This window comes from Streptomyces sp. NPDC059256, assembly GCF_042753785.1.
Lineage (GTDB): Bacteria > Actinomycetota > Actinomycetes > Streptomycetales > Streptomycetaceae > Streptomyces.
In genome coordinates this window covers 173,015-217,962 of sequence record NZ_JBHYZO010000010.1, presented here as the reverse complement: position 1 = coordinate 217,962, position 44,948 = coordinate 173,015, and the positions used below count along the sequence as shown (strand labels likewise).

Genomic DNA, 44,948 nt, shown 5'->3' with positions numbered 1-44,948 from the left:
CGGTGCGGCGGGCGTCGGGGGTGGTGCTGCGGGCGCCTGCGCGGTCGCCCCCCCCCCCCCCGACTCCGGCTCAGGTCAGCTTCGTGGGGTGGGGGTCGTGGGAACCGCCCGTGCGGAGAGGCCGTAGTCCAACTCCGCACCGTCCACGAGGAGGGCCTCCACCGTTTGGGTGGCGGGGTCGATGTCGGCGACGACACCGTTGCCCGCGTAGCGCGGATAGCCGGAGGCCCCGCGTTCCCCGGTGGCGGTGACGACCGTGGCACGGATGGCGGCCGTGGCCAGGTCGGCGTTGGCCAGGCCGTGGACGTGTTCCGGCACGATCAGGATCTCAAAGCGTTGCGGATGTGGTCCGCTTTCGGCCGCGTTCATGGAGGCGACGCTAGGCACTCCGGCCTCGATGTGCATGTCGTCGTCCGAAGAGTCGAACACATCCGTCGGCGACCGTGGACTGCCGGGCCGGCGTTGCACTGCTCTGGTGAGGCCCCCGGCTAGCTCGATTCACGATGCACGGCCCGCGCCTCCATCACCCAGTGGGTCCCCGGCTGCGAGTCCGGCTCGCGGACGGCCCGGTCGACGAGTTCGGCCAGTTGGTTTCCGGTGATCATGTCCAGGTGCACCGTGCTCAGCCGGGGTCTGAGGAGTCTGCCGAGGAGAAGGTCGTCCGCGCCGATCACGGCGGTTTCGCGGGGGATGTCGATGCCCTGGTCCTGCAGGGCCCTCATCAGCAGCATGGCGTAGTCGTCGTTGTACGCGTAGACCGCGTCAAGGCCGAGGGTGCGCCAGCGGACGGCGAGCGCGGTCGCGGATTCCTCGTCGTACGACAGGGGCAACGGCTCGATGCGTGCCCCGGTGCCCGCGATCGCTTGGCGCGCGCCCTCGATCCGGTGTCGGCCGAGGATGTCGAGCCCGGGTTCACTCGGGAGGACGATGCCAAGAGCGCGCCGCCCACGCTGGAGGAGGTGCGTGGCTGCGCAACGGCCGATGCCGCTCTGGTCGATGACGAGGGAATGCGCTCCTTCGACGGTTGCGGGCGCAAGCGTGATGACCGCTTTGGCACCCGAACGCCGTAGGAGTCCGACGCCTTGTGGGGTGAGTCCGGCCTCGCCGAGGGCGACTACCGCCACGGGTCGCAATTCGGCCCAGGAGCGCACCGCTTCGCCGCCTTCGAGGCCGAGGCTGTCGTATTGGACGACGGTGTAGTCCAACTGTCGCAGTGCGCCTTGCAGCTCCTGGAGGAACCGACTGTGCAGCGGGCCTGATGGGAAGGCGGCCGTGGGCAGCAGCACCATGCGGGTGTGTCCGGCCCGCAGACTGCGGGCGGCGGCATGGGGAACGTAGCCCAACTCTTCGGCTGCCGCGCGAACCCGACGGCGGGTGGCGTCGCTGATGCGCACGGCCGAGGCGTTGTTGAGGACGTAGGAGACGGTGGCCCGGGAGACTCCGGCTAACCGGGCGACATCGGCGCTGGTGGGAACGGAGTGCTCTGCGGACTGCTTGGGTGTCTGGCTCATCGCCCTGGGCATCTTTCCAGAACATCCTTTCAGATGTGACGGCGGATGGCTGGATTCAAACTCCCTACGGACGGTGGTCGGGGCGTGCCTCGGGCCGTGGTGGCGGGAGGTGTGACGACGGCAGGGCTGAGCGACTCATGGAGAGTCGATAGGGCGAGTCGATAGGGCTCGGCAGCCGGCGATCACCCCTTGGGCGGGGTCATCGGCGAGCCAGGACATGCGGGCCGGTGCGGTGGCCCGTCCGACGGTGGTTCTGAACCCCGGTGTGGGCGGTGTCTACTGCCAGGCCCGGGCGGGCCTACCGTGGCGGGGTGAATCTTCTTCCGCGTCTCGTCCGTTGGTTTCGTTCGTCCACCGCCTCACGGCCGGCGTCCCCCGTTGGCACCGCGCCCCCATCGGTGCCGGGTCGAACGGGCCGCTCCACCACCACGGAGGCCGATCCGGCTTCCGTGGGCCGGGTGCGCACCTCGTACGCACCCGATCGCGACGGTGATCCCGACCCCGGCGAGGTGGTGTGGACCTGGGTTCCCTACGCGGAGGGTGACGGTCGGGGCAAGGACCGTCCGGTCCTGATCGTGGCGCGGGAGTCGGCCGGCACCCTCCTGGCCGTACAGCTGTCGAGCAAACCGCACGACCGGGACCGCAACTGGGTGCCGATCGGAGCAGGACGGTGGGACGGGGCAGGGCGACCGTCCTGGGTCGGTCTGGAGCGGGTGCTCAGGGTGCATCCGGACGGGATGCGTCGTGAGGCGTGCGCGTTGGATCGGTCCCGGTTCGATCGGGTGGTGGGCGCACTGCGCGAGCGCTACGGCTGGCACTGACGGCCGGGGAGGTGCGGCCGGTGTCCACGGCCACGAGGACCAGGGGTCCGTGGGCCCGGCGCAGGTGACCTCGGTCGAAATCACCACTTCTCGACGGTCCCTGGTGGAATCGTGGCTTGCCTTGGCAATCGTCCCGTTCCATGGGCGATGCCCCACAACGGTGCAGCGTGGCACCCGTCGTGGACGACCTCCGAAAGGGGGAGCAATCATTTTCCCAAGGAGAGTCAGGGCGCCACAGCAGCCCCACGCGTCACAAAAGCACTCTTGTGCGAAGCGGCGACAGTGGCTTTAGGTTGAGAGAGCCTTCGAAAGAGGAGCCGATCATGCAACCACCCGATGCCAGCGGATACGGCCGGCCGATCGAGGAACAGGAAGCAGAAGACCTCCTGCGGTGCATCTGCTTCAAGAACGGTCCACCCCGCACGGTAGGAGTGGAACTGGAATGGCTTATTCATGATCAGCGCAACCCTCGGCACCCCGTTGCGGCGGACCGTCTCGCCGCCGCCCACGATCGAGTGCGGTCCCTCGCACTGAACTCGGCACTCACCTTCGAGCCGGGTGGCCAGTTGGAGCTCAGCTCCCCGCCCGCCGGCTCTCTGATGGAGTGTGTGGACTCCGTCGCCGCCGATCTGCACACCGTGCGCAACACTCTGCGTCGGGACGGACTCACCCTCACCGGACTGGGCCTCGACCCGTGGCACACCCCGCGCAGGGTGCTGCGGGATCCGCGCTACGACGCCATGGAAGCGTATCTGGACCGTACGGGGCCGTCCGGACGGGCCATGATGTGCACCTCCGCCTCGATCCAGGTGTGTCTGGACTCGGGTGAGGAGGAGCCGGGACCGTTGGGACACGGCAGGCGTTGGCAGTTGGCCCATCTCCTCGGTGCGGTCCTCACGGCAGCCTTCGCCAACTCTCCCGCTCGGGAGGGCCGCTGGACCGGCTGGCGCTCCACCCGTCAGGCCATCTGGGCCGAACTCGATGCGATACGTCCCGTCTCCCCGCCACTGCATCGAGAACCGCGGGCGGCCTGGGCCTCCCACGTCCTGGACGCACCGGTGATGTGCGTACGGGAGGAAGCGGTGCCCTGGCACCGTCCCACGGCGCTCAGCTTCCGCGACTGGATACGCACCGGCGTGCACCGGCCACCGACCCGGAAGGACCTCGACTACCACCTGACCACCCTCTTCCCACCTGTCCGACCCCGCGGCCATCTTGAACTGCGGATGATCGACGCCCAGTCGGGCCCCGACGGCTGGGTGGTGCCCCTCGCCGTGGTCACGGCGCTCTTCGACGACCCCGAAGCGGCCGAGACCGTCTACCGCGCGGTCAAGCCGCTGGCGGAGTACGCGGGGACGCAACCGGCGCCGACCAATCCGTTGTGGCTGAACGCCGCACGGTTGGGCCTGGCCGATCCCGAGTTGCGGACGACCGCGGTGAGCTGTTTCACCACCGCGCTGGAAGCACTGCCGCGCATCGGCGCTTCCGCTGCCGTGTGCGACGCGGTCGCCGCCTTCCACGAGCGCTACGTCCTGCGAGGGCGATGTCCAGCGGACGACCTACGCATTCCCTCGGTGCGGCCCGCCGCGGGGGTCTGCGGAAAGGAGCCGGGCCGATGACCGACGAACTGCGGCAGCGCGCACTCGCAGCGCTGACCGATGCCAGGGCGCGCACCGCGACCCTGGTGGACTGTGTCGACGACGGCGAGTTGACCGCGCAGCACTCGCCACTGATGTCCCCCCTGGTCTGGGATCTGGCCCACATCGGCAACCAGGAGGAGCAGTGGTTGCTGCGCACGGTGGGCGGGCGGGAAGCACTGCGCCCCGAGATCGACTCCGTCTACGACGCCTTCGAGCATCCCCGTGCCTCCCGTCCGAGCCTCCCGCTACTGCCTCCTTCCGAGGCTCGTGGATACGCCGCGGACGTACGCGGCAGGGTGTTGGACGTCCTGGAGCGCATCCCCATGGAGGGCGCTCCGCTGACCGAGGCGGGCTTTGCGTTCGGGATGATCGCCCAGCATGAGCAACAGCACGACGAGACCATGCTGATCACCCACCAACTGCGCACCGGCCCCGCCGCCCTGGTGGCTCCCGCCCCACCGCCCGGGAGCGCCCATGGGCTGCCGAGCGAGGTGTTGGTGCCCGCTGGGCCGTTCACGATGGGCACCTCCACCGAGCCTTGGGCACTGGACAACGAGCGGCCGGCACACCGTCGTGACCTGCCGGCCTTCTGGCTGGACACCACGCCCGTGAGCTGCGGTGACTATCTCGCCTTCATGGCGGACGGCGGATACAGTGACCCTCGTTGGTGGGCGGCCGAAGGATTCGAGCAGATCCAACGGCACCACATCGCCGCACCGCTGTTCTGGCACCGGGACGGCGGGCAGTGGCTGCGCCGTCGTTTCGGTGTGACCGAGCCGGTGCCACGGGACGAGCCCGTACTGCACGTGAGTTGGTACGAGGCCGATGCCTATGCCCGTTGGGCCGGTCGCCGACTGCCCAGCGAGGCGGAGTGGGAGAAGGCCGCCCGTCATGACGAAGCGGCGGGTCGCTCCCGCCGCTTCCCCTGGGGCGACGAGGATCCCACTCCTCTCCACGCCAATCTAGGACAGCGGCATTTGCGGCCGGCATCCACCGGCAGCTATCCGGGCGGGGCTTCGCCGCTCGGCGTCCGACAGTTGATGGGCGATGTGTGGGAGTGGACGGCGAGCGATTTCCTCCCCTATCCCGGTTTCGTCGCATTCCCCTACCGTGAGTACTCCGAGGTGTTCTTCGGCGGTGAGCACAAGGTGCTGCGCGGAGGGTCCTTTGCGGTCGGTCCGGTCGCGTGTCGGGGCACCTTTCGCAATTGGGACCTACCGGTCAGGCGGCAGATCTTCGCCGGATTCCGCACCGCACGGGATGCTGGACACGGGGAGGCGGGTGCCTGATGTGTCGGCACATCGCCTACCTCGGGCCCCCGCTCGCCTGGGAGGAACTCCTGATCCGGCCGCCCCATGGACTGCTGCGACAGTCCTGGGCCCCGCGCCGCCAGCGCAATGGAACGGTCAACGCGGACGGATTCGGTGTGGGCTGGTACGCGGCCGGCGATCCGACGCCCGCGCGCTATCGGCGCCCGGGCCCGATCTGGGCCGATGTCTCCTTCATCGACCTCGCCCGGGTGGTCCGCTCAGAAGCGCTGCTCGCAGCGGTGCGCGATGCCACCGAAGCCGGTGCCGACGGGGAGGCAGCTGCGGCCCCCTACGCCCATGGCCCCTGGCTGTTCAGCCACAACGGCGCGGCCCGGGGGTGGCCCGACTCCCTCGTCCCGCTCGCGGCTGCGCTCGCCCCACGGGAACTGCTCCAGTTGGAGGCACGCTGCGACGCCGCCCTGCTGTGGGCGCTGGTGCTGCACCGGCTGCGGGACGGCGACGAGTTGGGCCAGGCGCTGGCCGACACCGTCACCGAGGTGGCGGAGGCCGCCCCCTCGTCCCGGCTGAACTTCCTCCTCACCGACGGCACGGCCATCGCGGCAACGGCCTGGGGTGACTCACTCTGGTACCGAACCGGGCGGCAGCGGGGCACGGTGGTGGCCTCGGAGCCGTACGACGACGACCCTCACTGGCACGAGGTCCCCGACCGCACCCTGCTGGTCGCCACCCGTGCCGAAGTTCTCCTCTCCCCCCTCAAGGAGCGCCCTTCGTGAGCCCGTTCCTGCTGACCCGAACCCTGCCCGAGGACGCCACGGACGCCGCCCTGCGCGCCGATGTGCTCCACGGTCTGACCCGAACGCCCAAGGAGCTGCCGCCGAAGTGGTTCTACGACGCCCGCGGCAGCGAGCTGTTCGAAGAGATCACCCGATTGCCCGAGTACTACCCCACCCGTGCCGAACGGGAGATCCTCATCGAACGGGCGCCCGCGATCGCCTCGGCGACCGGGGCGAGGACCCTCGTCGAGCTGGGGTCAGGCTCGTCCGAGAAGACGCGCCACCTCCTGGACGCACTGCCCGACCTCCAGAGCTATGTCCCGGTCGACGTGAGCGAGAGCGCACTGACCGGCGCGGCGAAGTCGCTGCTGGCCGAACGTCCGGAGCTCCAGGTCCATGCGCTGATCGCGGACTTCACCCGGGGGCTGGCGCTGCCCGGTACACCCGGGCCCCGGCTGGTCGTCTTCCTCGGCGGCACGATCGGCAACCTCCTCCCGGCTGAGCGGGCCCGCTTCCTCCGCTCGGTGCGGGCTCTCCTCGACCCGGGTGACGCACTGCTGCTCGGCACGGACCTGGTCAAGGACGAGGAAGTACTGGTGCGTGCGTACGACGACGCCGCCGGGGTGACCGCCGACTTCAACAAGAACGTCCTGCGGGTGTTGGCGCGTGAGCTGGGCGCGGACGTCGACCCCGGTGACTTCGACCATGTGGCGCTGTGGGACCGCAAGGAGGAGTGGATCGAAATGCGTCTCCGAGCGCGCTCCGACCTGACGGTGAAGATCCCGGAGCTGAATCTCGCGGTCTCCTTCGAGCAGGGCGAGGAGTTGCGCACGGAAGTGTCGGCGAAGTTCCGCAAGGAGGGGGTGGGCCGGGAACTCGCGGCGGCGGGTCTGGAGCTCACCGAGTGGTGGACCGACTCCGCGGGCAGGTTCGCCCTCTCACTGGCCACCGCGACGGCCTGACGGGGGCTGCCGGGGAGGGTGGGCCCGCTCGCGTGCCCACCCTCCCCCTCTCCGCTTCGGACGCCCCCACGGGGGGCGATGCTCGTCCGGGACGATCAGCCAGGCGTCAGCAGCGAGGTGATGGTCCGGGAGGCGGCGTTGGCCGCCTTCTTCGGGTCGGTGCCCGTGAGTACGGCCGTCATGTACGCCTTGATCGGGTTGTTGGCCTCGACATCGGCCCACTGCGGGGAGTTGGGGGTGGCCTTGCTGCCCCCTGCCCGTGCTCCCGCCGCCATGGCAGCGGCGCTTTCCGGACCGTTCGCGACGAGCCCGGCGAGCGACTTCTTGTTGGGCACGTAGTTCATCGTGCGGGCGAGGTCCTTCTGCCAGTGCTCGCTGGCCAGTGCGGAGACCACGTCGATGGCCGCGCCGCGCTGCTTCGCCCGCTCCGGAATGATGAGGTCCGAACCGCCGATGAAGACAGCACCGGGCTTGTTGGCGGAGATGCCCGGCACGGAGAAGTAGCCGAGCTTGCCCTTCAACTGAGGGTTGGTCTTCTCGATGATGGCCGTCGAGCTCGGCGTCGAGATCATCTGGGCGACCTTGCCCGTGGCGAAGACGCCCTCCTGAGCCGGCGTGCGCTCGTCGGACGCCTTCGGTCCGTCGCCATGGGACTGAAGCTTCTTGTAGAAGTCCATGGCCTTGAGCGCCTGGGGGCTGTGCAGCGTGCCCTCCCACGAGCCGGCGCTCTCCTTGGCGAGCTCCCCGCCGTTCTCCCAGATGAAGCCGGCCAGGGTGTACCAGTCCTGACCGGAGAGGTAGATGCCCTGGTTGCCGTCGCGGTTGAGGTCTTCGGAGAGCTCCAGCCACTCCGCACGGGTCTTGGGCAGCTTCTTGACGCCCGCCTCCGCGAAGATGTCCTTGTTGTAGATCACCACGCGATTGGCCGCGTACCACGGAATGCCGTACTGCGAGCCGTTGATGCTCCCCGGCTGGGCGAGACCGTCCAACCAGTCCTCGCTGCCGAGGTCGCGGACGGACTCCAGCGTGAGGTCGGTGAGTGCCTTGCTCTCCGCGTACTGGGCGACCTGCGTGTTGCCGACCTCGATGATCTCGGGAGCGTCCTTGCTCCTGAGCGCTGCGTTGACCTTCTCACCGATGCCGTTCCAACCCTGGAAGGTGATCTCCAGCTTCACCGACGGGTGGTCCTTCTTGTACTGCTTGGTGAAACGGTCCAGGAACTCCGCCGTGACGCTGTCCTTCATCAGCCAGATCCGGACGGTGCGCGTTTCAGATTCCGTGCCCGGTATGAGCCCGCAGCCAGTGAGCGCAGCGGCGCACAGCAGTGCGACGGACGATTGGAGTGGGCGGATTTTCACAGCGTTCACCTAACGAAGGGCATGGAATCTGTACCCGGTGGGGGAAGCGTGCTCCAGGCTCGCACGGGTGTGGCTGGATTTTGATCGTCCACCAAAGTGCCGGTCAAGCCCCGAGCTTTTGACATCTCGCGCACACCCTCCAGGTGGGGCACGGTGGAGAGCGTGTGGAGAGAGTGTAGCGAGAGGAGAGTGAACGTCTATGTCGGATCACATCTATCGGGTAACAGAGATTGTCGGCACCTCTCATGAAGGGGTCGATCAGGCCATCCGCAACGGGATCAGTCGGGCTAACCAGACAGTTCGCGGCCTGGACTGGTTTGAGGTCACACAGGTCAGAGGTCACATCGTCGACGGTCAGATCGAGCATTACCAAGTGGGTCTGAAGGTCGGCTTCCGCCTGGAGGACGACTCCTAGAGGCGCCCCCGCCGGGCATCACCGCCCGACGGGTGCCGCCCTGACGGCGGGGCAGCCGAAGCCGTCGCGCACAATAGTCGGACGATGGCCGTATGCCGTTGGCATACGGCCGTGCGGGATCCCGGCCCCGCCTCGGAGGGCAAGGGTCTTGGGCCCGGGGCCATCCGAACCGCAATCCCCCGCGGAGCGCCTCCTCGCAACGCACAGCCGGAAGTTGCCCGACGGAGCGGTCAGGTGCGCCCCTCCCCCTGGGCCTGCCGCATGGCTTCACCGGTGGCCTCGGCGGCCCAGGTGACGGGGACGACGCGAAAGCCCGCGCGTCGGGCGTCGAGGCACACCAACACATCGTCGTCCACCAGCATCCGCACGTCGCGCTGACGGCCGAGCCGAGCGAGGACCTCCAGTTTGGTGGTCCGGGCGGGCCTGCGGTCGCCGTTGCGGCGCATGTGAACCGCTCCCGCCGGAAGGCCCTGAGCGGCGAGCCAGGCCACAGTGTCCTTGCGACACCGCTCGGGCCTGCCCGTGAGATACACCACCTCGCACTCCTCGGCCGCGGTGAGGCAGACCCGAACACCCTCGGCGAGCGGTGGATCCTCGGATGCGGCGGCGAAGAACGCGCCCCAGTCACGAGGGGTGCGTTCCAGGAAGTGCTGACGGTGTGCGGTGTCGGCAAGGGTGCCGTCGAGGTCGAAGATGGCCAGGGGTCTGCCGTCGTGTGTCACACCGACAGCCTAAGCACTCGGATTCTTCTGCTGCCCATCCCACAGGCACCTGCTCATCGGTACGAGCGGCACGATCACGCGCCCTCGAGGGTGGCTTGGAAAGGGGTGTCCCTCCTGAATCGCACTCCTTTTAAGGATCCCTGCAAGCTCTCTGCAAGCTCCCTGCAAGACCCCGATCCGATCTGACCAGCGACGACAGCTAGAATAGGGCGATATGCACAGCCCTTCCGGCGCGCCCGAGCCCCTGGACCCGTACGTCCGGGTACGCGGCGCACGGGAGCACAACCTGCGCAATGTCGATGTGGACATCCCCCGCAACGCCCTGGTCGTCTTCACCGGCGTCTCCGGGTCGGGAAAGTCCTCGCTCGCCTTCGGCACGGTGTACGCGGAGGCCCAGCGCCGCTACTTCGAGTCCGTGGCGCCCTACGCACGTCGGCTGATCCACCAGGTGGGCGCGCCTGCGGTCGGGGAGATCTCCGGGCTTCCCCCCGCGGTCTCCCTGGAGCAGCGCCGCTCGTCCCCCACGTCTCGTTCATCGGTGGGCACGGTCACCACCATCTCCAACTCCCTGCGGATGCTGTTCTCCCGAGCGGGGGACTATCCGCCGGGAGCCGAGCGGCTGGACTCGGATGCGTTCTCCCCCAACACGGCCGCCGGTGCCTGCCCCGAATGCCACGGCCTGGGAGTGGTCCACGACACCAGTGAGGAGTTGTTGGTCCCCGACCCTGCCCTCTCCATCCGGGAAGGTGCCATCGCCGCCTGGCCCGGGGCCTGGCAGGGCAAGAACCTGCGCGATGTGTTGGATGCGTTGGGGTACGACGTCGACCGGCCCTGGCACCGATTGGACCAGAAGGACCGGGACTGGATCCTCTTCACCTCGGAGCAGCCCGTGGTGACCGTGCACCCGGTGCGGGACGCGGGCCGGATCCAGCGCCCGTACCAGGGCACGTACACGAGCGCCCGTCGTCATGTGCTGCACACCTTCGCGGATTCGCGGAGCACGGCCCTGCGGGCCCGCGCCGAGCGGTTTCTGAGCAGTTCACCGTGTCCTTCGTGCGGGGGTGCGCGGTTGCGTCCCGAATCCCTCGCCGTGACCGTGTCAGGGCGGACCATCACCGAACTGGCCACGCTGCCCCTCACCGAACTGGCAGAGGTGCTCAGGGCCACGGACGGCGGTGCGGCCGTCCGGGTGCTCACCTCTGACCTGCTGTCGCGGATCGGCCCGGTGGTCGAACTGGGCCTCGACTATCTGAGCCTGGACCGGGCCGCGCCCACCCTCTCCAACGGCGAACTCCAACGGCTACGGCTCGCGACACAGTTGCGTTCGGGGCTGTTCGGGGTGGTGTACGTACTGGACGAGCCGTCCGCGGGTCTGCACCCCGCGGACACCGAGGCGCTGCTGACTGTTCTGGAGCGATTGAAGGCTGCGGGCAATTCGGTGTTCGTGGTGGAACACCATCTGGATGTGATGCGCGGCGCGGACTGGCTCGTCGACGTGGGCCCGGGAGCCGGTGAGCACGGTGGACGGGTGGTTTACAGCGGGCCGCCCCAGCAGTTGGCGACCGTGGCCGATTCGGTGACCCGGCGTTTCCTCTTCGAGGATCCGGCAGCGGCTTCCCCGGGTGGGACCGTGCGCACGCCGTCCGGGTGGCTTCGCGTCGGACCGGTGACCCGGCACAATCTGCGTACGGTCACGGCCAGACTGCCCCTGGGCGCACTGACGGCGATCACCGGCGTTTCCGGTTCGGGGAAGTCCACGCTGGTGTCGGCGATCACTCCGGACCTGCCCGGTGTCGGCCGGTTGGTCTTCGTGGACCAGAAACCCATCGGGCGGACCCCGCGCTCCAACCTGGCGACATACACCGGCCTGTTCGACGTGGTGCGCAAGCTCTTCGCCCAGACGGACGAGGCACATCGAAGGGGCTATCGGGCGGGGCGCTTCTCGTTCAATGTGTCGGGCGGGCGCTGTGAGACGTGTCAGGGCGAGGGTTTCATCTCCGTCGAGCTGCTCTTCCTGCCCAGCACCTACGCTCCTTGCCCCGATTGCCGGGGAGCTCGCTACAACCCGCAGACGCTGGAAGTCCGCTACCGGGGGTTGAGCATCGCGGACGTGCTGGACCTCTCCGTGGAGGAGGCTGCGGACTTCTTCGGTGAGGTGCCCCCGGCCGCCCGCGCCCTGACCACGCTGTTGGACGTGGGACTCGGCCATCTGCGGTTGGGGCAGCCGGCCACCGAGCTCTCGGGCGGTGAGGCACAACGGATCAAACTGGCCACGGAGCTCCAACGGCTGCGCGGTGAGCACACGCTGTACGTGCTGGACGAACCGACCACCGGACTGCATCCGGCCGACGTGCTGGTCCTGATGCACCAGCTGAACGGGCTGGTCGACGCGGGGCATTCGGTCGTGGTGGTGGAGCACGACATGGATGTGGTCGCCGGCGTGGACTGGGTGATCGATCTGGGGCCGGGCGGAGGTGACGCCGGCGGTCGGATCGTCGCCGCGGGAACACCGGAGCAGGTGGCGTCCGCCGACAGCCGGACCGCGCCCCATCTCGCGGCCCGGCTGCGCCCTTGAACATCTCGCGGCCAGGCTGCGCCCCTGAACGCTCTTGTCTGTCCGACGCCGACCCGCGGCACCCGGGCCGCCGCGGATCGCTGACCGTGCTCCCGTACGGCGACGGGAGAGCGACCAGGAGCAGCGGCCACGGATGTTCGGGGCTATGAGCGGCGACTGGTCTTGCGGTTGGCGCGCAGCCACTCCTTGTTCATGGCGGCGATCGACGGCAGCGGAATGCCCTTGGGACACGCCGTGGCGCACTCTCCGGTGAGGGTGCAGCCGCCGAAGCCCTCCGCGTCCATGGTGGCCACCATGTCGAGGACGCGCGTCTCCCGTTCGGGTGCACCCTGCGGGAGGACGTTGAGGTGGTTCACCTTGGCCGAGGTGAAGAGCATCGCCGAGCCGTTGGGGCAGGCCGCCACACAGGCCCCGCATCCGATGCACTCCGCGTGCTCGAAGGCGAAGTCGGCATCGGGCTTGGGGACCGGTGTGGCGTGGGCGTCCGGTGCGGCACCGGTGGGCACGCTGATGTAGCCACCGGCCTGGATGATCCGGTCGAAGGCGGACCGGTCCACCACCAGGTCCTTGATGACCGGGAAGGCCGACGCTCGCCAGGGCTCCACGTCGATGGTGTCGCCGTCCTCGAAGGAACGCATGTGGAGCTGACAGGTGGTGGTGCGTTCCGGGCCGTGCGCATCACCGTTGATGACCAGGCTGCACGCACCGCAGATGCCTTCGCGACAGTCGTGGTCGAAGGCGACCGGGTCCTCACCGCGCAGGATGAGTTCCTCGTTGAGGGTGTCGAGCATCTCCAGGAAGGACATGTCCTCGGAGATGTTGTCGACCTCGTACGTGGCCATGGCGCCGGGGGTGTCGGCACCGCGCTGGCGCCAGACGCGCAGGTTGAGCTTCATGCGTAGCTCCGCTGGGTGGGGTGGACGTACTCGAAGACCAGGTCTTCCTTGTGCAGGACGGGCGGGCCCGCGGTGCCGTTGAACTCCCAGGCGGCTGCGTAGCCGAACTCCTCGTCCCTGCGGGCCGCCTCGCCGTCGGGGGTCTGCGACTCCTCGCGGAAGTGACCGCCGCAGGACTCGCTGCGGTGGAGGGCGTCGAGGCACATCAGCTCGGCGAGCTCCAGGTAGTCGACGATCCGGTTGGCCTTCTCCAGCGACTGGTTGAACTCCTCGCCGACGCCGGGGACCTTGATGCGCCGCCAGAACTCCTCGCGGATCTGCGGGATGCGTGCCAGGGCTTTGCGCAGCCCCTGCTCGGTGCGGGCCATGCCGCAGAACTCCCACATCACTTCGCCCAACTCGCGGTGGAAGGAGTCCGGGGTGCGGTCGCCGTCGACGGCGAGGAGCAGCCTGATGCGGTCCTCGGTCTCGGCGATGACCTCGGCCGCCTCGGGGTGGGAGGCGTCGGGGCTGTCGCCCAGTGGGGCGCGGGCGAGGTAGTCGTTGATGGTGGACGGCAGGACGAAGTAGCCGTCGCCCAGGCCCTGCATCAGTGCGGAGGCTCCGAGGCGGTTGGCGCCGTGGTCGGAGAAGTTGGCTTCGCCGATGGCGAAGAGGCCCGGCACGGTGGTCTGGAGGTCGTAGTCGACCCAGAGGCCGCCCATGGTGTAGTGCACGGCGGGGTAGATCCGCATGGGGACTTCGTAGGGGTTCTCCGCGGTGATCCGCTCGTACATGTCGAAGAGGTTGCCGTACTTCTCCTCGACCTTGGCCCGGCCCATGCGCCGGATGGCGTCGGCGAAGTCGAGGTAGACGCCCTGTCCTCCGGGGCCGACGCCCCGGCCTTCGTCACAGACGTTCTTCGCAGCGCGGGAGGCGATGTCCCGCGGCACCAGGTTGCCGAAGGAGGGGTAGATGCGCTCCAGGTAGTAGTCGCGCTCCTCCTCGGGGATCTCGTTGGCGGGCCGCTGGTCGCCGTGTGCCTTGGGCACCCAGATCCGTCCGTCGTTGCGGAGGGACTCGCTCATCAGGGTCAGTTTGGACTGGTGCTCGCCGGTGCGCGGGATGCAGGTGGGGTGGATCTGGGTGAAGCAGGGGTTGGCGAAGTACGCCCCGCGGCGGTGGGCGCGCCAGATGGCGGTGGCGTTGGAGTTCATGGCGTTGGTCGAAAGATAGAAGACATTGCCGTACCCGCCGCTGGCCAGCACCACGGCGTCGGCGAAGTGACTGGAGATCTCGCCGGTGACGAGGTCGCGGGCGACGATGCCGCGGGCCCGTCCGTCGATGACGATCAGGTCCAGCATCTCGGTGCGCGGGTGGATGTTGACGTTGCCCGCGGCGATCTGCCGGGACAGCGCCTGGTACGCGCCGAGGAGCAGTTGCTGTCCCGTCTGGCCGCGGGCGTAGAAGGTGCGGGAGACCTGGACCCCGCCGAAGGAGCGGGTGTCGAGGAGTCCGCCGTACTCACGGGCGAAGGGCACGCCCTGGGCCACGCACTGGTCGATGATCTCCACGGAGATCTGCGCGAGCCGGTGCACATTGGCCTCGCGGGCCCGGAAGTCGCCGCCCTTGACGGTGTCGTAGAAGAGGCGGTGGATCGAGTCGCCGTCGTTGCGGTAGTTCTTGGCCGCGTTGATGCCGCCCTGGGCCGCGATGGAGTGGGCTCGGCGCGGGGAGTCCTGGTAGCAGAACTGCTCCACGTGGTAGCCCTGCTCACCGAGGGTCGCCCCCGCGGCGCCGCCGGCGAGTCCGGTACCGACGACGATGACGGTGTGCTTGCGGCGGTTGGCGGGGTTGACGAGCTTCGCTTCGAAACGGCGGCGGTCCCAGCGCTCGGCGATCGGCCCGTCGGGAGCCTTGCTGTCGAAGAGCGGCTCACCAGTTGCGTACTCGGTGTAGTCCAGATCGTTCATGTTGCTCACCTAGCTCACCACTCCGGTCATGACGGCGACGGGGACGGCGATGAAACCGGCGGTCAGCACCAGTGCGAGGCCATTGGCGACGATCTTGAGGATGCGGTCGCGGGAGGCGCTGCCGACACCGAGGGTCTGGGCGGCGCTCCAGAAGCCGTGGCGGACGTGGAGGCCGATGGCGAGCATCGCCGTGATGTAGATGACGTTGCCGTACCAGGTGGAGAAGGTGGCGACCACGTTCTCGTACGGACGTCCGGGCTGTGCGTTCTCGTTCACCGTGAGGGTGGTGAGGTCGAGGATGTGCCAGACGATGAACAGGGCGACGATGACACCGCCCCAGCGCATGGTTCGGGTGGCGTAGCTGGCGCGCTTGCGCCGATGGGCGTACTTGCTGGGCCGGGCCTTGATGTCGCGCTTGCTGAGCTGGTACGCGGAGACCGCATGGGCCACGACCGCGGCGAGCAGCACGACGCGGACGATCCACAGGGCCCATTCCTCGTGGAGGATCGGGGCGCCCATGGTGCGCAGCCAGTGGCCGTACTCATTGAACTCAGAGGGGCCGAAGAAGACCTTGAGGTTGCCCATCACATGGGCGACGAGGTAGCCGAGCATGATCAGGCCGCTGACGGCCATGACCACCTTCTTGCCGATCGTCGATCCCCAGAAGGAGCGCTTGGGTGGCGGCTTGCGCACCGCGTTCCCGTTGTCCGTCCGTGTTGCCAGAGCCATGGGGGAAAGGTAGGGCCAGCGGAGTCAAGAGGTCCAAGACATGATCCGGCTCATCTCAATAGGCATCCCCTATCGTAGGAGCATGCAGCTGCAACAGCTCCTCTACTTTGTGGCCGTGGCCGAGACACATCACTTCACTCAGGCCGCTGAACGTGTCCATGTCGCACAGCCCTCGCTGTCCCAGCAGATCCGAGCCCTGGAGACAGAACTGGGTGCGGAACTGTTCAGTAGGGCCCGTGGCAACATTTCGCTCACCGAGGCCGGTGAGACCCTGCTGCCGCTCGCCCGGCGCATCCTCGCGGACGCCGACACGGCACGGCACGAGGTGCAGGAGCTGGTGCAGCTGCGCCGGGGCAGGGTGCGGCTCGGGGCGACGCCGAGCCTGTGCACCGGGCTGCTGCCCGACGTCCTGCGCGTCTACCACGATCGGCACCCGGGGATCAGGCTGCTGATCGAGGAGGGCGGCTCGCACGATCTGGTGCGCCAGCTGGCGCGCGGTGCCCTCGACCTGGCGTTGGTCGTGCTGCCGCTGCCCCCGGGATCGCCCGCCCTGACCACGGTGGAGTTGCTTCGGGAAGATCTGGTGGTGGTGTCGTCCGCATCGGCGAAGGCACCCCGCAGACCGGTGCGGATCGCGGACCTGCGGGATCAGCCGCTGGTGATGTTCCGGCACGGGTACGACCTGCGGGAGCTGACCGTTGCCGCCTGTAGGGCGGCCGGGTTCGAACCCGGCTTCACCGTGGAGGGCGGGGAGATGGACGCCGTGCTGGGGTTCGTGCGCGCCGGGCTCGGTATGGCGGTGGTGCCGAGCATGGTGGCGGGGCGGGCGGGGCCGGGGTTGCGGGTGACCCCGTTGGCCCGGCCGGGCCTGCGGCGGACGATCGCCCTTGCGCACCGCAGCGACGTGGCGCCGCCGAGGGCGGCGCGGGAGCTCCAACGGGTGCTCCTGGCATCAGCGGCCACCGACTGAACTCCGGTCGCGCGTCTCGCGGGAACGTGCGAACGCGGGAACGCTGTGTCACGTCGGTGGACGACGCTCATGGCGCACCGGGGGCGCCATGGACGGTGCGAGGAGCGCCGGCGTCCGGTGTGGGACGGGCTGCGGGGGTGTGGGGTGGGGGGGCCCGGGCCCGGGGGCCCCCCCCCCGGGGGGGGGGCGGGTCAAACGGGGGCCCCCCCGGGGAGGGGGGGGCGGGTAACGGCGGGGGCGTGGGGCCCCCCCGGGCGGCGCGGGTGGGGGGGGGGGGGGGGGGGGGGGGGGGGCGCCCCGCCCCCCCGCCCCCCCCACCCCGGGATGGGCGTCCGGATCAGACGGCGTCCGCCAGGGTCAGGGCGTGCAGCTTCTCGGGCGGGCCCGGTCTCGCGTAGTACCAACCCTGCGCGGTGTCACAGCCCAGCTCGCGCAACTGGTCGGCCTGCGCCCCCGTCTCCACGCCCTCGACGGTGACCGCCAGCTCCAGGCTGTGGGCCAGCGACACGATCCCTTCGACGATCTTCAGATCGACCGGGTCCACCGGCAGGTGCTGCATGCCCTTGGTGAAGGAACGGTCCAGTTTGAGGACACTGACCGGCAGCCTGCGCAGATTGGCCAGGTTGGAGTAGCCGGTGCCGAAGTCGTCCAGGGCGATGTCGACACCCAACTCGGCCAGCTGCCGCAGCGGCTTCAGCAGCCCTTCGTCCGCGCCGATCAGGGCGGATTCGGTGACCTCCAGGCAGAGCGAGCCCGGGGCCAGCCCCGAGCCTTCGAGCACGGCGACGGTCTCGTTGACCAGGCCCGGGTGCTGGAGTTGGGTGGGCGAGAGGTTCACATTGATCCGCACCGGCCCGAGGTCGGCGTGGTGCTCCTGCCAGTACCGCGCTTGGCGCACGGCCTCCTGGAGGACCCAACGGCCGAGCGGAATGATCAGTCCGGTGTGTTCGGCGAGCGGAATGAACTGATCGGGTCCGAGGACGCCGTGTTGTGGATGGCACCAGCGGACGAGGGCCTCCGCGCCATGGACCTTGCCGTCACACATGTCGACCAGGGGTTGGTACTCGATGAAGAACTCGCCGCGCTCCAACGCCGCGGGCAACGCGGTCGTCAGACCGTGGCGCGTGATGGCACGCGCATCGGCTTCGGGGTCGGCCGTCTCATAGCGATTGCCACCGGCGGACTTGGCCCGGTACATGGTGATGTCGGCGCTGCGGAGCACCTCGGCGGTGGTGCGCTCACCCGCCGGCCCCTCCACGATGCCGATGGAGCCGCGGACGGTGAACTCACGACCGTCGACCCGGATGGGTGAGGCCAGGGCGGAGAGGATGCGCGCCGCCAGCTCGTCGACCTCGTGCTCGGTGTCGGGACCCGTGGTCAGGGCCACGAACTCATCGCCGCCGAGCCGCGCCACCATCTCCCCCGGTGCCGTGGCACAGCTCTGCAACCGGTCGGCGACCTCGACCAGCAGTCGATCACCCGTCGCGTGGCCCAAGCTGTCGTTGACGGCCTTGAACCCGTCGAGGTCCAGGTAGCAGAGCCCGAACCTGGCCCCGTCCCCTGCCGAGAGCGCTTTCTCAAGGCGCTCGAAAAACAGCGTCCTGTTGGGCAGTCCCGTGAGTGCGTCGTGGGTGGCCTCGTAGCGCAGGCGCAGATGGAGGAGGCGTCGTTCGGTGGTGTCCTCCAGCAGGGCCAGTTGGTACTGCGGGCGGCCGTCGGGGTCCCGGAGGAGGGAGACGGTGAGATTGGTCCACAGCACCGTGCCATCGTTGCGGAAGAAGGGCTTCTCCACTCGGAAGTGTTCCCGCTCGCCGCGGACGAGCTCGCGGTAGAGCTGCCAGACGTGGGGACGGTCCTCGGGGTGCGACCACTCGGTGACCTTCTTGCCGCGCACATGCTGTTCCAAGCCGCCGAACATCCGGGTGAGGGTCTCGTTGACCTCCAGGATGTTGCCTTCGAGATCGGCGATGGCGATACCGATCGCGGCCCCCTCGAAGACCGCGCGCAGTCGGGTCTCGGTGGCGTGCAGGGCGCTCACGGCGGCGTTGCGTGCGGCCAGGGAGGAGTGGGCGATGGACTCCTGCTCGGCGAGGGTCCGTTCGCGCAGTCCATGGGCGTAGCCGGCGGCGAGCGCGTGCTGAAGCCTGGCACAGCGGGCGCGGCTGTCTTCCGCGGCCTGTTCGGCGCCGGGCCCCTCGATGCCGGGATCTCCGCAGTAGAGCACCAGATAGGCGTCGATCACGCCGAGGGTGCGGCTGAGCGCCTCGGGGTCGGTGCAGTGCGCTTCGATCAGTGCGGCCCCGATGCGCTGTACTGCGCGGGCGTCGAAGGTGTGGGAGTGCAGCGATTCGCTCAGTTGGCGGGCGAGGGGCAGCAGGTGCTGCTCGATCTCGGGTCGCGTGAGCGAGGTCGCCGTCACGGGGAAGACGGCTCGGCTCCAGATGGTGGCGAACCGACGGAGTCTGTCCTCAAGGCCGTCCGGGTCCGCCGCGGAACCCGGTGCTTGCGACGGAGCCATCACGCCCTGCGCCCCACCCCGGCGAAGCCTGCGAAGGCATATGGGTCTTCCTGCTCGGTGGGGGCGTCCGGCCGCCACTGCGGCATGGACACCAGGCCGGGCTCGACCATCTCGTACCCCTCGAAGAAATCAGCAATTTGCTCACGCGAACGCGATATCAGTGGACTGCGGGTCCCGCGGTAGACGCCGACCACTCCTTCGGCCTGTTCCCTCGGCACCGGGACGGTGTCGTACGACATGTGCGTGACGGCGACGAGGCTGCCCGGCACCGTCGCGTCCCGCAGTCGCCGTACCGCGGTGTACGGGTCTTCCTCGTCCTCGACGAAGTGGAGCACGGCGAGGAGGAGCAGCGCCACCGGCTGACTGAGGTCCAACACCGCGGCGACTTCCGGGCTTTCCAGGATCTGTCGTGGTCTACGCAGGTCAGCGGCTACTACGGCGGCCTTGGGGTCGTCCCCGAGGACAGCCTGCCCATGGGCAACGGCAACCGGATCGTGATCGACGTACACAACGCGTGCATCGCTGCTCGCATTGCGTGCAACCTCGTGCACATTACCGAAGGTGGGAATTCCGGAACCGATGTCCAGGAACTGGGTTACGCCTTGGGCCACTGCGTAATTCACCACGCGGCGCATGAAAGCACGGTTGGCCTGCATGGCCTTGGGAAGCCCCGGCATGAACTCCAAAACCCTGCGGGCCGCCTCGCGATCGACCTCGAAGTTGTGCGAGCCGCCCAGGTAATAGTCGTACATTCGGGACACGCTCGGCACCGATATATCGATGCCGGGCGGGGCCCAGGCGGGACGCTCCATCGATGTCTCCAACCAAGTCGCCACGGGGAACCGGCCATGTGCATGGCCAGTGTTCGAGCCGAGGCTACTGATCGCCCGCCAATTGAGCGAGCCCAAACGGAAATTCGCGGTCCGTTCTTGGTCACATGGCAAGAGATACGGCAAGCGGCCCGCCGTCACGCAGGGCGTGGGACGGGCCTACTCCGGCCTCGGTTGCAGTGGGGATCTACTTGGGCGCGCCGACCAGCTTGCCCTGCGGAGATACCGCGAACCAGGTACCGCCCACGCCCTGGCCATTGGTGTCACCCGGCTTGGTGTCACCCGAGAAGGTGTAGAGCGGCCAGCAGTCGATGGTCTGCTGTTTGATGCCGTCGGGACGATTGAAGGTGACGAAGCCCTTCTTCAGGATTCCCTTGGTGTTGTTCTTGTCGACAGGGGCAACAACAGGCCATTTCTGGAGGCAGTCCCCAGTGCACGCCGTCTTCATCGGCCAGGCCGAGTCCTTCTTGAACCGATAGACGGTCATACCGTTCTTATCAATGACGATCTCGCCGAGCTGAGGATCCTGTCGGGTGGTGAGACCCGCCGGGTCCACGGGCTGGGTCGGATTGGCCGCACCTGCTCCGGCCTGGGCCTTCTTGCCGTCGGGAGCCGCTGCGAACCAGGTGCCACCGACACCTTGCCCCTTGATGTCACCGGCCTTCGTGTCCTTGGCGAAGCGGTACATGGGCCAGCCGCCTATGGTCAGTTGCTTGGAACCGTCGGTGCGCGTGACCTCACCGAGTTGCGAGGCGTCGATTCCGACCGCCGACGACGTACCGGGCGCCGCGACCACGGGCCATGCCTTCGCGCAGTCGCCATCGCAATTGGACTTCGGTGGGGACGCGGTGTCGTTGTCGAAGCGGTAGAGGGTGAAGCCCGCGCTGTCGGTGACGACCTTGCCCAGTTCCGGGTCCTGGCGCACGGCGAGTTGCCCACCGGGCTTGGCTGCCACTCCCTGGGCGCTGGCGCCGGAGCCGTAGTCGTTCCCGTAGCCGCCGCCGGTTCCTGCGGGCTGTGCGGAGCGGGCCGCTCCAACGGCTTGGCTGTCGCCGCCGTCATTGGTCTTGTCCTGACCGCACGCCGTCGTCAGCACGAGTACGGCCGCCGCGGTCACCGCGAGCGAGGCGTTACGCCAGGTGTTCATGTCCACTCCCCAAGATCCCTATGAGCCTGATGCGACGCCCGTCCGCGTCGCTCATGGCCCTAGGTACGGGCCGGAGGCAGGGGTGTGTTCAACGTCGTCGAAAAATTCTCGAAGAAGGTTTTCCCACGCTGGACGACCGCGGTGAGCGGGCCGGGGGCCGCAGTGACGGGTGTACCGGTGCTGAACAGCGGTTCAGCACCGATCGACGGGTCAGAAGGGGCGCAGGGTGTTGCACACCGGCCGAAGGAAAGCTCTCGCAAGCGGTGCGGGCTCTTTGCGGACTCGTCGATGACTGGTCGATGGCTGGTCGATGGCTGGTCGATGTGGGTGCCTCGCCAGCTGGCTTCTCGCCCTAACCCGACAGCATCGCCACCGCCCCTACGACACCGTGGTGGACGAAGGGCGGAGGACATCCTGAGCCGTCCTTCGTACGGGCTAGCGAAATGACCCATTCGCCCGACACCGATCGCGGTGGTGGAACAGCGCTCCTAGCGTTTCGGTCATCGAGGGGCAATGACCTGCCTTCTGTGGAAATCGGTTCCGCGCCTGCTCCTCGGGGACCCGGAGGAATGACCATGCGCGCGATACGCGCTGCGTCCGCCGCACTGCTGGGCGCCACTGCACTCGGCTGGGCCGCTGCCCCCCTCGCGGCTGCCGCCGACACCCAAGCCACGACCTACTTCACCGTCAGTCCCTCGACCGTCGCACCGGGCGGGCGAGTGGCGCTCTCGGCGAGCGGCTGCAACACCACCGCCACCGCATCGTCAGGAATCTTCGATGCCGTCACCATCAGGCCGGGCACGTCCGCCGTGGCCACGGTCGACCCTGCCGCTCGGCCCGGAGCCCAGTACTCGGTGCAGTTCACCTGCGGCAGCCAGCGGGGCAGCTTCAATCTGACGATCGCCGGTGGTCGGTCGACGCCCACCACCAGTTCCACTGCGACGACGTCGAGCGCGCCCACCACCACGCCGTCAGGCGTCCTCGGTGGGCTCGGCGGGAGCGTCGAGGAGATGGACGCCGGCACGATCGCCCTCGGAGCGAGTCTCGTGCTCGCCGCCGCCGGCACGACGGTCTTCGTCGTACGCAGGCGTGTCTACGGTCACCGGCACTGATCCCGTCGGCCGCCCATCGTGTCGCACCACACCCACCAGGCCCGCACTGCTCGCCCGCCCGGACCAGGAAAGCCCGTTGCCCCGATCCGCTAGAGGGTCGGGGCAACGGGCTTTCCCACCGCACGACAGCGGTTTCCCACCGCACGACAGCGGGTCTCCACCGCACGGCAGCGTTTTCGCATCGCACGACAGCGGGTCTCCACCGCACGGCAGCGTTTTCGCACCGCACGACAGCGGGTCTCCACCGCACGACGACCGGTGGGGGTCAGACGGTCACGTCCTTGCGCCGACCGTGCGTCGACGGCGGGCGATGAACAACGTCCCTCCGATGGCCGCGGTGCCGACCAGCCCGGCACCCACCGCCATCTCGGTCGAACTCGGCCCCATCGAACCACCGAGGCCGCCCTGCGCACCGCGGCCCGACAGTACGGTGAACTGCGCGGTCGCCACATTGCGGTTGTTGTTGCAGCGGACCGCGAGGTTGTAGTGCCCGGGCGAGGCATGGTCGTGGATCCGGGCCGTGGCGGTCGAAGTGTTGTCACGGTTGTCCCCGCGGTTGTCGCGGTTCTCCCGGTTGTCACGGTTGTCGCCGCGGCTGTCCCCGCGGTTGTCTTCGCGGGGCGCGGAGAGCGTGACCTGCGAGAAGGCATTGGACGTGACCGTACCGCCGCGGTTGCAGCCGTGGACGGTGATCGTCAGGGTGCCGCCCTGGTGAACGGCGTGCGGATTGACGGAGACGTGGACCTGGCTGTTGTCCTGGCTGTCGCCGCCCGCAGCGGCCAGCGGGGCCGAGAGCCCGACGGCAGCACAGGTGACCGCTGCCACTGCGAGAGCGCGTGAAGCACGCATCGTGATCCTCCAGGGAAGACGCACCGAAGCGGCGCTCCGGGAAATTCGACGAGTACGCCTTCCATGACGAACACTCACCGGGCCCACTCCCGACCGCATGTCGACACTGGTCCACACCGGTGAGGGCATGCACTGACGACACGCCGGGGCGATCTGACGGAGCCGCAGGTCACAGACCGTCAGAAGTTTTATCGGGCCGGTTGACACGGATGGGCCACCCCCGCTGGCGGCGCCACCCGTTCGCCCTCCTCTCCTCGCACCACACGTCGTGCTCACTTAGCGTGCGTACACGAAGCGGGTAGATGTGACAAAAGGAGAGTCATGGGCGAGGGGTACAACGGCTCGGAGTCGCGTAGGCGCTCGCCGTGGGGCGTGCTCGCCCTGGTGATGCTCACCGGGATCGCCCTGATGAAGAACGGCGTCGACGTGTCGCTCGGCCCCCCGCAACCAGCGGCGGCAGCATCACTGGCCCGACCCGACGGGGAGACGTTCGCCCCTCTCGTACCCCCCAAGTCCCTGACGTTCGCACCCGCCGAGCGGGTGCGCATCCCCTCGATCAAGGTCGACGCCCCGCTCATGAACGTCGGTCTGGACCCCGACGGCTGGATCGAAGCCCCGCCGGCCGAGGACCGCAACATCGCCGGCTGGTACCAGAACGGCATCGCACCGGGCCAGCGCGGTACCGCGGTCATCGTCGGTCACGTCGACAACCTCTCCGGCCCGGCTGTCTTCTACGGCCTCGGCTCCATCACCAAGGGCGAACGGGTCGAAGTGCCGCGCTTCGACGGCAAGACTGCCGTCTTCGAGGTGTACGGCGTCGAGGTCTTCGACAAGGACGACTTCCCCGCCGCCCAGGTGTACGGGGACACCGGTCATGCCGAACTACGGGTGATCACCTGCGGCGGCGGCTACTCCAAGTCGAACGGCTACGACGGCAATGTCGTGGTCTTCGCCCGGATGGTCGACTCCCGCTGAGGTACGAGCGCCCGGCATCGGACGGTACGAGCCATGGGTCCGCACCGCCCCACGGCACGAACGGCGGCACGGGGTCGATGCGTCCCGGCGAGCCGCGCGCCGTCAACGCCGCGGGACGGTGATCTGATAGCCGTCGTCCAGCAGCCGGGGCAAGTACCGCCGCAACGCCGCAACGCTCTGGGAGCGATCGCCACCCGCGTCGTGGGAGAGGACCACCACACCGGGTCCGGCGCCGTCCAGCACCCGACGCACAATCGTGCCGGTCCCGGGTTCGGTCCAGTCCAGTGTGTCGACCGTCCAGGCGAGCGGCTCCATCCCCAACTCCGCACCGATCTCGAACGAGTGCTTGTTCCACGCCCCGAAGGGTGCCCGGTACCAGAGCGGAGCCTCGCCGAGCACCTCGTCCACCAGCTCGCTGGTGCGCCCCAGCTCATCGCGGATCCGTGAGGGCGGCAGCCGTGGAATCAACGGATGCGACCAGGAGTGATTGCCCACGACGTGCCCGTCGTCGGCCATTTCGCGCAGCAGATCCCGGTTGTGGTCCACCATCTCGCCGCAGACGAAGAACAGGGCCTGTACGTCGTACTGCCGCAGGGTGCGCAGGATGCCGGGGGTGTACCGGGCATCGGGTCCGTCGTCGAAGGTCAGCACCATGGCCCGGTCCGTGTCGGGCAGCCGCAGGAACGGCTGGGTCCGTACCGGTGGCAGGACCCTGCGCAGTGGGGCGGGGTTGTACTCGGTCATCGGCCGCAGCCGGTAGGACGTCGCCTTGACGGGCGGTCCCTGCGCGACCTGTGGACCGGCCGCGGGCGTCGGTCCCCCACCGGTCGGAGCACCGGATGCACCGGCGGTGCGGGCTGCCGTTCCTCTCCCCACGGGGTCGGTGCCTTCGGTCATCAACAGTCCTGCCGTGGCCGCCGCACCCAGGTACGCACCGATCCGCAGCACCGAGCGTCGATCGGGCGTCGTCTGATCCTTCGTCATGACCACACAGCTCGCACGGTCGGTGCGGCGAAACGCACTCCAACACGCCCCGGGCGACGAAAACACCCGATGGGAGCAGTGCGGGAGGCGGGTCAGCCCCGGCGCACCAGGGGGAAGGGCAGGGTCTCACGGATGGTCAGACCCGTCAGGAACATCACCAGTCGATCGACTCCGATGCCCAGTCCCCCGGTCGGCGGCATGGCGTACTCCAGGGCGTCGAGGAAGTCCTCGTCCACCTCCATCGCCTCCGGATCTCCCCCTGCGGCGAGGAGTGACTGGGCGGTGAGTCTGCGGCGCTGTTCCACGGGGTCGGTGAGTTCGGAGTAGGCGGTGCCCAACTCCGTTCCGAACGCGACCAGGTCCCAGCGTTCCGCGAGCCGTGGGTCGCGGCGGTGCTGGCGGGTGAGTGGGGAGACGTCCGTGGGGAAGTCCCGGTAGAACGTGGGCAGCTCGGTGCGCTCTTCGACGAGCCGCTCGTACATCTCCAGCACTACGTCGCCCCGGGTGTCGTCGGGGACATGGGGGACACCGGCCCGATCGCAGTGCCGACGCAGTGTCCCCTCGTCCGTGTCCGCGTCGATCTCCTCGCCGAGCACCGCGGAGATCGCGCCGTAGACCGTCCGTACGGGCCAGGGACCGGAGATGTCATGAGCGACCAGGGTGCCGTCGGAGGACTTGCGGTGGGCGACGGGCGAACCGAATGCGGCGATGGCCGCGCCCTGGATCAGTTCCCGGGTGAGGTCGAGCATCGTGTCGTAGTCGGCGAACGCCTGGTACGCCTCCAACATGGTGAACTCGGGGTTGTGCTTGTAGGAGACGCCTTCGTTGCGGAAGGTGCGACCCAGCTCGAAGACCTTCTCCAACCCACCGACGCACAGCCGCTTCAGATAGAGCTCGGGAGCGATGCGCAGATAGAGGTCGAGGTCATAGGCGTTGATGTGGGTGGTGAAGGGGCGCGCGTTGGCGCCACCGTGGATCTGTTGCAGCATCGGCGTCTCGACCTCCAGATAGCCGCGCTCCAGCAGTCCCTGTCGTAGCGCCTGAACGGCCGCGGAGCGGTGGCGCACGACATCACGGGCGCCGGGGCTGACCACCAGGTCGAGATAGCGCTGGCGGACGCGTGCTTCGGGATCGGCCAGACCGCGCCTCTTGTCGGGCAGCGGGCGCAGACACTTCCCCGTGAGCTGCCACTGGGTGACGAAGAGGGTCAGCTCGCCCCGATCGCTCGTACCGATGACCCCGGTGACGCTGATGTGGTCGCCCAGGTCGACGGTGGCGGTGAAACCGGCCACCGTACCCGGTCCGCTGTCGTCCCTCGTCAGCGCGATCTGTAGATCCGCTGACCAGTCGCGCAGCACGACGAACACCACCCCGCCGAAGTCGCGTACGGCCATCACCCGACCGGCCACGGTCTCCGTCTGGTCGGTGCGTCCGCCGGGGCGCGGAGGCGGTTGGTGGGCGGCCCGGATCTGTGCGACCGTGCCCGTCGGGTGGACGACGGAGACCGGATAGGGATCGATCCCCTCGGCGCGCAGCCGCTCCAGCTTTCTGCGTCGGACGCGCATCTGATCGGGCAGCCGCTCCTGCTCGGTGGCGGGTGCACTCGGTTCGGGCAGTCCGAGCGTCCCCATGGCGGGCAGTGACTCGGTGGTCGCGGGCCTGGGCGCCCCCGAGTGCCCCTTGCCCCACAGTTCCTGCAGGCTGGGTACGGAGACGAAGCCCTCGGCGATCGCGGACGCGAGCCCGATCCGGGCCAGGGATCCGGCGTCCCCGAAACAGAGGAAGCGCGGGTACCACTGCGGGTGGTACTTCACATTGGACCGGTAAAGCGCTTCGAGTTGCCACCAGCGGGAGAAGAACAGCAACAGGCGCCGCCAGGCGCGCAGCACCGGGCCCGCGCCAATGCGGGCCCCTTCCTCGAAGGCGGAACGGAACACGGCGAAGTTCAGCGAGATGCGCCGCACACCGACGCGGGCGGCTCCGGCGCAGAGCCCGGCGACCATGAACTCGGTGACTCCGTTGGGTGCCGTGCGATCGCGGCGCATCAGATCGAGCGAGATTCCGTCGCGTCCCCAGGGCACGAACGAGAGCAGGGCCATCAACCGACCGTCCTCGTCGAGGGCCTCGACGAGGAGGCAGTCACCGTCCGCCGGGTCGCCGAGGCGGTCGAGGGCCATGGAGAATCCGCGCTCGGTCTCGGTGTCGCGCCACGCGTCCGCCCGGTCGATGACGGTTTGCATCTCGTCCTCCGTGAGCGCGGAGTGACGCCGGACCCGGACGGTGGCTCCGGTGCGCCGTACGCGGTTCACCGCTTGACGGGTCACCCGCATGTCACGGCCGTCGAGATCGAACCGGGCGGCGTCCACGATCGCCTCGTCGCCGAGTTGGATCGCACCGAGTCCGGAGCGGGCGTAGGCCCGTGCGCCGTCTTCGGAAGCGCCCATGACCGCCGGCGCCCAGGCGTGGTGCCGGGCGATGTCGAGCCAGGCTTCGATGGCCCCGGGCCACGCTGCCCGGTCGCCGACGGGGTCACCGCTGGCGAGTGCGACGCCCGCTTCGACGCGATAGGTGATGGCGGCTCGGCCGCTTGGCGCGAAGACGGCGGCCTTGTCGCGCCGGGTGGCGAAGTAGCCGAGGGAGTCCGTCTTGCCGTAGGCGGCCAGGAGGGCGCGGATGCGGTCTTCCTCGTCGCCGTGGAGTGCGGCGCGGAGGCGTTGTGAACGAAAGAGGGTTGCCGCCGCGGCGAGCAGTGCGAAGGCACCGAACGCCCCGAGGAGGAAGTCCAGGAACCTCGGGGGACGGCCGTCGAACTGTCCGGCCGGCACCAGTCCGCCGAACACCCGGTTCGCGGCCCATCCCAGTCGTTGTGAACTGGGCAGCGAGCCCGGGAACAGTGCGGTCAGTCCCCACCCCACCAGCACCCCGAGGACCAGTGACACGACCAGGACGAGGAACGCCCTGCGCACGGCGCCGGGTCGGGTGCGTGCGTAGAACTCGCCCCGGGCGAGCACCAGGACCGCGACCGCACCCAGACACACCACGAAGCTCGGCACCCACGACCACGACGGATCGAACACCAGGTTCAGCAGATCGGCGAGGAGCAGGAGCGCCAGATAGCCGGTGACCAGCCACCATGCGGTCCTCTTGCGGGCGCCGACGGCGGTGGCGAGCAGCAGGAGGAAGGCCGCGTAGGCGAGGTTGGCGCTGACGGGGACGGTGAGGAGGTCGAGGAACCGGGTGATGGGCCGCAGCAGGGTTCGGAGCGGGGGGATGACGGCGATGAGTGCGCAGTAGACGCCGAGCACCGCGAAGAACGCCGCGAAGGCGGCGGGTACCCCGCTCCAGGAGTGGTCGCGGGCCCAGCCGCGGGTCTGTGGTGCGCGGTCCGCGGTGCTGCTCATGATCAGCACTGTAAGGAGGCGCACGGTCATGCGCCTGTCGAGGGGTTCGGGGCCGCCCGGTCGGTGTGCTCCTGCGGCCGGGGCGGGTGCGACCGATGGTCAGGGCGCATTCCGTGGGCGCCGATGGCAACGCGACGGCGCGGGACTCGGTCGACGGGTGCACGCGGTGGAGCGGCCTACTCTCGATGGTGTGACACAGCATCGCCCTTCTCAGTTCGAACTCGGCACGGACGGCCCCAAGGTCATCGTCGCCGGGGTCGACGGCTCGGCCTCCTCGCTGCGGGCGGTGGCGTACGCGAGCGGTCTTGCACGCCGGCAGAACGCGCTGCTCGCCATCGTCTACATCCAACCCGTGATCTCGATGGGCATGGCGCTGGGAGTGCCGGTGGTGGGCACGACGGAGGAGCTCGCGGAGGGGTTGGTCGCGGAGGTCCGGGCGGCGACCGAGCGGCTGCGGGACATCTGGGACGTGCGCTGGGAGTTCCACACCTTCCCGGGTGACCCCTACGGGGGGTTGGTCGCCGCGGCGGACGAGCTGAAGGCCGATGCGGTGGTGGTGGGTGCGTCGGAGTCGGCGGGGCACCGGCTGGTGGGCTCGGTAGCGGTGCGCTTGGTGAAGGCGGGGCGCTGGCCGGTGACGGTGGTGCCGTAGGTGAGCGGCGGGTCTCCGTGGCTGTCGGTGTCGGTGTCGGTGTGTGTTGCTTCCGTCTCGGTACTGCTGTCGGTGTGAGGGCAGACTGCCGGGGCTCAGCGGCCCATGGTGAGCCCGTCCGACGCGGCGTTGCGACTGAGCACGGCCGTCCTGATCGACGTCTGGGCCTGGCTGTAGTCCTCCCGGTCGGCCCCCCGTGCGAGTGCGGCGGGCAGATTGACGACCCTGCCCTCGACCGTGTCCATCCACTGGGGGATGAACTCGGCGCGGGTCACTTCCCAGCGTCCGCCCGGGGCCCGGGGCGGGGTGAAGGTGAACCGTCCGATGGAGCCCTGGTTGCCGCGGACGTCCAGGGATCCGGAGTAGTTCGTCATCGGACCCGCGATCTGGTCACCCATGCCGTAGACGACCCAGGTGCCGTTGACCTTCTCGTAGGGCTGGGGAACGTGAGCGTGTGTTCCGACGATCAGGTCAATGTCGGGGCGTCCCTCGGTACGGGACGCGGTGAGGCTCTTGGCCAGGGAGAGTTGTGTCGCATCGGGTTCGGTCTGCCACTCCGTGCCCCAGTGCAGACTGAGGACCACCACATCGGCCCCTGCCCGACGAGCGGCGCGGGCATCGGAAATGATCTTCTCCTCGTCCAGCAGGTTGACCGCCCATGGCTGTCCCTGGGGCAGTGGGTAGTCGTTGGTGCCGTAGGTGTACGCCAATTGGGCGACTTTGGCTCCGGCTGACTTCAGCCAGGCGGGGGTGGTGGCCTCGGCTGCGGTGCGGGCGGAGCCGGTGTGGCGTACGCCCGCCGTGTCCAGGGCGTCCAGGGTGCGCCGAATGCCCGCTGCGCCGTCGTCGAGCGAGTGGTTGGAGGCGGTCGAACAGGCGTCGTAGCCGGTGGCGGCCAGCCCCTTGGCGATCTGTGGGGGCGATTTGAACGCGGGGTACCCGCTGTAGTCGCCACGCTCGCCGTACACCGTCTCCATGTGGCAGATCGCCAGGTCGGCCGAGGAGATCACCGGTCGGACGCCCGCGAGCATGGGCCGGAAGTCGTAGTTCCCGTCATCCGAAGGCCCGGCGTCGACGCCGGCCTGTCGGATGACGGAGTCGTGCGGCAGCACGTCGCCCGTGGCCACGAGGGTGAAGGGGCGGGGTTGCTGAGCAGCGGGGACGGCGGGGCTGGCGGTCACCGGTCGTTCGACTCCGCTGGAGCGTGGGCCGTCGCCGTCGGTCGGTGCGCAGGCGACTGCGGCGGTTCCGCAGAGGACGACCGCGAGGGCCGTCGTTCCTCGTCCGATGTGGTGTGGCATGGGGCGGCTCCCAAGCAGTCCATCACGGAATAAATATGACAATCCGAATGCACCGCGTCAGAGTGTGGCCCGTCAAGTGACAGGGCCGTCCCGTCGCCGAAATGCCCCCTCCGCACAACCCCTCGGGGCTCCGCCCGTGCCGGTCGGCGTCCCCACAGCGACCTCGACACCGACCGCCGCTTCCCCGGCCGACCCGCCCCGGCCGACCGTTCACCGCACCACTCGCCGCTCCAGGCGACCGCTCGTCGACGCTCCCCGCCCATCGTCTGTCTCCCGACCCGGGCATGGGTTCGGATACGCCACGCAACGGTGTGACCCACACGACAGACGCTCCCGCACGAAAGGTGTTGGCCATGGCGACCGCGACCGCTTCCGCGACGACCGACGAGGGGGCCCTCGCGGACCTGCAACGTGAACACGGCCCCGCCCTCCTCACCTTCCTCCAGGGACTGACCTACGGAGACCAGATGAGGGCGGAGGACCTGCTCCAGGAGACGCTCGTCCGCGCCTGGCAGCACCCCGAAGCGTTCGACGGACCGTACGAGTCCATGCGGCCGTGGCTGTTCACCGTCGGCAGGCGGCTGGCGATCGACGCCCGCAGGTCCCGACTCGCCCGCCCCACCGAGATCGGTGACGGAGTCCTCGCCACCACCCCCGATCCGGCCGATCTCACGGAGACGACCGTGGCGGTCCTCGATGTCCGCGCGGCGGTGGAGTCGCTCAGCCCCGAACACCGTGCGGTGCTGATCCGGCTCTACTTCCAGGGGCTGAACGTCAAGGAGACGGCCATGGCCCTGGGCATTCCCGCGGGCACCGTGAAGTCGCGCTCGTACTACGCCCTGCGTGCCCTGTCCCGATGCCTCCCCGGCTACGCCCGTGCCCGCACCGCCCTCGGGCACCGGGGCGCATGACCCGTTCCTGGCGGGAGGAGGCGGGGGCGCTCCCGCCTCCTCCCGCCAGGAACGACACCCCCACCACCCGATCCGGACGGATGCCGATCGGCTTCGGCACGGCTTCGGCACAGCTTCGGCCGACGGCCCTCGACCGCATCGACTCCCCCTGGCATGGTCACCACAGATCGATCGCCCACGTCTCGAAGACCCCACCGGTACCCCCCTTGCTCTGGGGCCACGGCGACGGACCACGGATATGCCAAACGTCACGGTGAAGTTGAGTAAAGAGCCGCCCGCAACCGTCTCACTCGGTAGAGGCTCGTCTCCGAGTCGGCACACGCAGTCGTCCGGAAGAAGGTGGGAAGGGTGCAGCCAGAGAGTACGAACGGAACCAGCGGGCGCGCGCTGGCGATTCCAATGGCGTGGCTCTGCGCCGAGTACATCGCCGACGAAATGCTCCGCACCAGTTCCCTGGTGGAGAGCGGCTCACTGGAGTACCGGGCGGGACGCGAGACCCTCGCCCTGACCATCTGCCTGGCCGACGGCTCCGACGAGGCGGCCGGACTGCGGTCCGTGTCCCGGATCGAGGAGTGGCTGAACCTCACGACGTACGGCCACCCCTGGTCCGAGTGGGTGATGGAACGCCTGGCCGACCGCGAGGACCGTGAGGAGGGCATCGGCGGCAGACCGGATCCCGACCTCTCCCTCGCCCAGAGCTCCTGGCGCTGGCTGAGACAGACCGAACTACTCGCCGCCGACCTGGGCGACAGCGAACCGTGGCACCCCGCGGGACCCGCCGATGCCGTCGTGGACGAGTGCACGCAGATATGGACACCGGCTTGGCAGTTGGGGCTGCCGCTCAGCCATCTGGCCATCCATCTCTACTGACTCCGTTCGACATCGGTTCCGGACCCTGACCCTGTACCCGACCAGCCCCGAACCCGACCAGCCCCAAACCGGCCGCCCTCGAACGACTCCCCGCCCGGGCGGCCGGGGCCCGCTCAGCCCGTGATCCGATGGCCCGGGGACGAATGGACGCCCGCGCGGTACTTGGGAATCCGGACGGTGATCTTCATCCCGGCGCCGACCCCTGTCTCGATGACGAGCCCGTGATCGTCCCCGTACACCTGGCGCAACCGCTCGTCCACATTGCACAGGCCCATCCCCGCCGACCCGGTCCGCTCCCCCGCCAGGATGCGGCGCAGCAAGGCCGGGTCCATCCCCACCCCGTCGTCCTCGATCGTCACCATCGCCTCGGCCCCGGCGTCCTGGGCGGCGATGGTCACCCGGCACTCCTCCGGCGAGTCCTCCAGCCCGTGCTTGACCGCGTTCTCGACGAGCGGTTGGAGACAGAGGAAGGGCAGAGCCACCGGAAGCACCTCGGGAGCCACCTGGAGGGTCACTTTCAGCCGGTCACCGAAGCGGGCGCCCGCCAGAGCCAGGTACTGCTCGATCGAGCGCAGTTCATCGGCGAGGGTCGTGAACTCGCCATGCCGTCTGAAGGAGTACCGGGTGAAGTCAGCGAACTCCAGCAGCAGCTCACGAGCCCGACCGGGGTCGGTGCGGACGAACGAGGCGATCGCGGCGAGGGAGTTGAAGATGAAATGGGGCGATATCTGGGCTCGTAGGGCCCGGATCTCCGCTTCGATCAACCGGGTCCGGGAGCGGTCGAGTTCGGCGAGTTCCAGTTGTACGGAGACCCAGCGGGCGACTTCGGTGGCCGCGCGCACCAGGACTGCCGACTCCCTCGACCCATAGGCGACCAGCGCGCCGAGCACTCCCTCCTCGCCGGTCAGGGGGGCGATGACGGCCCAGCGCAACGGGCATTGGAGGTCATCGCAGTCGATGTGGACACAGCGGCTGCGCCCGGAGTCGAGCATGGCCGTCACATGCCCCATCACTCGTCGCTCGTGGTGGTCCTCGCCGGGTCCGTCCCAGGCGAGGACCCGTTCGCGGTCGGTGAGGCACAGGGCCTCGGTGCCCAGGAGGGAGCGCAGGTGTTTGGCCGCCTTGCGGGCGGTCTCCTCGGTGAGCCCGGCGCGCAGGGGCGGCGCGGCGAGCGATGCGGTGTGGAGGGTGTGGAAGGTGGCCCGCTCCACGGGGGTTCCGAGGTCGAGATCGGGGCGGCTGCCCCGGCTCGCCGTGATCCGTCCGATGACGACGCCCACCACCAGGAGGACGACGCCCGCCGCGGCGAGTGCGGCCATGCCCGTTCCGGTCATCGTTCTCTTCCTTCTCCCGGATGTCTGGTCGAGACGGAGTCCGGCGGTCTGCCCGCCAGATCCTCGGGCAGGTGCAGTCGGGCGAGGATCGCGATGGCGCCGGCGGGTATGTGCCGTGGGGTGGCCAGCGACACCAGGGTCATGGTGAGGAATCCGAGGGGCACGGACCACACGGCGGGCCAGGCCATCAGGGTGTGGGCCCACCCCTCGGGGGCGAGTCCGGCGCGGGTCGTCATCACCGCGGTGAGCGCTGAGCCGCCGCCGATGAGCAGACCCGCCACGGCTCCCGGTGGAGTGAGCCCGCGCCACCAGATGCCGAGGACGAGGAGCGGGCAGAAGGACGAGGCGGAGACGGCGAAAGCCAGGCCCACGGCATCGGCGATGGGGACATGGGTGGTGAGGGTGCTGACCACGGCGGGCACGGCCATGGCCAGGACGGTCGCGAGCCGGAAGTGACGTACGCCGCGGGAGGGCAGCACGTCCTGGGTGATCACCCCGGCAACGGACATGGTCAGCCCGGATGCGGTCGACAGGAACGCGGCGAAGGCGCCGCCGGCCAGGAGTGCACCGAGGAGGTCGCCCGCCACTCCGCCGATGATCCGTTCGGGCAGCACCAGGACGGCGGCGTCCGCGTCACCGGTGAGGGCGAGTTCGGGGGCGTAGATCCGGCCTAGTGCGCCGTAGACCGGTGGAAGGAGGTAGAAGGCGCCGACGAGCCCGAGCACCACGAGGGTGGTGCGGCGGGCGGCGCGGCCGTCCGGGCTGGTGTAGAAGCGGACGGCGACGTGCGGGAGCCCCATCGTGCCCAGGAAGGTGGCGAGGATCAACCCGTAGGTGGCGTAGAGGTGGTAGCCGTCACGTCCACCGGCCAGGGGTTGGGACCAACTCGACGGATCGGCACCCGACGAGATCCGTTCGGGGACCTCGGTGCCGCGGGCCAGACCGAGCAGCGTGCCCTCCTCGATCCGGTGGGCACCTTCGTCGAGGGTGAGGGTCCGGTCCTGGTAAGCGTGCCCGTCGACCTCCCCGCTGACGGTGATGGTCAGCGGTTTCGCCAACTCCATGCGTACGGTGTCGTCGACGCGGACCTCGGTGTGCTCGCGCAGGACGGCCGGGGCGTCGAAGCGGGCGCGGGGGGCGTCGTCGTCGGCCCATGCCGCCAGGAGGAAGAGTGCGGGCACCAGGAGTGCGGTGAGCTTGAGCCAGTACTGGAACGCCTGGACGAAGGTGATGCTCCGCATGCCACCGGCGGCGACCGCCCCGACGACGACCAGGGCGACGATCAGTCCCCCGAGCCAATCGGGCGCGCCGGTGAGGATCTCCAGGGTGAGCCCGGCCCCCTGGAGTTGGGGCAGGAGGTAGAGCCAGCCGATGCCGACGACGAAGAGGCTGGCGAGCCTGCGCACTGCGGCGGATTCCAGCCGGGCTTCGGCGAAGTCGGAGAGGGTGTACGCACCCGAGCGGCGCAGCGGTGCGGCGACCAGGACCAGGAGGACGAGATAGCCGGCGGTGTAGCCGACGGGGTACCAGAGCATGTCGGGGCCCTGGAGGAGTATCAGTCCGGCTATGCCGAGGAAGGATGCGGCCGAGAGGTACTCGCCGCTGATGGCGGCGGCGTTGAGGCCGGGGTTGACCGTGCGGGAGGCGACGTAGAAGTCGGATGTGGTGCGCGATATGCGCAGCCCGAGGCCGCCGATGAGCACCGTGGCGAGGACCACGACGGTGACGGCGGTCACCGCATACGCCTGGTTCACCGGTGTTCCCCCGCCCGCACCGTTCAGCGTCCTTCGACGAGCCTGAGGAAGTCCCGCTCGTTGCGTTCCGCCCGGCGTACGTACCAGCGTGCGGTGAGCCACATGACCGGGTGGACGCCGAACCCGAGGGCGCCCCAGACGACGGGGCCGGGAGACAGGGACTCACCGTCGAAGGCGGCGGGGAGCGCGAACAGGAGCGGCAGGGTGGCGACGCAGAGCACCAGGGTGCCGAGCGCCAGCAGCGCCGCACGGAGTTGGCTGCGCATGAGGGAGCGCACATAGGTGGCGCCGAGGGTGGTGTGTTCGCTGATCTCCGACCGCGCGTGGGTGTGGCCCGGCGGTCTTCTCGCGCTGCGGGGGACCCCGGTGACCACCTCGCGGCGGGGGCGTTGCTCTGCCGACATGGCCGTCCGCTCCAGCGTCTGTGGGTGAACTCTCTGCGGAGGTGTGGAGTCTACGCAGGCGGGTTTTCCGACGGTAGGCGCCCCGACCCCCTCGGGGTTCGCTTGGCTCGCGTGTTCAGGGGGCGGGTCGGCCGTCGGGGGATCTGGTGTGTTGCATCAACAGGTCGCGCAGTTGGCGGGCGTGCCGGCGACTGACGGCGAGTTCGGCGGTGCCGACCCGGACGGTGGTGGTACCGGCGTCGAGGCGTAGTTCGTCGATGCGGGAGAGCGAGACGAGATGGCTTCGGTGGATGCGGACGAAGCCCCGCGCGGCCCAGCGCTCCTCCAGTGTGGAGAGCGGGACGCGCACCAGATGGCTGCCCTCGTCGGTGTGCAGTCGGGCGTAGTCGCCCTGGGCCTCGACGTAGGCGATGTCGTGGATCTGGATGAAGCGGGTGACTCCGGCGAGTTCGACGGGGATCTGGTCGGAGCTGCTCTGCACGGGGGCGGTCGCGGCCGGCGGGTTGACGAGCTGGGCTGCCTGGGCGGCCTGGTCGCGGACGCGCCGCACGGCCTCGGCGAGCCGTTCCCGTCGCACCGGTTTGAGGACGTAGTCGACGGCCTTGAGGTCGAAGGCTTGGACGGCGAAGCCTTCATGGGCGGTGACGAAGACGATCAGCGGCGGGCGGGCGAAGCTGGCGAGGAGCTTGGCGACGTCGAGACCGGTCAGCCCTGCCATGTGGATGTCGAGGAAGACGACGTCGATGCCGTCGATGTCATCGGGTCCGGCGTCGAGGGCCCTGCTGATGCGGCGCAGGGCCCCGGTCGCGTCATTGGCCCCTTCGGCGCTGGTGATGTGGGGGTCGGAACGCAGCAGATAGAGCAGTTCCTCCAGTGCTGGTCTCTCGTCATCGACGGCCAGTGCACGCAGCATGGTGCGGATTCTAGGGCCTTTCCTTCGGATCGGGCCGGGGTTGGTGGGCACTGTCGGTGACAGGTCCTCGGGCGGACCGGAGGAAGGAGGGACTCGCTGTCGGCGGCGGCTTCGGAAGCTCACCGTCCGCAGGGGGATCGTCACTGTTCCGAGGGTGGTTGAGCACAGCGGGTGTGCGCTGCGTATGGAACGGTGCCCGATCGCACCGCGCATCCGCTGTGCTCAACCATTGAATCGAGGGGCCCATGGACATCCGGCAGCACCATCAGGATGTGGCGGCCTATGCGCTGGGGGTGCTGGAGCCCGGCGATGCGTTTCGGTTCGAAGACCACCTCGCCGACTGCGGCCTGTGTGTCCTGGAACTGTCCGGATTCGCGTCGGTGGCCGCGGCGATGGCGGAACTGAGCGAACCCGGCGCACCGCTCGTCCAGGCGTCGCCCGGGCTGTTGGACCGACTCACTCGGGACGTGGCGCGCTCGCTGCGGCGCAGCCGGCACAGGCGGCTGCGGCTCGCTGCGGCTGCCGCGGCACTCATCGTCGTACTGCCCGCGGCGGTGTGGATGGTGCAGGCGAGGCAGTCCCCGAACGGCTCAGACGGCTGGGGCAGCTCGGCCGGTCCGGGATTACGGGTCACTGCGACCGACGCCTCGACCGGTGTGACGGCTTCCGCGGTGCTGGAGGACCGGGCGTGGGGTACGGCGGTGGCCCTGCGTCTGAGCGGAGTGAAGGGGCCCGGCTCCTGTCGGCTGATCGCCGTCGGCGCCGACGGCGTGGAGCGTCCGGTCCTCAGTTGGCGGGTTCCCGCGAAAGGGCACGGGACGGCCTCCGGTGGCGCGCCGCTGGTCATCGAGGGTGGCACCGACCTGCCCAGCCACCTGATCGGACGCTGGGTGGTGCGCGACGCGGAGGGGAGGACCCTGGTGGCCCTGGGCGGCTGAGGGCGTCCTACTTGAGCAGTCGGGACAGCCGTCGGTCGGCCAGGGGTTTGCCGCCCGTCTGGCAGGTGGGGCAGTACTGGAGCGAGGAATCGCTGAACGACACCTGTCTGATGGTGTCTCCGCAGACCGGGCAGGGCTCGCCGGTGCGGCCGTGGACCCTGAGTCCGCTCTTCTTCTCCGCCTTGAGCCGTCCCGCGGCGATCGGCCGGGCACGTTCGACGGCGTCCCCGAGGGTGGTGCGCAGGGCTTCGTACAGGGCGGTGATCTCGTCCTCGTCCAGTCGGTGCACCAGTTGGAAGGGGGACATCTTCGCCGCGTGCAGGATCTCGTCGCTGTAGGCGTTGCCGATGCCCGCGATCAAGCCCTGGTCGCGCAGTGCGCCCTTGAGCTGTCGCCGCTCACCGGCCAGGAGTGCGGCGAAGGCAGCACGGTCGAACTCCGCCGAGAGGGGATCGGGGCCCAGTCGGGCGATGGCGGGCACCTCGGCGATGTCGTGGACCAGATGGACGGCGAGCCGCTTGGTCGTGCCCGCCTCGGTGAGGTCGAAGCCGCCACCCGATGCGAGCACGGTACGGAGCGCAAGGGGGCCCTTGCCCGGGCGTGGCGGGGTGGTGGGGTACTCGTCGTGCCAGCGCACCCAGCCGGCGCGGGCCAGGTGCACCACGAGGTGGAGTTCGCCCACGCCGATGTCGAGCCATTTGCCGTGTCGCTCCACGGCGGTGACCTCGGCGCCCTCGACCGCACTCAGCGGGGGGTCGTAGGTCTTGAGGACATTGATGGCCAGCGGCAGGACCCGAGCGATCCTCTCCCCGGCGAGACGATCCCCGAGGAAACCCCTCAGAGATTCCACTTCAGGCATTTCCGGCATGCGTCCAGAGTGCCGCAGCCCAGGAGAAAACGCAGATTCATCCACGCGGCGTCGTCTCGGCGGACCTCAGGTCGGGCGTCCGCAGGGCCGGGCTCGATCCTGCGTGGGGGAAGCGATCAGGGGGCCAGCAGTCGTAGTTCCGCCAACTCGTCCCGTAGGCCCTGCGCCAGGAGATCGAGGTCCGGTACCGCTTTGCCGTCCACGACCAGACCCACGTGGACCTTGCCGCCGTAGGTGGTCAGCGCCACGGCCAACGCCTGTCCCCGGGGCAGCGGAGCCATCGGATAGATCTCCTGGAGCGGCCTGCCACCCAGCGAAAGGGCCGAGCGGGGCAGCGGAACGCTGGTCACGAGGACGTCGAAGAGCATCCGGGCCGCGCCTTGGGCGAAGGGAGCACCGAACCGGTGGGCGAGGGGCGGCAACTGGTCCGCGAGTACGGCCAGAGCGCCCGCTCCGCGTGAGGGACCGGCCGCCTTGTTGCGGTCCATGGCCGCTCGTACGGCGGCCAGCCGCAGCCGTGGGTCGGGTTCGGCGACCGGAAGTTCCAGCAGGTAGGCGGAGAGCTTGTTGCCCGAGCCGGGTGGGCTGCCGGGGCGGCGGCGGGAAACGGGTACCAGGGCCCGCGGCCCGCTGGCGGGTAGTTGCTCGCCACGGAGGTGGGCCCAGCGCCGCAGCCCACCGGCCACCACCGCGAGGAGTACATCGTTGGCCGTGCCGCCCGTCTGCCGGCGGACGCTGCGCACCTCCTCCAGGTCCAGGATCACCGTGCCGAGACGCCTGGTACCACTGGACCCTGCGGTGAGTGCGGGCAGTCCCCGGGGGTCGAAGCGACTGGCGCGGACGACGGAGGCGCCGACCCCCACCGCACGCCCGAAGTCGTCGATGCGGTCACGGGCGAAGCCGAGGAGCCGGGCGGGGTCGCTGAACCACGGTCGGTCGGGAGCCGGCCCGGATCGGCCCACGCGGGCCGCTCGGGCTCCGGCGATCTCGTCGAAGATCCCGGCTCCGATGGCGACCGCGCGCATCCCGTCCGCGAGGGCGTGGTGGAGTTTGACCAGGACCGCGAAGGGTCCTTCGGGCTCGCCGGTGAGGAGGTACATCTCCCACGGCGGCAGCCCTCGTGCAAGCGGGCGTTCCATGAGCTCGCCGGCGACGGCGGTCGCCTCGGCCCGGAACTCCCCGGTGGGCAGGCGCACATGGTGGACGTGACGTCGTACGTCGAAGTCCTTGTCCACGGCCCAGACCGCTCCGCCGACGGGCACGAGCACGTCTTGGACCCGCATCCGCAGCCGCCGAATCGCACAGGCACGATCGGCGAGGAGTTCCCGTACCTCCTCGTCGAACGGCCGGTCGGTGCGGGGAGCGCCCTCGGCCGGTGCGAAGAGTGCGAGCGCGCCGAGGTGCATCGGATGGCCATCGGACTCTAGATGCCAGAAAGCCAGATCGAGGGGGGCGAGAAGCTCGCTACTCACGGTGTCCTCATGTTCTCGAAGGAAGACCTACAGGCCAGGCAAAAGGCGATGTCCCGCACACAATCGCAGCCCATCGCAGTCAATCGCCTTTGTTCGGTTACGGTCAAGTACGATCAATTTACGGACAGTTAACACCTGGATCAGGGAAGGCGCCCCCTCGACCTGCTCCGGATGGTGCGGTCCGATCGTTCCGGACCATGCCCTCCGGCTGATCGGATCGATGTGCTCAGGCTGCTCCGGGGGTGATGTGCGCCGGTTGCATCGCTCATCTCAACCGGAAGGACGTCACCGCCGGCCATCACCCCCATCGACGCCGCTCCGCCGCCATACCGTCCGCCGAGCCCGACGGGGAGAGCATTCAGTCGAGCCGATCCGGCACGGTGAACTCGCACCACACGCATTTGCCCGTACCGCGGGACTCCACTCCCCAGGCGTCCGCCAACTGGTCCACGAGGAGCAAGCCCCGTCCGGAGACTCCGGACAGGTCGGCCTCCCTGCGCCGTGGCAACGCGCTGGAGCGGTCCTCGACCTCCACCCGTAGCCGCCGCTCCGGTCCCACCAACACCCTGACGGTCACGATCGCTCCGCCGTCGGTGTGCATCAGGGCATTGGTGATCAGCTCATCGGCCGCGAGCTCGATCTCGTCGGACCGCTCCCGCGCCCCCCAGGCACGCACCGCCGAGAGGACCATGTGCCGGGCCGAGCGCAGCGCCTCCGGCTCGTTCTGCGCCACGCTCTGTTGCAGCCGGCCGCCCGAGCGAGGGGTGACGGTCCCCCGACGGCGCAGCAACAGGATCGCCACATCATCTTCACCGCCGCGTTCGTCCACGACCTCGCACAGGTGATCGGCCAACCGCTGGAGGTCGCTCGGGCCGCTGCGCACCAGGGCGGTCAGCATCTGCATCCCGTCGTCGAGGTCGGCGCCAGGCTGTTCGACCAGGCCGTCGGTGTAGAGGATCAGGGTCTGCCCCGGGTCCAACTCAACAGTGCTGACGGGGTACTCCAGCCGCCCGAACTCAGCCGAGAGCCCCAGTGGAAGCCCCCCTTCGACGGGGAGCCTGCGGCAACTTCCGTCCGTGTCACGCAGGAGGGGGTCGACATGTCCGGCACGCACCACCTGGACGACACCGGTCGCCGGGTCGGCTTCGGCGTAGAGGCAGGTCGCGAAGCGGTCGGTGTCCAACTCGTGGAGGAAGATCGAGGCCCGGGCCATCACCGTGGCCGGGGTGTGACCCTCGGCCGCGTAGGCGCGCAGGACGATGCGCAGTTGTCCCATGACGGCTGCCGCATCGGTGTCGTGCCCCTGGACGTCTCCGATGACCGCACCGACCCGGCCGCCGGGGAGGGTGATGATGTCGTACCAGTCCCCGCCGATGTCCCGACCGATCCGTGCCGATCGATAGCGCACCGCGATCTGCGCGCCGGGCACTTCGGGGATCCGGCGCGGCAGCATGGCCTGCTGGAGCCCTTCGGCGAGATCGTGCTCCTGGTCGTAGAGGACGGCGCGCTGGACGCTCTGCGCGATGCTGCTGCCCAGCGCGACCAGGACGTTGCGGTCCTCGGAGCTGAAGCCGGTGCGGTCGCTGTAGAGCAGGCCGAGCGCGCCGATCGGACGGGCTTGGGCGATGAGCGGCAGATAGGCCGCCGATACGATGCCGAGTCCTTCGAGGTGCGGCCAGAGGACCGGGTAGGACTCGGCGAAGTCGGCCTGGGACTCGATGAAGCGGGGGGCGAGCGTCCGTACCACCTCGCTCATCGGGTACTCGTCCTCGACCCGGGTCCAGCGGGTGCCGGGGATGAAGGCGTGCGTCGGCCCCTCGGCCACCAGATGGATACGACCGCCCGCCTCCAGCAGCCCCATCACCAGACTGGCCGCTCCGAAGTGCTCCAGGCCGTGGGAGGCGGTGAGGACGTCGATGACGTCCTGGACGGTTCGGGCGTGTGCGAGCGCCGCGGTGGTGGACTCGACCACACTGGTCTGCCGTCTGCGGTGGACGTCCGCGTCGGCTCGGGCGGCGGAGTCGGCGAGTTCCTCGGTGGCGTCGCGGACGATGCCGATGATCCGCTCGGGGCGGCCGTTCTCGTCCCGGCGCACGCACCCCTGGGTGTGGGTCCAGCGCAGCCCGCCGTCACGGCGACGGATGCGGAAGTAGACGCCGTAGTTCTCATTGCCGTTCTTGAGCGCCTGGGCCACCTGGGAGTCCAGCCGGGCGGCGTCCTCCGCCGGCATCCGGTCGGTGAGGCTCGCCCGGTAGCCGTCGTAGTCACCAGGCCGCAGTTCCAGCACCTGGAGCGCAGAGTCGTCCAGATGCATGAGTCCGCTGGCCAGGTCCCAGTCGAAGCTGCCCATGCGATTGAAGGACAGACTCAGATCGGGGCCGACCGGCCAGTCGTCGGGAAGCGACAGGGCACCCGCTGCCCGATCAACCATGGAGCCACTCTGTCATCATTTGTCAGATTCTTCGACTGATTGGGCAATTAAATTGATATGCCCGCTTTATTGAGATTTCTAATGTTAGGTGCTTAACGGGAGGTCATCGAGCACCCGACCCTCTGCGCCCTCGCACCGCCGAGCACCACCTCGTTCAACCGGTGAAGGTGTCCGGTGCCACCAGTTGCTCCACCGGCGACTCGGGGTCGGACGGGACGTCCTCCGGCGGCACATCCGGGTCGACCGGCGGCGGCAGGAGCTCGCTCGGAAGCTCATCCGGCTCGGACGGCTGCTGATCCGGGCAGAGCGACGGTTGCGCCGGCGTCACCTGGTCGAGGGTGTCGGGCACGGGAGGACAGTCCGTGGGCGTGGGAGCGTCCGGTGGGGTCACCTCGTCGGATGCGGTCGGGTCGTCCGGCTGTGCCTCGGATGCGGACTCGGACGGGTCGGGCACCGGAGGATAGGTGTAGATGTCGTCCGGGGTCACGGGGGGCAGCACCTCGGGGCTCTTGTCCGACTCTCCGTCGCTGCCCGTCTTCCGGTCGATCCAGGTGCTGGACACCACATCGACGATGACCAGGCTGGCGATCGTCTGCGCCGCGGGCTTCACCACGACGACCCGGTCCGGCTCATAGCCGGCCCACGCCCGCCCCTTGTGCACCACGGCGCCCTTGGCGGCGATCGGCGGACGCAGGGGGTTCCCGCAGGCACAGCGCACACGCGGGGTGCCCTGGCGGTCCACCAGCACCGCTGTGCCCGCCTGGAGCACGGCCTGATAGCGAGCGGCGGCGCCGCCCCGATACCCATGACTGGTGACCCGTGTGTCGGCCCGCAGCACCACCGGAGTGAGTTCGCTCATGAACCCCGGCAGGGCGGTCGGTGAGATTCCCGCGCCACGCGCCCATGACCGGGCCTTTGCGGTATCAGCGTGGAGGAGGGTGGTCTGTCGGGCCGCATCGCAGTTGCCGATGGACTGGATGCCCCCGTAGAGGCCAGGAGTGGAGCCCGAGAGGGTGCGCAGGGTCTGCCCCCTCAACCGGGTGTCACCGCCCCCGGCGGCCGGGGGCTGCGGTGCGGGCGATGTGATCGCCCGTGCGGTCGACTCCGTGTACGGATCGGGCCCCCGGGCCGCGGCAGCCTGGAGGAACACCTCCTCGTCCGGCTCCGACGCCGCCAGGGTGTCCCCGCCGCACCCTGCGATCAGCAGTCCACAGGAGAGCGCGACGGACAGGACAACGGCCGCTGACCATCGACGACGCACGGAACGCACGGACATCTCCCGCCACTAGACCCTCGCTGTACTCACCAGTTCTGCCGGACTCCCGACGGGAGCGCTACCGGAACGCGCTCAAACGGGTGGGGGCGCACTCCGGACGGGCTTGAGGTCCTCAGCGCGTTCCCCATCGGTCCGATCGAACCGTGTTCGGATCCGGTTGAACCGTGTTCGCAGCCATACGGGGATCCTGAACCGCGCCGGGGAGCCGCTCAGGAGCCCCACCGTTCACAACGGAGATCAGCAGAGACCAACGGAGATCAACGGCGGTTGGCGCAGGTCGGCGGTCCGCAGTCAGCGGTCGCCCGTGAACCACGGTCGTTCGACGCCCGACGCCCGACGCCCGACGCTCGACCGTTCGACCGTTCGGCCGTTCGGCGGATGTGATCGCGCCACGACTCGGCCGCTCGGGCCGATACTGAGCGATGGCGTGGTTCGTCGATGGTGACTACTGGTGGAGCCGGCTGCTCTTCCAACGCGTACTGGCCGCGGTGTACCTGGTGGCCTTCCTCACCGCGGCCCGACAGTTCCGCGCGCTGATCGGAACGGACGGAATGCTCCCCGCGCCCGCCCATCTGCGGGCGACCTCATGGCGGAGCGCCCCCGGTCTCTTCCGGCTGCGTTACTCGGACCGACTGTTCGCCGTCTGCTCCTGGGCCGGTGTCGCGCTCTCCGCAGCCCTCGTCCTCGGTGCGGCGGACCGACTGCCGCTGCCGGTGGCGATGGCCTGGTGGGCCGTGCTCTGGCTGCTCTATCTGTCGATCGTCAACATCGGTCAGACCTGGTACGCCTTCGGCTGGGAATCGCTCCTGCTGGAGACCGGATTTCTGGCCGTGTTCCTCGGCAACGAGCGGACCGGGCCACCCGTACTCGTCCTCTTCCTGCTGCGCTGGGTCCTGTTCCGGGTGGAGTTCGGAGCAGGATTGATCAAGCTGCGCGGCGATCGCTGCTGGCGCGATCTGACGTGCCTCTACTACCACCACGAGACCCAGCCGATGCCCGGCCCACTCAGCTGGTTCTTCCATCGCCTCCCACGACCGCTCCACCGGGTGGAGGTGGCGGCCAACCACATCGCACAGCTCGTCCTGCCCGTTCTCCTCTTCACCCCCCAGCCCGTGGCGACCGCAGCCGCCGTGGGGATCGTGATCACCCAGCTCTGGCTGGTCCTGTCGGGCAACTTCGCCTGGCTGAACTGGCTGACCATCGCGCTCGCCCTCACCGCCGTGGACGGCTCACTCCTGAAAGCCACACCGAAACCCCTGCCGACCGGCCCGCTCTGGTACGAGATCACGGTGATCGCCATCGCCGTGGTCCTGCTCGTGCTGAGCTACCGTCCGGCGCTCAATCTGCTCTCCCGACGACAGCAGATGAACCGGTCCTATGACTCCCTCCACCTGGTCAACGCCTACGGCGCCT

The 44,948-nt window shown here is 69.2% G+C and carries 37 protein-coding genes (1 of these 37 cut by a window edge); 15 read left to right on the top strand and 22 right to left on the bottom strand.

The genetic code is table 11. The features are described from left to right. Window positions 1-75: 75 nt before the first annotated feature. Together ACFXJL_RS22585 and ACFXJL_RS22580 are read right to left on the bottom strand one after the other, a co-directional pair. Window positions 76-369 carry a hypothetical protein gene (locus tag ACFXJL_RS22585; RefSeq protein WP_384644741.1) on the bottom strand — a complete coding sequence of 98 codons (294 nt, stop codon included), beginning with the start codon at window positions 367-369 and terminating at the stop codon, window positions 76-78. Between the two features lie 119 nt (window positions 370-488). Next, window positions 489-1,523 (bottom strand): LacI family DNA-binding transcriptional regulator, encoded by a 1,035-nt coding sequence (locus ACFXJL_RS22580; RefSeq protein ID WP_384695076.1) that lies wholly within the window; start codon window positions 1,521-1,523, stop codon window positions 489-491. A gap of 386 nt (window positions 1,524-1,909) precedes the next feature. Here ACFXJL_RS22580 and ACFXJL_RS22575 point away from each other — a divergent pair, with 386 nt between their 5' ends. The 5 genes from ACFXJL_RS22575 (at window position 1,910) to egtD (ending at window position 6,978) form a co-directional block, all read left to right on the top strand. After that, window positions 1,910-2,332 (top strand): type II toxin-antitoxin system PemK/MazF family toxin, encoded by a 423-nt coding sequence (locus tag ACFXJL_RS22575; RefSeq protein WP_358882415.1) that lies wholly within the window; start codon window positions 1,910-1,912, stop codon window positions 2,330-2,332. 323 nt (window positions 2,333-2,655) lie between these two features. Further along, entirely contained in the window at window positions 2,656-3,951 is a 1,296-nt protein-coding gene (gene egtA, locus ACFXJL_RS22570; RefSeq protein ID WP_358882410.1) for an ergothioneine biosynthesis glutamate--cysteine ligase EgtA, read from the top strand. After that, window positions 3,948-5,261, top strand: coding sequence for an ergothioneine biosynthesis protein EgtB (egtB, locus tag ACFXJL_RS22565; RefSeq protein WP_384695073.1), 1,314 nt, complete (start codon window positions 3,948-3,950; stop codon window positions 5,259-5,261). Before egtA ends, egtB begins: the two co-directional genes overlap by 4 nt. Then, window positions 5,261-6,016: an ergothioneine biosynthesis protein EgtC gene (gene egtC / locus ACFXJL_RS22560; RefSeq protein WP_358882408.1), complete on the top strand. Its 756-nt coding sequence runs from the start codon at window positions 5,261-5,263 to the stop codon at window positions 6,014-6,016. The genes egtB and egtC overlap by 1 nt, the downstream gene beginning before the upstream one ends. Next, window positions 6,013-6,978 carry an L-histidine N(alpha)-methyltransferase gene (gene egtD / locus ACFXJL_RS22555; RefSeq protein WP_384695069.1) on the top strand — a complete coding sequence of 322 codons (966 nt, stop codon included), beginning with the start codon at window positions 6,013-6,015 and terminating at the stop codon, window positions 6,976-6,978. Before egtC ends, egtD begins: the two co-directional genes overlap by 4 nt. 95 nt (window positions 6,979-7,073) lie before the next feature. On the opposite strand, the gene ACFXJL_RS22550 is transcribed toward egtD, so the two are convergent. Further along, window positions 7,074-8,336 carry an extracellular solute-binding protein gene (locus ACFXJL_RS22550; protein WP_358882414.1) on the bottom strand — a complete coding sequence of 421 codons (1,263 nt, stop codon included), beginning with the start codon at window positions 8,334-8,336 and terminating at the stop codon, window positions 7,074-7,076. Window positions 8,337-8,535: 199 nt separating this feature from the next. Here ACFXJL_RS22550 and ACFXJL_RS22545 point away from each other — a divergent pair, with 199 nt between their 5' ends. Next, window positions 8,536-8,751, top strand: a complete 216-nt coding sequence (locus tag ACFXJL_RS22545) for a dodecin (RefSeq protein WP_329025530.1) — start codon at window positions 8,536-8,538, stop codon at window positions 8,749-8,751. A gap of 230 nt (window positions 8,752-8,981) precedes the next feature. Here the strand turns inward: ACFXJL_RS22545 and ACFXJL_RS22540 are convergent, their stop codons facing one another. Continuing rightward, a complete protein-coding gene (locus ACFXJL_RS22540) occupies window positions 8,982-9,473 on the bottom strand; it encodes a hypothetical protein (RefSeq protein ID WP_384644748.1) in 492 nt (163 codons plus the stop codon). Between the two features lie 214 nt (window positions 9,474-9,687). Here ACFXJL_RS22540 and ACFXJL_RS22535 point away from each other — a divergent pair, with 214 nt between their 5' ends. Next, window positions 9,688-12,048, top strand: a complete 2,361-nt coding sequence (locus tag ACFXJL_RS22535) for an ATP-binding cassette domain-containing protein (RefSeq protein ID WP_384644750.1) — start codon at window positions 9,688-9,690, stop codon at window positions 12,046-12,048. 143 nt (window positions 12,049-12,191) lie between these two features. Here the strand turns inward: ACFXJL_RS22535 and ACFXJL_RS22530 are convergent, their stop codons facing one another. Genes ACFXJL_RS22530 through ACFXJL_RS22520 form a run of 3 tightly spaced genes read right to left on the bottom strand, consistent with a single transcriptional unit; the run spans window position 12,192 to window position 15,625 of the window. After that, on the bottom strand, window positions 12,192-12,944 hold the full coding sequence (locus ACFXJL_RS22530; protein WP_358882404.1) for a succinate dehydrogenase/fumarate reductase iron-sulfur subunit: 753 nt from the start codon (window positions 12,942-12,944) through the stop codon (window positions 12,192-12,194). Next, window positions 12,941-14,896: a fumarate reductase/succinate dehydrogenase flavoprotein subunit gene (locus tag ACFXJL_RS22525; protein WP_384695083.1), complete on the bottom strand. Its 1,956-nt coding sequence runs from the start codon at window positions 14,894-14,896 to the stop codon at window positions 12,941-12,943. Before ACFXJL_RS22525 ends, ACFXJL_RS22530 begins: the two co-directional genes overlap by 4 nt. A 9-nt stretch (window positions 14,897-14,905) precedes the next feature. Next, window positions 14,906-15,625, bottom strand: a complete 720-nt coding sequence (locus tag ACFXJL_RS22520) for a succinate dehydrogenase cytochrome b subunit (protein WP_358882403.1) — start codon at window positions 15,623-15,625, stop codon at window positions 14,906-14,908. Window positions 15,626-15,707: 82 nt separating this feature from the next. On the opposite strand from ACFXJL_RS22520, the gene ACFXJL_RS22515 reads away from it, so the two are divergent. Beyond that, entirely contained in the window at window positions 15,708-16,595 is an 888-nt protein-coding gene (locus ACFXJL_RS22515) for a LysR substrate-binding domain-containing protein (RefSeq protein ID WP_329025517.1), read from the top strand. A 337-nt stretch (window positions 16,596-16,932) separates the two neighbouring features. Here the strand turns inward: ACFXJL_RS22515 and ACFXJL_RS22510 are convergent, their stop codons facing one another. From ACFXJL_RS22510 to ACFXJL_RS22500, 3 genes are all read right to left on the bottom strand, one after another. Then, a complete protein-coding gene (locus tag ACFXJL_RS22510) occupies window positions 16,933-19,113 on the bottom strand; it encodes a putative bifunctional diguanylate cyclase/phosphodiesterase (protein ID WP_384638139.1) in 2,181 nt (726 codons plus the stop codon). Beyond that, entirely contained in the window at window positions 19,113-19,925 is an 813-nt protein-coding gene (locus ACFXJL_RS22505; RefSeq protein ID WP_358881199.1) for an SAM-dependent methyltransferase, read from the bottom strand. Before ACFXJL_RS22505 ends, ACFXJL_RS22510 begins: the two co-directional genes overlap by 1 nt. A gap of 205 nt (window positions 19,926-20,130) precedes the next feature. Further along, a complete protein-coding gene (locus tag ACFXJL_RS22500) occupies window positions 20,131-21,090 on the bottom strand; it encodes an SCO0930 family lipoprotein (protein WP_358881200.1) in 960 nt (319 codons plus the stop codon). Between the two features lie 575 nt (window positions 21,091-21,665). Between ACFXJL_RS22500 and ACFXJL_RS22495 the strand changes: the two genes are divergently transcribed. Beyond that, complete coding sequence (locus ACFXJL_RS22495; RefSeq protein ID WP_358881201.1) at window positions 21,666-22,202, top strand: hypothetical protein; 537 nt, start codon at window positions 21,666-21,668, stop codon at window positions 22,200-22,202. Window positions 22,203-22,475: 273 nt separating this feature from the next. On the opposite strand, the gene ACFXJL_RS22490 is transcribed toward ACFXJL_RS22495, so the two are convergent. Further along, complete coding sequence (locus tag ACFXJL_RS22490) at window positions 22,476-23,051, bottom strand: hypothetical protein (RefSeq protein ID WP_384638145.1); 576 nt, start codon at window positions 23,049-23,051, stop codon at window positions 22,476-22,478. Between the two features lie 321 nt (window positions 23,052-23,372). Here ACFXJL_RS22490 and ACFXJL_RS22485 point away from each other — a divergent pair, with 321 nt between their 5' ends. Beyond that, a complete protein-coding gene (locus ACFXJL_RS22485) occupies window positions 23,373-24,026 on the top strand; it encodes a class F sortase (RefSeq protein WP_329025504.1) in 654 nt (217 codons plus the stop codon). Window positions 24,027-24,128: 102 nt separating this feature from the next. Here the strand turns inward: ACFXJL_RS22485 and ACFXJL_RS22480 are convergent, their stop codons facing one another. Together ACFXJL_RS22480 and lysX are read right to left on the bottom strand one after the other, a co-directional pair. Continuing rightward, a complete protein-coding gene (locus ACFXJL_RS22480) occupies window positions 24,129-25,010 on the bottom strand; it encodes a polysaccharide deacetylase family protein (protein WP_384638148.1) in 882 nt (293 codons plus the stop codon). A 92-nt stretch (window positions 25,011-25,102) separates the two neighbouring features. After that, the gene (lysX, locus tag ACFXJL_RS22475; RefSeq protein WP_384695058.1) at window positions 25,103-28,411 is read right to left on the bottom strand and encodes a bifunctional lysylphosphatidylglycerol synthetase/lysine--tRNA ligase LysX; all 3,309 of its coding nucleotides are present in this window, start codon (window positions 28,409-28,411) and stop codon (window positions 25,103-25,105) included. Window positions 28,412-28,601: 190 nt separating this feature from the next. Here lysX and ACFXJL_RS22470 point away from each other — a divergent pair, with 190 nt between their 5' ends. Further along, window positions 28,602-29,063: a universal stress protein gene (locus ACFXJL_RS22470; protein ID WP_358881205.1), complete on the top strand. Its 462-nt coding sequence runs from the start codon at window positions 28,602-28,604 to the stop codon at window positions 29,061-29,063. Window positions 29,064-29,158: 95 nt separating this feature from the next. Here the strand turns inward: ACFXJL_RS22470 and ACFXJL_RS22465 are convergent, their stop codons facing one another. Then, window positions 29,159-30,364 (bottom strand): CapA family protein, encoded by a 1,206-nt coding sequence (locus ACFXJL_RS22465; protein ID WP_384695055.1) that lies wholly within the window; start codon window positions 30,362-30,364, stop codon window positions 29,159-29,161. A 353-nt stretch (window positions 30,365-30,717) separates the two neighbouring features. Here ACFXJL_RS22465 and ACFXJL_RS22460 point away from each other — a divergent pair, with 353 nt between their 5' ends. Together ACFXJL_RS22460 and ACFXJL_RS22455 are read left to right on the top strand one after the other, a co-directional pair. Beyond that, a complete protein-coding gene (locus ACFXJL_RS22460; protein WP_358881207.1) occupies window positions 30,718-31,275 on the top strand; it encodes a sigma-70 family RNA polymerase sigma factor in 558 nt (185 codons plus the stop codon). A 348-nt stretch (window positions 31,276-31,623) separates the two neighbouring features. After that, the gene (locus ACFXJL_RS22455; RefSeq protein WP_384638160.1) at window positions 31,624-32,145 is read left to right on the top strand and encodes a hypothetical protein; all 522 of its coding nucleotides are present in this window, start codon (window positions 31,624-31,626) and stop codon (window positions 32,143-32,145) included. A gap of 113 nt (window positions 32,146-32,258) precedes the next feature. Here ACFXJL_RS22455 and ACFXJL_RS22450 read toward each other — a convergent pair whose 3' ends face one another. From ACFXJL_RS22450 to ACFXJL_RS22435, 4 genes are all read right to left on the bottom strand, one after another. Beyond that, window positions 32,259-33,479 carry a sensor histidine kinase gene (locus ACFXJL_RS22450; protein WP_384638163.1) on the bottom strand — a complete coding sequence of 407 codons (1,221 nt, stop codon included), beginning with the start codon at window positions 33,477-33,479 and terminating at the stop codon, window positions 32,259-32,261. Continuing rightward, window positions 33,476-35,233 (bottom strand): cation acetate symporter, encoded by a 1,758-nt coding sequence (locus tag ACFXJL_RS22445; protein WP_384638166.1) that lies wholly within the window; start codon window positions 35,231-35,233, stop codon window positions 33,476-33,478. Before ACFXJL_RS22445 ends, ACFXJL_RS22450 begins: the two co-directional genes overlap by 4 nt. Window positions 35,234-35,256: 23 nt before the next feature. Further along, window positions 35,257-35,637, bottom strand: a complete 381-nt coding sequence (locus ACFXJL_RS22440; RefSeq protein ID WP_329025487.1) for a hypothetical protein — start codon at window positions 35,635-35,637, stop codon at window positions 35,257-35,259. Between the two features lie 115 nt (window positions 35,638-35,752). Next, a complete protein-coding gene (locus ACFXJL_RS22435; RefSeq protein ID WP_329025485.1) occupies window positions 35,753-36,550 on the bottom strand; it encodes a LytTR family DNA-binding domain-containing protein in 798 nt (265 codons plus the stop codon). 245 nt (window positions 36,551-36,795) lie between these two features. Here ACFXJL_RS22435 and ACFXJL_RS22430 point away from each other — a divergent pair, with 245 nt between their 5' ends. Then, window positions 36,796-37,488, top strand: coding sequence for a hypothetical protein (locus ACFXJL_RS22430; protein ID WP_358881212.1), 693 nt, complete (start codon window positions 36,796-36,798; stop codon window positions 37,486-37,488). Window positions 37,489-37,495: 7 nt separating this feature from the next. On the opposite strand, the gene ACFXJL_RS22425 is transcribed toward ACFXJL_RS22430, so the two are convergent. The 4 genes from ACFXJL_RS22425 to ACFXJL_RS22410 form a co-directional block, all read right to left on the bottom strand. Beyond that, window positions 37,496-38,356, bottom strand: a complete 861-nt coding sequence (locus ACFXJL_RS22425; protein WP_358881213.1) for a DNA-formamidopyrimidine glycosylase family protein — start codon at window positions 38,354-38,356, stop codon at window positions 37,496-37,498. Between the two features lie 116 nt (window positions 38,357-38,472). Further along, entirely contained in the window at window positions 38,473-39,828 is a 1,356-nt protein-coding gene (locus ACFXJL_RS22420; RefSeq protein WP_358881214.1) for a wax ester/triacylglycerol synthase family O-acyltransferase, read from the bottom strand. Window positions 39,829-40,186: 358 nt separating this feature from the next. Beyond that, window positions 40,187-42,259 (bottom strand): SpoIIE family protein phosphatase, encoded by a 2,073-nt coding sequence (locus tag ACFXJL_RS22415; RefSeq protein ID WP_358881215.1) that lies wholly within the window; start codon window positions 42,257-42,259, stop codon window positions 40,187-40,189. 154 nt (window positions 42,260-42,413) lie between these two features. After that, window positions 42,414-43,535 carry a DUF6777 domain-containing protein gene (locus ACFXJL_RS22410; protein WP_384695047.1) on the bottom strand — a complete coding sequence of 374 codons (1,122 nt, stop codon included), beginning with the start codon at window positions 43,533-43,535 and terminating at the stop codon, window positions 42,414-42,416. A 422-nt stretch (window positions 43,536-43,957) separates the two neighbouring features. Between ACFXJL_RS22410 and ACFXJL_RS22405 the strand changes: the two genes are divergently transcribed. Beyond that, on the top strand, window positions 43,958-44,948 hold the 5' portion of the coding sequence (locus tag ACFXJL_RS22405; protein ID WP_384695045.1) for a lipase maturation factor family protein. It continues 419 nt past the right edge of the window; only the first 991 of its 1,410 coding nucleotides appear in the window; it begins with the start codon at window positions 43,958-43,960; its stop codon lies beyond the right edge, outside the window.

What these genes read in the sequence shown, in the direction of transcription:
- ACFXJL_RS22440 (WP_329025487.1), bottom strand. Translation starts at nt 35,637, where the DNA reads ATGTCGGCAGAGCAACGCCCCCGCCGCGAGGTGGTCACCGGGGTCCCC.
- ACFXJL_RS22505 (WP_358881199.1), bottom strand. Translation starts at nt 19,925, where the DNA reads ATGGAGCGTCCCGCCTGGGCCCCGCCCGGCATCGATATATCGGTGCCG.
- ACFXJL_RS22430 (WP_358881212.1), top strand. Translation starts at nt 36,796, where the DNA reads ATGGACATCCGGCAGCACCATCAGGATGTGGCGGCCTATGCGCTGGGG.
- ACFXJL_RS22415 (WP_358881215.1), bottom strand. Translation starts at nt 42,259, where the DNA reads ATGGTTGATCGGGCAGCGGGTGCCCTGTCGCTTCCCGACGACTGGCCG.
- ACFXJL_RS22545 (WP_329025530.1), top strand. Translation starts at nt 8,536, where the DNA reads ATGTCGGATCACATCTATCGGGTAACAGAGATTGTCGGCACCTCTCAT.
- egtB (WP_384695073.1), top strand. Translation starts at nt 3,948, where the DNA reads ATGACCGACGAACTGCGGCAGCGCGCACTCGCAGCGCTGACCGATGCC.
- ACFXJL_RS22490 (WP_384638145.1), bottom strand. Translation starts at nt 23,051, where the DNA reads ATGCGTGCTTCACGCGCTCTCGCAGTGGCAGCGGTCACCTGTGCTGCC.
- ACFXJL_RS22435 (WP_329025485.1), bottom strand. Translation starts at nt 36,550, where the DNA reads ATGCTGCGTGCACTGGCCGTCGATGACGAGAGACCAGCACTGGAGGAA.
- ACFXJL_RS22460 (WP_358881207.1), top strand. Translation starts at nt 30,718, where the DNA reads ATGGCGACCGCGACCGCTTCCGCGACGACCGACGAGGGGGCCCTCGCG.
- ACFXJL_RS22510 (WP_384638139.1), bottom strand. Translation starts at nt 19,113, where the DNA reads ATGGCTCCGTCGCAAGCACCGGGTTCCGCGGCGGACCCGGACGGCCTT.
- ACFXJL_RS22495 (WP_358881201.1), top strand. Translation starts at nt 21,666, where the DNA reads ATGCGCGCGATACGCGCTGCGTCCGCCGCACTGCTGGGCGCCACTGCA.
- egtC (WP_358882408.1), top strand. Translation starts at nt 5,261, where the DNA reads ATGTGTCGGCACATCGCCTACCTCGGGCCCCCGCTCGCCTGGGAGGAA.
- ACFXJL_RS22450 (WP_384638163.1), bottom strand. Translation starts at nt 33,479, where the DNA reads ATGACCGGAACGGGCATGGCCGCACTCGCCGCGGCGGGCGTCGTCCTC.
- ACFXJL_RS22525 (WP_384695083.1), bottom strand. Translation starts at nt 14,896, where the DNA reads ATGAACGATCTGGACTACACCGAGTACGCAACTGGTGAGCCGCTCTTC.
- ACFXJL_RS22410 (WP_384695047.1), bottom strand. Translation starts at nt 43,535, where the DNA reads ATGTCCGTGCGTTCCGTGCGTCGTCGATGGTCAGCGGCCGTTGTCCTG.
- ACFXJL_RS22530 (WP_358882404.1), bottom strand. Translation starts at nt 12,944, where the DNA reads ATGAAGCTCAACCTGCGCGTCTGGCGCCAGCGCGGTGCCGACACCCCC.
- ACFXJL_RS22535 (WP_384644750.1), top strand. Translation starts at nt 9,688, where the DNA reads ATGCACAGCCCTTCCGGCGCGCCCGAGCCCCTGGACCCGTACGTCCGG.
- ACFXJL_RS22480 (WP_384638148.1), bottom strand. Translation starts at nt 25,010, where the DNA reads ATGACGAAGGATCAGACGACGCCCGATCGACGCTCGGTGCTGCGGATC.
- lysX (WP_384695058.1), bottom strand. Translation starts at nt 28,411, where the DNA reads ATGAGCAGCACCGCGGACCGCGCACCACAGACCCGCGGCTGGGCCCGC.
- ACFXJL_RS22485 (WP_329025504.1), top strand. Translation starts at nt 23,373, where the DNA reads ATGGGCGAGGGGTACAACGGCTCGGAGTCGCGTAGGCGCTCGCCGTGG.
- ACFXJL_RS22585 (WP_384644741.1), bottom strand. Translation starts at nt 369, where the DNA reads ATGAACGCGGCCGAAAGCGGACCACATCCGCAACGCTTTGAGATCCTG.
- ACFXJL_RS22465 (WP_384695055.1), bottom strand. Translation starts at nt 30,364, where the DNA reads ATGCCACACCACATCGGACGAGGAACGACGGCCCTCGCGGTCGTCCTC.
- ACFXJL_RS22515 (WP_329025517.1), top strand. Translation starts at nt 15,708, where the DNA reads ATGCAGCTGCAACAGCTCCTCTACTTTGTGGCCGTGGCCGAGACACAT.
- ACFXJL_RS22580 (WP_384695076.1), bottom strand. Translation starts at nt 1,523, where the DNA reads ATGCCCAGGGCGATGAGCCAGACACCCAAGCAGTCCGCAGAGCACTCC.
- ACFXJL_RS22520 (WP_358882403.1), bottom strand. Translation starts at nt 15,625, where the DNA reads ATGGCTCTGGCAACACGGACGGACAACGGGAACGCGGTGCGCAAGCCG.
- ACFXJL_RS22500 (WP_358881200.1), bottom strand. Translation starts at nt 21,090, where the DNA reads ATGAACACCTGGCGTAACGCCTCGCTCGCGGTGACCGCGGCGGCCGTA.
- egtA (WP_358882410.1), top strand. Translation starts at nt 2,656, where the DNA reads ATGCAACCACCCGATGCCAGCGGATACGGCCGGCCGATCGAGGAACAG.
- ACFXJL_RS22425 (WP_358881213.1), bottom strand. Translation starts at nt 38,356, where the DNA reads ATGCCGGAAATGCCTGAAGTGGAATCTCTGAGGGGTTTCCTCGGGGAT.